The sequence below is a fragment of the Paenibacillus sp. SZ31 genome (assembly GCF_012912005.1).
Taxonomy (GTDB): Bacteria; Bacillota; Bacilli; order Paenibacillales; family Paenibacillaceae; genus Paenibacillus.
Map to the genome: position 1 here is coordinate 1 of NZ_JABBEA010000004.1, position 57671 is coordinate 57671.

60 protein-coding genes, 4 tRNA genes and 1 riboswitch (1 of these 65 running past the window's edge) are annotated in these 57671 nt (G+C 47.0%); of the genes, 18 read left to right on the plus strand and 46 right to left on the minus strand.

From position 1 onward, the window contains the following. Positions 1-581 precede the first annotated feature (581 nt). Both HF638_RS09880 and HF638_RS09885 read right to left on the minus strand, forming a co-directional pair. Positions 582-1379 (minus strand): hypothetical protein, encoded by a 798-nt coding sequence (locus HF638_RS09880; protein WP_169480082.1) that lies wholly within the window; start codon positions 1377-1379, stop codon positions 582-584. Between the two features lie 899 nt (positions 1380-2278). Then, positions 2279-3193 (minus strand): DMT family transporter, encoded by a 915-nt coding sequence (locus HF638_RS09885; protein ID WP_169480084.1) that lies wholly within the window; start codon positions 3191-3193, stop codon positions 2279-2281. 120 nt (positions 3194-3313) lie between these two features. On the opposite strand from HF638_RS09885, the gene HF638_RS09890 reads away from it, so the two are divergent. Beyond that, positions 3314-4735: an aminotransferase-like domain-containing protein gene (locus HF638_RS09890; RefSeq protein ID WP_348982095.1), complete on the plus strand. Its 1422-nt coding sequence runs from the start codon at positions 3314-3316 to the stop codon at positions 4733-4735. A gap of 100 nt (positions 4736-4835) precedes the next feature. Here the strand turns inward: HF638_RS09890 and clpP are convergent, their stop codons facing one another. The 8 genes from clpP to cysT form a co-directional block, all read right to left on the minus strand. Further along, a complete protein-coding gene (gene clpP, locus HF638_RS09895) occupies positions 4836-5417 on the minus strand; it encodes an ATP-dependent Clp endopeptidase proteolytic subunit ClpP (protein WP_169480085.1) in 582 nt (193 codons plus the stop codon). Positions 5418-5435: 18 nt separating this feature from the next. Beyond that, on the minus strand, positions 5436-6305 hold the full coding sequence (locus tag HF638_RS09900) for an RNA polymerase sigma factor (protein WP_169480087.1): 870 nt from the start codon (positions 6303-6305) through the stop codon (positions 5436-5438). 135 nt (positions 6306-6440) lie between these two features. Continuing rightward, complete coding sequence (locus HF638_RS09905; RefSeq protein ID WP_169480398.1) at positions 6441-7229, minus strand: MBL fold metallo-hydrolase; 789 nt, start codon at positions 7227-7229, stop codon at positions 6441-6443. Between the two features lie 280 nt (positions 7230-7509). Beyond that, entirely contained in the window at positions 7510-7956 is a 447-nt protein-coding gene (locus HF638_RS09910; RefSeq protein WP_169480089.1) for a hypothetical protein, read from the minus strand. A gap of 158 nt (positions 7957-8114) precedes the next feature. After that, the gene (locus tag HF638_RS09915; RefSeq protein WP_169480090.1) at positions 8115-9179 is read right to left on the minus strand and encodes a sulfate ABC transporter substrate-binding protein; all 1065 of its coding nucleotides are present in this window, start codon (positions 9177-9179) and stop codon (positions 8115-8117) included. Between the two features lie 25 nt (positions 9180-9204). After that, entirely contained in the window at positions 9205-10269 is a 1065-nt protein-coding gene (locus HF638_RS09920) for a sulfate/molybdate ABC transporter ATP-binding protein (RefSeq protein ID WP_169480091.1), read from the minus strand. Position 10270: 1 nt separating this feature from the next. Next, positions 10271-11068, minus strand: coding sequence for a sulfate ABC transporter permease subunit (locus HF638_RS09925; RefSeq protein ID WP_017689977.1), 798 nt, complete (start codon positions 11066-11068; stop codon positions 10271-10273). After that, entirely contained in the window at positions 11065-11880 is an 816-nt protein-coding gene (cysT, locus tag HF638_RS09930) for a sulfate ABC transporter permease subunit CysT (protein ID WP_169480092.1), read from the minus strand. The genes HF638_RS09925 and cysT overlap by 4 nt, the downstream gene beginning before the upstream one ends. Before the next feature lie 457 nt (positions 11881-12337). Here cysT and HF638_RS09935 point away from each other — a divergent pair, with 457 nt between their 5' ends. Next, on the plus strand, positions 12338-12739 hold the full coding sequence (locus HF638_RS09935) for a secondary thiamine-phosphate synthase enzyme YjbQ (RefSeq protein ID WP_145320375.1): 402 nt from the start codon (positions 12338-12340) through the stop codon (positions 12737-12739). A gap of 190 nt (positions 12740-12929) precedes the next feature. Here the strand turns inward: HF638_RS09935 and HF638_RS09940 are convergent, their stop codons facing one another. The 5 genes from HF638_RS09940 to tkt form a co-directional block, all read right to left on the minus strand. Next, positions 12930-13532, minus strand: coding sequence for a TetR/AcrR family transcriptional regulator (locus HF638_RS09940; RefSeq protein ID WP_017689980.1), 603 nt, complete (start codon positions 13530-13532; stop codon positions 12930-12932). 5 nt (positions 13533-13537) lie between these two features. Next, a complete protein-coding gene (locus HF638_RS09945) occupies positions 13538-14170 on the minus strand; it encodes a YigZ family protein (RefSeq protein ID WP_036610785.1) in 633 nt (210 codons plus the stop codon). Between the two features lie 186 nt (positions 14171-14356). Continuing rightward, a complete protein-coding gene (locus HF638_RS09950) occupies positions 14357-15712 on the minus strand; it encodes a glucose-6-phosphate isomerase (RefSeq protein ID WP_017689982.1) in 1356 nt (451 codons plus the stop codon). Between the two features lie 189 nt (positions 15713-15901). After that, positions 15902-16219: a pyrimidine/purine nucleoside phosphorylase gene (ppnP, locus tag HF638_RS09955; RefSeq protein ID WP_017689983.1), complete on the minus strand. Its 318-nt coding sequence runs from the start codon at positions 16217-16219 to the stop codon at positions 15902-15904. A 149-nt stretch (positions 16220-16368) separates the two neighbouring features. Next, positions 16369-18411: a transketolase gene (gene tkt / locus HF638_RS09960; RefSeq protein WP_062833145.1), complete on the minus strand. Its 2043-nt coding sequence runs from the start codon at positions 18409-18411 to the stop codon at positions 16369-16371. A 390-nt stretch (positions 18412-18801) separates the two neighbouring features. On the opposite strand from tkt, the gene HF638_RS09965 reads away from it, so the two are divergent. Then, complete coding sequence (locus tag HF638_RS09965) at positions 18802-19278, plus strand: hypothetical protein (protein ID WP_169480093.1); 477 nt, start codon at positions 18802-18804, stop codon at positions 19276-19278. Positions 19279-19352: 74 nt separating this feature from the next. On the opposite strand, the gene purU is transcribed toward HF638_RS09965, so the two are convergent. Further along, complete coding sequence (gene purU / locus HF638_RS09970; protein WP_062833143.1) at positions 19353-20246, minus strand: formyltetrahydrofolate deformylase; 894 nt, start codon at positions 20244-20246, stop codon at positions 19353-19355. Positions 20247-20289: 43 nt separating this feature from the next. Further along, positions 20290-21396, minus strand: a complete 1107-nt coding sequence (locus HF638_RS09975; RefSeq protein WP_169480094.1) for a deoxyribonuclease IV — start codon at positions 21394-21396, stop codon at positions 20290-20292. A 169-nt stretch (positions 21397-21565) separates the two neighbouring features. Between HF638_RS09975 and HF638_RS09980 the strand changes: the two genes are divergently transcribed. Both HF638_RS09980 and HF638_RS09985 read left to right on the plus strand, forming a co-directional pair. Beyond that, positions 21566-22033, plus strand: a complete 468-nt coding sequence (locus HF638_RS09980) for a DUF2621 domain-containing protein (protein WP_062833141.1) — start codon at positions 21566-21568, stop codon at positions 22031-22033. 160 nt (positions 22034-22193) lie between these two features. Then, the gene (locus tag HF638_RS09985) at positions 22194-23105 is read left to right on the plus strand and encodes a TIGR01777 family oxidoreductase (RefSeq protein WP_169480095.1); all 912 of its coding nucleotides are present in this window, start codon (positions 22194-22196) and stop codon (positions 23103-23105) included. Positions 23106-23130: 25 nt separating this feature from the next. On the opposite strand, the gene HF638_RS09990 is transcribed toward HF638_RS09985, so the two are convergent. The 16 genes from HF638_RS09990 to HF638_RS10065 all read right to left on the minus strand — a co-directional run bounded on the left by HF638_RS09990 (position 23131) and on the right by HF638_RS10065 (position 37310). Then, the gene (locus tag HF638_RS09990; RefSeq protein ID WP_169480096.1) at positions 23131-24903 is read right to left on the minus strand and encodes a DUF6382 domain-containing protein; all 1773 of its coding nucleotides are present in this window, start codon (positions 24901-24903) and stop codon (positions 23131-23133) included. Between the two features lie 49 nt (positions 24904-24952). Further along, entirely contained in the window at positions 24953-25468 is a 516-nt protein-coding gene (locus HF638_RS09995) for an A24 family peptidase (protein WP_169480097.1), read from the minus strand. An 11-nt stretch (positions 25469-25479) separates the two neighbouring features. Beyond that, a complete protein-coding gene (locus HF638_RS10000) occupies positions 25480-26511 on the minus strand; it encodes a pilus assembly protein (RefSeq protein WP_211175601.1) in 1032 nt (343 codons plus the stop codon). Positions 26512-26540: 29 nt separating this feature from the next. Further along, positions 26541-28655: a hypothetical protein gene (locus HF638_RS10005; RefSeq protein ID WP_248278101.1), complete on the minus strand. Its 2115-nt coding sequence runs from the start codon at positions 28653-28655 to the stop codon at positions 26541-26543. A 91-nt stretch (positions 28656-28746) separates the two neighbouring features. Continuing rightward, positions 28747-29424: a TadE/TadG family type IV pilus assembly protein gene (locus HF638_RS10010; RefSeq protein WP_169480098.1), complete on the minus strand. Its 678-nt coding sequence runs from the start codon at positions 29422-29424 to the stop codon at positions 28747-28749. Next, entirely contained in the window at positions 29405-29596 is a 192-nt protein-coding gene (locus tag HF638_RS10015; RefSeq protein WP_169480099.1) for a Flp1 family type IVb pilin, read from the minus strand. Before HF638_RS10015 ends, HF638_RS10010 begins: the two co-directional genes overlap by 20 nt. Before the next feature lie 11 nt (positions 29597-29607). Further along, complete coding sequence (locus HF638_RS10020; protein WP_169480100.1) at positions 29608-30477, minus strand: type II secretion system F family protein; 870 nt, start codon at positions 30475-30477, stop codon at positions 29608-29610. Positions 30478-30489: 12 nt separating this feature from the next. After that, positions 30490-31233, minus strand: coding sequence for a type II secretion system F family protein (locus tag HF638_RS10025; RefSeq protein WP_051153986.1), 744 nt, complete (start codon positions 31231-31233; stop codon positions 30490-30492). A 40-nt stretch (positions 31234-31273) separates the two neighbouring features. Further along, positions 31274-32578 (minus strand): TadA family conjugal transfer-associated ATPase, encoded by a 1305-nt coding sequence (locus tag HF638_RS10030; RefSeq protein ID WP_169480101.1) that lies wholly within the window; start codon positions 32576-32578, stop codon positions 31274-31276. Next, complete coding sequence (locus tag HF638_RS10035) at positions 32575-33795, minus strand: nucleotide-binding protein (RefSeq protein WP_169480102.1); 1221 nt, start codon at positions 33793-33795, stop codon at positions 32575-32577. The genes HF638_RS10030 and HF638_RS10035 overlap by 4 nt, the downstream gene beginning before the upstream one ends. Positions 33796-33957: 162 nt before the next feature. Next, positions 33958-34341 carry a VOC family protein gene (locus HF638_RS10040; protein WP_145320399.1) on the minus strand — a complete coding sequence of 128 codons (384 nt, stop codon included), beginning with the start codon at positions 34339-34341 and terminating at the stop codon, positions 33958-33960. A gap of 210 nt (positions 34342-34551) precedes the next feature. Further along, on the minus strand, positions 34552-35415 hold the full coding sequence (locus tag HF638_RS10045) for a DUF6612 family protein (RefSeq protein ID WP_169480103.1): 864 nt from the start codon (positions 35413-35415) through the stop codon (positions 34552-34554). Positions 35416-35476: 61 nt separating this feature from the next. Further along, positions 35477-35899, minus strand: coding sequence for a thiol-disulfide oxidoreductase DCC family protein (locus HF638_RS10050; RefSeq protein ID WP_169480104.1), 423 nt, complete (start codon positions 35897-35899; stop codon positions 35477-35479). Between the two features lie 157 nt (positions 35900-36056). Further along, positions 36057-36335 carry a hypothetical protein gene (locus tag HF638_RS10055; protein ID WP_017690003.1) on the minus strand — a complete coding sequence of 93 codons (279 nt, stop codon included), beginning with the start codon at positions 36333-36335 and terminating at the stop codon, positions 36057-36059. Positions 36336-36434: 99 nt separating this feature from the next. After that, positions 36435-36680, minus strand: a complete 246-nt coding sequence (locus HF638_RS10060) for a zinc ribbon domain-containing protein (protein WP_169480105.1) — start codon at positions 36678-36680, stop codon at positions 36435-36437. A 210-nt stretch (positions 36681-36890) separates the two neighbouring features. Next, positions 36891-37310 carry an organic hydroperoxide resistance protein gene (locus HF638_RS10065; protein WP_017690005.1) on the minus strand — a complete coding sequence of 140 codons (420 nt, stop codon included), beginning with the start codon at positions 37308-37310 and terminating at the stop codon, positions 36891-36893. A 385-nt stretch (positions 37311-37695) separates the two neighbouring features. Between HF638_RS10065 and HF638_RS10070 the strand changes: the two genes are divergently transcribed. Beyond that, positions 37696-38991: an Nramp family divalent metal transporter gene (locus tag HF638_RS10070; RefSeq protein ID WP_169480401.1), complete on the plus strand. Its 1296-nt coding sequence runs from the start codon at positions 37696-37698 to the stop codon at positions 38989-38991. A 131-nt stretch (positions 38992-39122) separates the two neighbouring features. Here HF638_RS10070 and HF638_RS10075 read toward each other — a convergent pair whose 3' ends face one another. Next, entirely contained in the window at positions 39123-39806 is a 684-nt protein-coding gene (locus HF638_RS10075; RefSeq protein ID WP_169480106.1) for an HAD-IA family hydrolase, read from the minus strand. A 174-nt stretch (positions 39807-39980) separates the two neighbouring features. Beyond that, positions 39981-40379, minus strand: a complete 399-nt coding sequence (locus HF638_RS10080; protein WP_248278103.1) for an HAD family hydrolase — start codon at positions 40377-40379, stop codon at positions 39981-39983. A gap of 115 nt (positions 40380-40494) precedes the next feature. Further along, positions 40495-40670: riboswitch (cyclic di-AMP (ydaO/yuaA leader) on the minus strand. A 371-nt stretch (positions 40671-41041) separates the two neighbouring features. Between HF638_RS10080 and HF638_RS10085 the strand changes: the two genes are divergently transcribed. Continuing rightward, on the plus strand, positions 41042-41521 hold the full coding sequence (locus tag HF638_RS10085) for a glutathione peroxidase (protein ID WP_091015296.1): 480 nt from the start codon (positions 41042-41044) through the stop codon (positions 41519-41521). A 149-nt stretch (positions 41522-41670) separates the two neighbouring features. Here HF638_RS10085 and HF638_RS10090 read toward each other — a convergent pair. Beyond that, positions 41671-41753: transfer RNA gene (locus tag HF638_RS10090), tRNA-Leu, on the minus strand. A 426-nt stretch (positions 41754-42179) separates the two neighbouring features. Here HF638_RS10090 and HF638_RS10095 point away from each other — a divergent pair. The 3 genes from HF638_RS10095 (at position 42180) to HF638_RS10105 (ending at position 44015) form a co-directional block, all read left to right on the plus strand. After that, the gene (locus tag HF638_RS10095; protein WP_169480107.1) at positions 42180-42881 is read left to right on the plus strand and encodes an urease accessory protein UreF; all 702 of its coding nucleotides are present in this window, start codon (positions 42180-42182) and stop codon (positions 42879-42881) included. Between the two features lie 267 nt (positions 42882-43148). Further along, positions 43149-43352, plus strand: a complete 204-nt coding sequence (locus HF638_RS10100; RefSeq protein ID WP_169480108.1) for an XRE family transcriptional regulator — start codon at positions 43149-43151, stop codon at positions 43350-43352. A gap of 27 nt (positions 43353-43379) precedes the next feature. After that, a complete protein-coding gene (locus HF638_RS10105) occupies positions 43380-44015 on the plus strand; it encodes a nitrogen regulation protein NR(II) (protein ID WP_169480109.1) in 636 nt (211 codons plus the stop codon). 31 nt (positions 44016-44046) lie between these two features. Here the strand turns inward: HF638_RS10105 and urtE are convergent, their stop codons facing one another. The 5 genes from urtE to urtA form a co-directional block, all read right to left on the minus strand. After that, positions 44047-44742 carry an urea ABC transporter ATP-binding subunit UrtE gene (gene urtE, locus HF638_RS10110; RefSeq protein ID WP_169480110.1) on the minus strand — a complete coding sequence of 232 codons (696 nt, stop codon included), beginning with the start codon at positions 44740-44742 and terminating at the stop codon, positions 44047-44049. Beyond that, entirely contained in the window at positions 44720-45529 is an 810-nt protein-coding gene (gene urtD, locus HF638_RS10115; RefSeq protein ID WP_169480111.1) for an urea ABC transporter ATP-binding protein UrtD, read from the minus strand. Before urtD ends, urtE begins: the two co-directional genes overlap by 23 nt. Then, positions 45492-46583, minus strand: coding sequence for an urea ABC transporter permease subunit UrtC (gene urtC / locus HF638_RS10120; protein ID WP_169480112.1), 1092 nt, complete (start codon positions 46581-46583; stop codon positions 45492-45494). The genes urtD and urtC overlap by 38 nt, the downstream gene beginning before the upstream one ends. Before the next feature lie 21 nt (positions 46584-46604). After that, on the minus strand, positions 46605-47510 hold the full coding sequence (gene urtB / locus HF638_RS10125; protein WP_169480113.1) for an urea ABC transporter permease subunit UrtB: 906 nt from the start codon (positions 47508-47510) through the stop codon (positions 46605-46607). Between the two features lie 181 nt (positions 47511-47691). After that, a complete protein-coding gene (gene urtA, locus HF638_RS10130) occupies positions 47692-48942 on the minus strand; it encodes an urea ABC transporter substrate-binding protein (RefSeq protein ID WP_169480114.1) in 1251 nt (416 codons plus the stop codon). A 261-nt stretch (positions 48943-49203) separates the two neighbouring features. On the opposite strand from urtA, the gene HF638_RS10135 reads away from it, so the two are divergent. The 6 genes from HF638_RS10135 to HF638_RS10160 are packed head-to-tail and all read left to right on the plus strand — an operon-like array spanning position 49204 to position 53987. After that, entirely contained in the window at positions 49204-49506 is a 303-nt protein-coding gene (locus HF638_RS10135) for an urease subunit gamma (RefSeq protein WP_036669066.1), read from the plus strand. 17 nt (positions 49507-49523) lie between these two features. Beyond that, entirely contained in the window at positions 49524-49913 is a 390-nt protein-coding gene (locus HF638_RS10140) for an urease subunit beta (RefSeq protein WP_169480115.1), read from the plus strand. Beyond that, positions 49910-51628, plus strand: a complete 1719-nt coding sequence (gene ureC, locus HF638_RS10145) for an urease subunit alpha (protein WP_169480116.1) — start codon at positions 49910-49912, stop codon at positions 51626-51628. The genes HF638_RS10140 and ureC overlap by 4 nt, the downstream gene beginning before the upstream one ends. 33 nt (positions 51629-51661) lie before the next feature. After that, the gene (locus HF638_RS10150; protein WP_169480117.1) at positions 51662-52357 is read left to right on the plus strand and encodes an urease accessory protein UreF; all 696 of its coding nucleotides are present in this window, start codon (positions 51662-51664) and stop codon (positions 52355-52357) included. 33 nt (positions 52358-52390) lie between these two features. Next, complete coding sequence (ureG, locus tag HF638_RS10155) at positions 52391-53110, plus strand: urease accessory protein UreG (protein ID WP_169480118.1); 720 nt, start codon at positions 52391-52393, stop codon at positions 53108-53110. Beyond that, positions 53016-53987, plus strand: a complete 972-nt coding sequence (locus HF638_RS10160) for an urease accessory protein UreD (RefSeq protein WP_169480119.1) — start codon at positions 53016-53018, stop codon at positions 53985-53987. Before ureG ends, HF638_RS10160 begins: the two co-directional genes overlap by 95 nt. A 108-nt stretch (positions 53988-54095) precedes the next feature. Here the strand turns inward: HF638_RS10160 and HF638_RS10165 are convergent, their stop codons facing one another. The 4 genes from HF638_RS10165 to HF638_RS10180 form a co-directional block, all read right to left on the minus strand. Beyond that, positions 54096-54521, minus strand: a complete 426-nt coding sequence (locus tag HF638_RS10165) for a helix-turn-helix domain-containing protein (RefSeq protein WP_169480120.1) — start codon at positions 54519-54521, stop codon at positions 54096-54098. Between the two features lie 169 nt (positions 54522-54690). Further along, positions 54691-54773, minus strand: a tRNA-Leu gene (locus HF638_RS10170). 17 nt (positions 54774-54790) lie between these two features. Further along, positions 54791-54866: transfer RNA gene (locus tag HF638_RS10175), tRNA-Lys, on the minus strand. Between the two features lie 106 nt (positions 54867-54972). Further along, positions 54973-55044: transfer RNA gene (locus HF638_RS10180), tRNA-Glu, on the minus strand. Positions 55045-55353: 309 nt separating this feature from the next. Here HF638_RS10180 and HF638_RS10185 point away from each other — a divergent pair. Continuing rightward, complete coding sequence (locus tag HF638_RS10185) at positions 55354-56130, plus strand: DeoR/GlpR family DNA-binding transcription regulator (protein WP_169480121.1); 777 nt, start codon at positions 55354-55356, stop codon at positions 56128-56130. 4 nt (positions 56131-56134) lie between these two features. Continuing rightward, positions 56135-57031 carry a Cof-type HAD-IIB family hydrolase gene (locus HF638_RS10190; protein WP_169480122.1) on the plus strand — a complete coding sequence of 299 codons (897 nt, stop codon included), beginning with the start codon at positions 56135-56137 and terminating at the stop codon, positions 57029-57031. Between the two features lie 69 nt (positions 57032-57100). On the opposite strand, the gene HF638_RS10195 is transcribed toward HF638_RS10190, so the two are convergent. Next, positions 57101-57671 carry the 3' portion of an MgtC/SapB family protein gene (locus tag HF638_RS10195; protein ID WP_169480123.1) on the minus strand. The gene runs 101 nt beyond the window's last position, so 571 of the gene's 672 nt are visible here — the last part of the coding sequence; its start codon lies beyond the right edge, outside the window; it ends in the stop codon at positions 57101-57103.

Consider the following 57671-nt stretch of genomic DNA (forward strand, 5'->3'; position numbering starts at 1 on the left):
CTCCCATGTGGACACCTCCGTTAGTCTCATTATCCTTCCGTCCGTTAACGGGTGTCCACTTTTTATTCTAGCTCCACATTTTTTAATAACACTGTTATATCAAAATACAATTGGCTCCCTAAGGTCTGATAAGATAACATATCAACTTAATAATAAACCAGTTCATATCATTTTTTATGTTTTGCAATCAATAATGCTGTTATTAAGGACAACTGCAATGAAATTGTAATTGAAATCGACAAAATCACATTATTTGTATCTGAAACATGAATAAAAAATAAAGCAATAAAAAATACAATAAAAGATAATATAATACTTACTATGAAATTTAAGATTATTTTTTTCATGTTCAGCCTCCGTCACTTTATCTGCCTAATAAAGCATCCATATAATTATAGTATACTTTATTGGTATTAGAGTAATCAGTTTTTTTCAATTAAGTTTCTAATTTTTCATAGTTTAAGAATGTAATTACATATAGTTCTTTATCAGTTCTCATCTTTGAATTTGAAAATATCAGATTAAACTAAAACTCACAAAACGAACAAAATATGAGGGGGGACATCCCCTCATATTAATATTTACCAAGATATTGTAATTGGATAATCTAAGGTTTCCGTGCCTATAGCGGGAGTAACAGCTAATCCACTGGGATATACTGACACCCCTACAGCTCCCGTAAGATATCGATGACCATATCTCAAATTGATATTAGACTTACCACTTTTCTTAGTTGTATATACATATTGTGTAATATCTCCTTGTCTAAAATTTGCATCAGCCCAAATATCATACTTTGCAGCTACACCTTGTCCAATATCATGATCTGAAGGTACATTAGATGAAGTACATTTCCACTGACCTTTGTAATTACAATTATTGCTTTCGTGCCCTAAAATAGTTCCAGCTGATGTCCTTAAGTACCATTCGTTAGTTACTGGATAACCAATTGACATCTTGTCTGTTAAAGCAAATATTGGTTCAACTTTCCAAGTATATGAGCCATAAATATATATTTTCTTGCTTCCTGGTACATCACTATTCACTTCATAAGCATTGGCGTACAATGTAATATCTGATTTTGTTAGATCCATTGTACCTACACTATTGTCATCTGGCTTTTGGCTTTGAAGAGAATAATCTTGAGGTTCGCTGGCTGAAAGTTTAACTGCATCATTTTCAATTAAGTATCTTAACGCTTTAGTTGTATAATATTTAAGTTCCTCTTCTTTAATACCTATCTCATTCAATATGATAGATCGTTCCTCTTGTGTTAACTCATTTTCACTGTCTCCACTATCGATGTTAGTAGCAAAAGCAGATTGTGAAAGTACCAATAATAAAGTGACTACGAGAAATAACGACATTGTTTTTTTCATTGTTAAACCCTCATCTCTATTTATATTTTATTACGAAAAAACCAGACTCCCCCTTCCATATTAATTCGAAGATTGTCACTTAACTAACTCTAATCACTGTCATGAAAGTAACTACCATTCTTTCCATAAACTTATACTACGATGCAAATAAAGTAAACCATATAAATCAAATTATTCATATTATTTACAAAAAAATCTGGATATTAGTAGTCTTACCCCCTTCAGAAAACACCTTATAGTAACCAAACTCCCAAAAAGTCAAAGGTTCTGGATCATCATTCACCAACACAAAAATGTCTTCAGGATGAATAAGAACTTTTTTATCATAGGCAGAATACTATGTATATTTGCCATTACAATAATTCAACGTGGATGACTACATGAAATTCTTAAGTCATGGAATCGAAGTATAACACTTCACCATTCCATCCAAATTAGCCTCTTATAATAAGTATGTAATTTAGAGTGTTTCTCCCAACGTATTCTGAAATCAAGAATTTACAAAGTCGGCCCGATTAGTCGAAACGCTCCCATGAACACCCTATAGACAGGAGCTAATAGGATCTCACGCTAAATCAATCATAGAATCATTGATTTATCCACAATTCCCCAATAGCACAAGCCCACACGAATGGCATTTATTAGCCCTTATAAAACAACAGGCACGCCACAACGAATGCAACTATGACAGCAGTCTCGGACAAAACCAATAAAGATTGTCTCCATGAACTGATCCAGAACCTTAAAGAGGGAAAATAATTAATTGCCCCAGAAATGAACAATACCCTACAGCAGAATATCTGCAAAAACAGTGGCGTGCAATTGATGTCTGTTCACCATAACGCTTTGTCTCATTTCCGCACAAATATTATTACTTATTTTACCATATTTTCAGTTGTTTAAACTAAAGATTTAGAACGCCCACCTCGTTTTAACCAATCCATCACTTTCTCATTCATCGCCAAGAGACCTGTAACGACCAAGGCTACACCAATCCACGTAATCCAACTGACATGTTCATTATAGACAACGGCACCCAGACCAACCGCTATCGGCGGGGAGATGTACAGCCAGGTCGCTGGGAACAGCGGATTTGTGCGAGACATGATCCAGTAGAACAGACTGTGACCCACCATCGAGCCAACTACGGTCAAATAAATCAGGGATGAGATAGCAGGTACCCAATCCAGAGCGGACATATTCCAGGATTCTGTCACCGCTGAGAGTAAGCTTAACAACAGTCCCCCATACATCATCTGTACTGCGTTGATCGCTATGGGGTTCGTTTCTTTGAACTGATTAATAACCTTCTTGGAGTATATCGCGCCTGCTGAATAACACACTTCGCCCACCAGAACGGCAATACAGCCCCATAGCCATAATGGACTTCCACCAATGGATACACCCGGCAGAACCACAAGCACAACTCCGGCAAAACCGATCAGACATCCTGTAATCATGCGTGCAGATGTTTTTTGTCGCAACAAAGCTGTCTGCATCAGCATAATCATGAGTGGACCTGTAGCTGACAAAATTGCACCAACGCCCGAACTCACATATTGTTCAGCCCAATATAAGGTCGCAAACGTACCAAACGTCAGTCCTGCACCTGTAATGAGCATTTCTTTACGCCATAGCAGGGAAATATTGACCTTCCCCTTCATCCACATCCATGCAAACATCAAAGCCCCTGCAACGATAAAACGGACTCCAGCTGACAGAAAAGGCGGCATGCCAGCTTCCACTCCAATTTTGATTGCCAGAAACGTTGTTCCAAAAATAAGACACATTACGGTAAATGCGATCCCAACCATGCTAGCCCCTCCTTCATCTGTTCTCCATCATATAGCACTCTCTACAGAACAGAATGCACAAAACAGAACAGTTATCTTCCGTTTGCTGTTACAATAGAGTTCAAAAGGAGTGTGAGCCGGGTGGGCAAAACCATGATGATGACAGATAACAGCCTGAAACTATATGAGCAAGTAATCCATTATCTCGTTGTGCGTATAGAAGCGGGAGAGTGGGCTGAACATGAAAAACTGCCATCTGTACGAAGCCTGTCCGAGCTACTCGGCGTACATCGCTTGACCGTTTTCAAAGCTTATCAGGAGTTAAAAGAACGTGGGAATGTTTATGTGAAGGACAAGTCTGGCTACTATGTCAGTCCAGCTACCCCTTTCTCTGTAACAGATCAGGCAGATGATCCCGCTGTCTCTGCTTGGCTGCATTGGGATTCACTTGCACGGGTACAGTCTCTTGAAGCAGAATACCAGTTTTCCAAATCGTTAATCGATCCCTCTCTGCTGCCCAACCGTTATTGGGGTGAACTGATGCGTGATCTGCTAGATCAATATCCCCGTTTGCTTGGAACGTATTCCACAATTCAGGGAGATCTAGAATTGCGAAGTGCGCTGGCAAGCCATTTAACGAAAAAAGAACGCTTCTATCTCTCGGCAGACGAAGTGCTCATTACTTCGGGGGCCCAGCAGGCCATCGACGTAATCTCTCGCAGTCTGGTCAGACCTGGTGATCGTGTTCTGATGGATAGGCCCACGTACGGGCCTGCAATGGAAATTTTTCGCAAGCAAGGTGCTCGTCTAATCTTTACGGATATTCACTCGGATGGGTATGATCTGGAGCAGATTGAGCATCTGATGAAAACGGAGAAACCACGCTTATTCTATACGACGCCAACCTTTCATAATCCGACCGGCGTTAATGTTCCAGTTGAACAGCGCAAGCAATTACCGGAACTTGCAGAACAGTATGGTTGTTTTCTACTCGAAGACGACAGCACCTATGATATCTATTTTAAGGAGAAACCTCCTGCACCTATTTTCACCTACGACACCACCGGTCACACCCTGTACATTCGCAGTTACAGCAAGTATGTTGCGCCCGGGCTACGGATTGCAGCCATCATATGTCGTCAGCGATTCATGCCAGGACTACAGGCTGTAAAATCACTGACAGATAACGGGTCACCCCTTCTGAACCAGAAGCTTTTCCTCCGTTATTTTCAGTCAGAACGCATGCATCAGCATCTGTCCAAGCTACGGACCGCCATACAGCTACGAATGGAAGTTATGGAACAATGTCTTTTAGAAACGGACTGGACGTGGACCCGCCCCGAGGGTGGACTCAACTTTTGGGTAGAGCTTCCGGAGGGTGTGGATACAGGACGACTGCTTCACCGATGCATGGAGCAATCCGTTGCCTTTGTCCCCGGAACCGTATTCGATTCTTCGGACGATTCAGCCAGTCGCAAGCTGCGTTTGTCCTTCTCTTATGCACATGAGCAGCAGATTCGGGAAGGTATGAGCAGGCTCATTACGCTTGCGAAAGAAATGTAGTCTAAATTTAAAATGATTCCCACTTCCTGCGTGTGTGACATAAGCGTATCGTTAGAAGCCAAAATAAGCCCGAAAGGTCACATGACCTTCCGGGCTACTGTTATGTGCTGGATATGACCTTATCCACCAATCCATATTCGACTGCTTCCGCAGCGGTCAGGAAATAATCTCGATCCGAGTCCTTCTCAATCCGCTCAATCGTCTGTCCTGTATGATCGGCTAACAGCTTGTTAAGGCGCTGACGATGCTGAATGATGCGGTTAGCATGAATCAACATATCGGATGCCTGCCCTCGCGTACCGCCATGTGGCTGGTGGATCATGATCTCACTGTTTGGCAGTGCCATACGCTTGCCTTTTGTTCCACCCACCAGCAATATCGTGCCAAAGCTCGCCGCCATACCTGTGCAGATCGTGGCGATATCCGGCTTCACGAATTGCATCGTGTCATAGATCGAGAACCCCGCAGTCACCGACCCACCAGGACTGTTGATGTACATCTGGATGTCCTTCTCCGGGTCCTCTGCAGTCAAAAACAATAACTGGGCCACTATGGCATTCGCCATCTGATCCTCAATCTCTCCGGACACCATAATAATTCGATCTTTGAGCAAACGGGAGTAAATATCATAGCTCCGTTCGCCGCGAGCTGTCTGTTCCACCACATAAGGTACTACATTCATGTGTGTCGCCTCCTCGGTTTAGGCAACCATGGTGACCGTGTATCCTCCTCCATATGACATCGAGTTCATGCCAGAAGTGGAATACCCGTACATCATTGGCTGCATGGATGGAGACGGCAAAGCCTGCTGCAAAATACTACCCGCCACAGCCATCGGATCATCAGTCCGATTCAGGCACAGATCAATGATTCGAGCTGTATCTCCATTACGAAATGCCAGCAGATAGCTGCGCAGTTCCTCCCGATTGTTTTCCACTGCGCCTGCTTCATACTGCAATTCAGCGCCCGATTGTTCCAACCTGTGCCTCACTTCAGCTATGGCAGAGCGGGCACGACTTAACGCCGCCTTTACAGCGCCTTCTGTCGTATCCAACATTTCCGCAGTCTCTGCCGCCTTATAACCCATTAATTCACGTAATACATATATCACTCGCTGCCACGGTGGTAGCTTATCTACAAGAAGTTGAACAGCAGACTCCAACTCCTCGAATCGTCTTTCCTCCTCCATCTCGTGCAGAAGCGGCTTCAAGCTATCCAGTTTATATGCTAATCTCTCACGCTGACGTAAGATATCAATCCAGCTGTTGCGTGCCATACGGATCAGATAAGCTTCCCAGTTTATATCTTTAATCCCGTAAGTTCCAACGACACTCGACGACAACACTTTGAGACAAGTCTCCTGAACCAGATCTTCCGTGTCTGGAACTGATTTCGTCAAAGATAAACAATACGCATACAACGAACCCATTAGGTCGGGTAATACGGCATGGATGCTTTGGTCCAATTGGTTTTTTCCGTCGTTGCCACCGGATTCAATATTGTATTTAGCTTTTTTACCATCATCATGTGGTCTGTTGATTCTGCAATCCACGGACTTCACAAAGGCCATCTTGGGGGCCCCCCTTTGCTGGTTCCTGATTGATTTTGACTTACACTATGTAAACGAAGAACCCCTTGTAAAGGATACGCTCTTCTGAATTTATTTTGTTACACTCATTAAGTTGAGTTACGCATTCGTTTCCAGCTATAAGGTTCCAAGCGGTACCTTCATCCCGGTAAGGGCAATCGTAATGCCTTGATCCAGCTTGTAATTCTGCCGTACATCGACGTCATGAGACATATGTGTAAAATAGGTATGACCCGGTTTCAGTTCCCGCAGCAACTCCTGCGCCTCGCGCATATCATACACGGAACGTGTTGAGAATTCCGCAAGCTCATGCACAAAGCTTGTTCCGAGCACCAGCATATCCAATCCGTACAGCGGCTTTTTCTCGGTTACCTTCAGGTCTATGGCATCTGAACAGTACGCCCAGCTATACCCGTTTCGATCCAGTCGATACGCGTACGAATACCCGTTATGCCCATGGCACACTTTCCAGGAATGCACGTTCCAGCCACCTAGTTCAATATCATCATCCGTTTCCAGAAAGTCCATATGACGACCCAACCAGGGAAACTGTCCCTGAATGGTGGCAATCACTTCACGTGGTGCATACAAACGTCCCTTCACACCCAACCAGCGGCACGCATCGGCCCATTCCGGCAATCCTCCAATATGATCGAAATGAGCATGAGTGATGAGTAATGTATGCACCATACGCAATCCCTGCTCCTCCATCTGTGATCTCCAGTCCGGCCCGCAGTCAATCATGAACCGTTCACTTGCACCATCGCCATCACCGGCAATCAGAACAGAAGAGCGTTTCCGTCTATTTTCTCCCGTAAGCCTCGCCTCTGTACATACGTCGCAATCACAATACACACGTGGAACGCCCATCGCATCGCCAGTGCCCAGAAATGTTAGCTGATTCAATCCGCATTCCCCCTGAATTAATGATATGTAAATTGTAATCTTCCACCCCTGTTTTTGCAAAAAAAAGACCATCCCGCTGCAGTTCTCCACTGCAATTCGGGACAGTCTGTGGTCTGACCGATCAGCGTCAGACTTCATCTCCATGCTTCGCTCCATCGGGAGCTTGCGCTCATCCACATCTGGTGCGCCCCCTTATAGCTGTCGCCCGCATGAAGATCAGGCTTCACCTTTTGCCAGGCCATGACCGATTGATTCAAGTCACATTAATCCAGCGCTGGGATTACACCAGTGCCCGCAGCTTCAATGTCAGTTCCTGACCTCCAGGTACATCCTTCGAGTCTGTAATGACCCAGTTTGACGCAAGTCGCTCCGCCAGCACCTCTGCCTGCTCCGGTTTCAACTGTAATCCGGTGACGATTCCTTCACCCACTGTGAAGTCTTTCTCTGGTTGCACCTTAAAGGCCTTCTCCAACCAGATTCCCAGTCCACCACGCGTGTTAAAGGTAATCCGGTACCCGTCTTTCACTGCTGCCTCCAGATTTTCACCATGCTCGTCCGCATACGAGAAAAATTCGTTATATCGGTATTCCTCTTCAGACACTTCGTCAAAAGCGGAAACGTCTTTCGCTTGAATAGCTTTTAAAAGTTCTTCCTCAGGCATCCCCTTACCACGGGCCTGCTCCAGTCGAATCGCTGTACTTTGGGATAATTTGATCTCTGAACTCATCCAACTCACACCTTCCTGCACTATGTAACAATCATGATTCAGTATACCTCTATTATAACCTTTTGGCAGTAAAAAACCTCCATCTCTACTTCCATTGAAATGAAGGTTTAGTATCAACACGCTCGGTTACCTATTCGATTACATCAACAATACTAATATCATATTCCCGCCAGCACCTGATACCACACCCCGCGTTTGGAGTACAACGTACTACGTACCTCGTCCCATCCACCCAGATAGGTGATATCAAATAGTCCTTCGGGCGTTGGGAATGTGGACTCCGTCTGTGCAAATACATCCGGGTCTACTGAACGAAAACCATGCTTGGCAAAAATACGCTGTGCTTCTGGTGTACGCAGATAGGCGACAAAGGCTTCCGCCAGTTCACGATTCCCGTGTTTGTCAGCATATTTATTCACCACAACTGCCGGGTTCTCAATCAGGATCGTATTCTTCGGAACAACGATGTCATAATCTACACCTTTGGCGATCCGGGCAAGCAATTCATTTTCATACGTGACGATTACATCACCCACACCATATTCAAATGCCGCCATCGAAGAACGACCACTCTTGTCCAATGATTCAACGTTGCGATGCACTTGTTCGAGAAAAGCCTTGGCTGCGTCAGGGTCTTTCTTACCCTCTTGCTCCTCCGACAGTTTCAATCCGGCACCGTAGATGGCATTAATATCCCATTGTGCGCCCCCGGATGTCTTTGGATTGGGGTACAGTACCTTCACTCCCGGCTTCGTTAAATCCTGAAAATCACGAATCCCCAGCGGGTTGCCTGCTCTTGTTCCCAGAACAACAATCGAACGAGTAATCATGCCTTCATTAGGGGTCTGTTTCCAATCGGTGCTAACCAAGTCGGCTTTGACAAGCTTATCGATATCACTCTCCATCGCGAGCAAGGCCACATCAGCCTCGAATCCACCAACGATGGCTCTTGCCTGTGTACCCGAAGCTTCATAGGATTCCTGGAAGTTAATTGTCTGTCCAGTCTTCGCCTTCCACTCCTCCTGGAACTTGGGTAGCAACTCGCCTACAGCGTCTTTCGCTACACTATAGGCACCAATCACCAGCGTATTGGATGAATCGTTACCAGAGGGCTCGTTCTGTTCAGTTGACTCCTCCTGCTTGCTGCATCCAGCGGTCATGCAGACGAGCAGAAGCATGAGGGCAACGTATAAGAGTATGGCTTTCTTCTTCCTCGTCTGCATGGGCAGCCCCTTTCTTCCACTCGATCTAAATCATCACCGGCATCGGATCTTCCTTCAGTCGGTTCTCAACCACCCAACTGTTGGAATCATTGAACAAGTATGCACGGTGCACAAGGACTCTAATCTGTTGACCGATCTCCAGTGTCGTTTTCTCCAGGGAACGATAGGTGATTAACTTGTGACCCTGTACTTCCACCTCTACCATCCATTCACTTCCGCGGAAATGAAGATGTTTGACTGTACCTTTTTCCGTAGCAGACAGCATGGTGAATTCGTTTTTCAAACCGATCTCAATATACTCCGGTCGGATCAGCGCTCGTGTACCTTCACCCTCAACGGCATGTTCGAACCCTTTCAGCTGTGAAGCATCCTCCACAACCGTAGACTCCCCGATAAATGTAGCGACAAAAGGTGTCTGCGGGTTTTTGTAGATATCCCAAGGTGTACCCTTCTGTTCCAGACGACCCTGACTGATAATCATAATTTCGTCCGCCACTTCAATCGCTTCATCCTGGTCATGCGTTACAAATATCGAAGTAATTCCTACCCGCTCAATTAGCTCCCGCAACCATGAACGCAGTTCCTGGCGGATCTTCGCATCAATGGCCGCGAACGGTTCATCCAGCAATAACAACTGTGGCTCAGGGGCGAGTGCTCTGGCAAAAGCAACACGCTGACGCTGTCCACCAGACAACTGATGTGGATAGCGCTGTTCGAAACCTTTTAACCCTGTCAATTCAACGAGTTCCATAACCCGATCACGGATCTGGGCTTTCGGTGTCTTCTTGACCTTGAGTCCAAAAGCAATATTCTCAAATACCGTCATATGTTTGAACAAGGCATAGTTCTGGAATACAAATCCGATCCCCCGCTCCTGTGGAGGCAGATGATTCACCACTTTTCCGTGAAAGCGAATCTCTCCGGAACCCGGATTCTCCAGACCCGCAAGCATACGCAGAATGGACGTTTTTCCGCCTCCGCTGGGTCCAAGCAGACCGATCAGATGGCCTTTGGCAATATCGAATGAGACATCTTTTACCGCATGAAAATCACCGAAATGTTTGTTCAGATCACGGACTTCTACATGCATATCAATGCACTTCCTTTCGCTTCTTGGCCCATTCCATCATGAGCAGTAGCCCGACGGAGAAGGTGACCAGCACCAATGCCACACCATTTGCGGCAGCTACATTAAAATTCTCAACATCCTGATAGACCAGCGTTGTTGCTGTCTGCGTTTTATTCATAATATTACCGGATACGACCAGAACTGCACCGAATTCCCCGAGCGAGCGCGCAACCGTCAAGACAAGACCGTACACCACCGCCCAGCGGATCGAAGGCCAGGTCACACTCCAGAACGTTCTCCAGCCGTAGGCGCCAAGGGTAGATGCTGCCTCCTCTTGCTGTGAACCGAGTTCCTGCAGAACAGGCATAACCTCTCTGACCATCAGTGGAAATGTGACAAATAACGTTGCGATCACCATACCTGGGAAGGCATAGACCACATTGAATCCAATCCCTTCAAAAAAAGCGCCCATAATGCTGTTAGGTCCCAACATCAACACAATCATCAAACCGCCAATGACAGGAGATACGGCATAAGGCAGGTCTACAATGCTGTTTAGCAGCCCTTTTATCCGTTCACTCAGCCATCCGGCACGAACCAGATACAGAGCCATCATGATGCCAAACAATGTATTTAACAGGGTGACCACCAGGACCACCAGTCCGGTCATCATCAATGCGTGTAGCGCCTCAGGGCGCATTAACCCTTTCAGGAATCCGCCTGCCCCGTCTTCAAATGCGCCAATAAAAATGCGTCCGAGCGGGATGATCAGCAGTACAATAAATACCGCAAACGTCAGTCCGATTAAGAGTCGTCTCATCGTCTTCTCCCCCGCATCTGCACCAGATTGATCAGCCAGAGGATCAGGAAGGAGAGCGTCAGGAGCAACACGGATACAGCAGCTGCCCCAGTTGGATTATCACTTTCAATCTCCCCGTAGATAAATACGGAAGCGGTCAGTGTTCTTCCCGGAATGTTACCAGCCACCAGCACAACAGCCCCGAACTCAGCGAGTCCTCTGGAGAAAGCCAACATCCCCCCACTGATCATGCCAGGTGCCATGGAAGGCAGAATAACCTGCATGAACGTGCGAGCCTTGGAAGCACCCATCGTGTACGAGGCCTCTTCCTCGGAAGGATCAATCTCTTCCAGTAAAGGCTGCACCGCACGGATCACAAATGGAAATGTGACAAAGGTCATCGCGATAACAATTGCGGGCTGGTGAAACACTATCTCGAATCCCATGGATTCTGCCAGTTTCCCGATGGCACTGACCGGACCCAAGAGCAGCATAATCATTAAGCCGCCCACTGCGGTTGGCAGTGCAAACGGAAGATCGACCAGACTGTTGAGAAACGATCGGCCCACAAAGCGATACCTTGTCAACACCCATGCGATCATCGTGCCAAGAACCACATTAATCAGCGTTGCAATCACCGCCAGCCGAATGGTCAGCAGTACGGCTTTCCACGCGATCGGGTCCGTAATGCTCTGAACAAAGTTGCTCCATCCTTCGGAGAAGGAATTGACGTACACACCGATGATTGGAAGTACAATAAGTACGATAAAATATAACAATACGGTACTGCGAAATCCCCAAGTCCATCCCTTATGACGAAGAACGGTATTCATTGCTGCGTTCCCTCCCAGCCTCCGGCTTTAGTTCCGGTCGGCAGTCTCCCTGCTTCGATACGACATTTTTCCTAAGTTGGATTATATTACTTTAATATTATTCCCATTAGTCTACTTGGTTTTGCTTTTCTGATACTTTACCAGTTTGCAGTGCTAATCGTCAATGCTTTTATTGAATATAATTAGGCCACATATGAGATCGATTAATTAAATCCGCACTGCACACTGCGCGGCCAGAACAACCTTCCGATCACTGTTATCCCCAGATTTCTTTGATCCCCTTTTTTTAAGGGGAAATCCGGTGATAAAGGCGAACGCTTATGCTTCTTCAGGTTATTTCTGTCCTCTCCGTTATCATACGATTTGCTCTTTTCACCTTGCATATGTGGTTTGTTTGGTATGTAGTGGTTAAGGTACAATCGAGGGTAAGAAATGAGATCCTAAGGAGTGATTTAATATGTTATATACGAAGAATATATCCACTTCCACACGAGATGAAATGAAAGATATCACACGGGACGTGAAGCAGGTTGTCCAAAGTAGCGGCGTGCAGAATGGGACTGTGCTCATCTACTGTCCACATACAACGGCGGGTATTGCCATCAACGAAAATGCAGATCCGGATGTGAAACACGATGTATTGTTGCGCCTGGACGAAGTGTACCCTTGGGAGCATCCCGAGTATCGACATGCCGAAGGCAATACAGCCTCTCACCTGAAATCGATCACAACGGGGCCATCACAGACGGTGATTATTCATGAAGGCAGACTGCTGCTTGGCCGATGGCAGGGCATTTACTTTTGCGAATTCGATGGACCACGTGAGCGAGAGTACTTTCTCAAAATCATGGAAGGTTAGATTCGGCCCAACAGACCTGCCACCAACTCATTCATTTTTGCAAACACAAACAGGCGGTCCACCCTCATTTCGGGTCGGAGCCGCCTGACTTGGTCTTTGGCGCATACTAACTTTCGCGAGACAACGTTATAAAGAATTAAAGTTATGACAAATCACCGCCCTGAAGTGTAGGGGTGCAACAATAACGCCATTATTGGACGCCAGGCTGCTGACCCAGATTGCGGCACAGCACTTTGACATGAGACAGCGCAGACGATTCAATCTCCACAAACGTTAAACGGTCCTGAATGTAATAAGAAATGAATCCGTGCATAGCCAAAAATAGCGTACGCGGTACCCTTTGAATATCCTCTTCCGTACAGTTCTCTTCATTCATATACTGCCTTATAATCGATGCAAACAATTCAAAGCAACGTCCCTGTTCGGTACGACAATAAGACAACAGTTCTTCGTCCCTGATCATAAACATAATTTCGTATTGGTATGGATTCTCCAGACCAAAGCGAATAAACTCCATCATAATGTGCTCTACCTTGCTCACATCATCACGAACCGGCCTGACCATGGCTTGCAGCAGCAAATGCCCCAGATGATTGAAATCTTCAACCACGATGGCATAGAACAGCTCTGCCTTTTCCTTAAAGTGATAATACAGCGACCCATGACTATAGCCCAGATGCTGGCCGATGCTTCGCATCGAAATGGCGCGGTATCCTTTGGTAATAAAAAGGTGCCTCGCCGCCTCCAGTATCCGCTCCCTCGACAACTCCTGTTCGACTGCTCTTCTAGCCATATATTTTATTCCCCTTCAATAAAATAAAGCCGCTGTCCCTCCGTGATCCGGGATTGCCCTTGCGTCAAATCCGTGATCCAGGCTACAAAAGCCTCGGTTTCACTATCCGGCGGAAGACAAGTCAACGTAACCTTATCGGTGAATCCAGTTTCACCTGTACGGACTTCCCGGCTCCTTAACTCATTTTCCACTTTACCCAGCCACGTATAATCCAGTTCAACAAACACTTCACGATGCAGCACGTTGGTAATGGCTTCTCCGGCTTCAATGGCTGCTACAGCTCCATCCGTATAAGCGCGAATTAACCCACCAGCTCCAAGCATAATTCCCCCGAAGTATCGCGTAACCACAATTGCTACATTTTTTAATTTCTGATTTTTGATCACTTCAAGAATGGGTTTCCCTGCTGTTCCGCTTGGTTCCCCGTCATCGGATTGCTTCTGGATCTCATCCCGCTCCCCAATCATGTACGCAGAGCAGTTGTGAGTCGCATTCCAATGTTTTTTCTTGATCTCATCGATAAAGGCAACAGCCTCTTCCTCTGTCGTGACCGGCATAATATGACCGATAAATCGCGACTTCTTGATTACAATTTCCAGATTGCCCGGTCCTCGAACCGTGCGATAACGTTCAATCATCCCAAATCCAACTTTCTGACCTTTTCCTGAGTCCAATTTTCCATTTAATCCATTTTACAAGAAAGCAGTTCCCCGCGCGAACGCGGACGAACTGCCCTGGTTATCTACATCCGGGAACACTGCATCTTACACGATTCCCGGATAGATTTACATTACTTTATTTAACTATATGAGCAGACCGATGAATTATTCGGAAAGTCTCGCTTCGAGCGCTGCTTTCTCTTCTTCAAAGCCTGGTTTGCCCAGCAATGCGAACATATTTTTCTTGTAAGCTTCCACACCTGGTTGGTCAAATGGATTGACGCCCAGCAGGTAGCCACTGATGCCGCATGCTTTTTCAAAGAAGTATACCAGATATCCGAAAGAATATGGAGTCATATCTGGAATGTTCACAATCAGGTTTGGTACTTGACCATCCGTATGTGCAAGCAGTGTTCCTTGGAACGCTTTTTTGTTAACAAAGTCCATGGTTTTGCCTTCAAGGAAGTTCAAACCGTCCAGATCGTCCGGATCCGATTTGATTGAGATATGCTCCGCAACTTCAGTAACCTGAATAACAGTTTCGAAGATATTCCGGCTACCTTCCTGGATGAATTGACCCATGGAGTGCAAGTCTGTAGAGAAATCAACAGATGCAGGATAGATCCCTTTGTAGTCTTTACCTTCGCTCTCTCCGAACAATTGTTTCCACCACTCGGATACAAAGTGCAGGGATGGCTCATAGTTTACAAGGATCTCAGTGCCTTTGCCTTTGCGATACAATGCGTTACGAACAGCAGCATATTGATATGCTTCATTCTCAGCTACGTTCGGGTTGCTGTATTCTTTGGATGCGTCAGCCGCACCTTGCATCATTTCTTCGATGCTGATACCCGCTGCTGCGATTGGCAGCAAACCTACAGCTGTCAGAACGGAGTAACGTCCACCTACATCATCCGGGATAATGAAAGATTCGTATCCTTCTGCATTTGCCAGTTCTTTCAATGCACCACGTGCTTTGTCTGTTGTAGCATAGATGCGTTTGCGAGCTTCTTCTTTACCATATTTCTCTTCCAGTGCTGCACGGAAGATACGGAAAGCAATTGCCGGCTCTGTTGTTGTACCGGATTTGGAGATGACGTTAACGGAGAAATCTTTGCCTTCAACCAGATCCAGCAAATGAGTTACATATGTGGAGCTGATATTGTTTCCTGCAAAATAGATTTCAGGCGTTTTGCGTTTGTCTTTTGGCAGATTGTTATAGAAAGAGTGAGTCAGCATTTCAATCGCTGCACGTGCACCCAGGTATGATCCACCGATACCGATAACGATCAGTACTTCGGAGTCGCTTTGGATTTTGGCAGCTGCTTTTTGAATGCGTGCGAACTCTTCTTTGTCATAAGCCGTTGGCAGGTCAATCCAGCCCAGATAGTCGGAACCTGTTCCTGTTCCGTTGTGAAGCTGCTCATGAGCCAGACGAATCGGTTCTGCGAAATAGTCCACTTCGTGCTGATTTACAAATTGCAATGCCGTACTATAGTCAAATGTCACTTTTTTTGCCATGATCTCAAAAACCTCCTGATTTCGGTTATATTATTTCCGTATCCGTATTCCATTCTAAACAACTTGCCTTAAGGATACTTCAAATCCACGGGGCTGACAAGCTTGCAGCTCGAACTTTGTCGTTAGAATTCAAGAAGCAAAAAGGGTAAACCGAATCCGCGCGTTGCGGTTCTGCTTACCCTTCTTATGTTATTCCGCCGGGTACGAGCAGACGTAGTCAGTAACGCTGCGTATCTCCAGTTTAAATTTGGATTCGGCAGGCACGTGGAACGTAGCTTGACCTTGAATCTCTTGCCACTCTTCTTCTCCGGGAAGCAATACTTTCAGATCTCCGGACAGAATCTCCATAATTTCACGGGAATCCGTACCGAACTCATAACTGCCTGGAAGCATGATGCCCAGAGTCACTTTGCTGCCATCCCCCAAAATAACCGTTCTGCTGGTTACCTGACCATCATAATAAATGTTGGCCTCTTTCACTACACTGACTTGATCGAATTGTGACATGCGTACCCGCTCCCCTGAAGTTAATGAAAACAAAAGGCAAAACAGATCAAGGCGATAACGAGTTACCGCCCATCTCTGCGGAAATAACTTACTGCCATGGATCAGGACAGCATGATGCTCTCCCGACCATAGCAGCGCTTATGAAGCTATTACAGCAATGCTTTTACGCGGCTAACTACGTTGTCCACTGTAAAGCCATATTCTTGGATAACACGGTCGCCAGGCGCGGATGCACCAAATGTGCTGATTCCGAGAATGTCACCTTGATCTCCAACATATTTCTCCCAGCCCATTGGATAAGCCATTTCAATCGCAAGGCGAGCTTTAACATCCGGAAGAAGAACGGACTCTCTGTAAGCTTTGTCTTGTTTCTCGAACAGATCCCAGCTTGGCATGCTGATTACGCGAACTTGGATGCCTTGTTCAGCAAGTGCTGCTTGAGCTTTAACAGCCAATTGCACTTCAGAACCTGTAGCGATGATTTGTGCTACCGCTTTGCCATCTTTTGCATCAGAGACAACATAAGCACCACGTTTCACGTTCTCACGTGAACCTTCAACCGTACCTTCCAAGATCGGCAGGTTTTGACGAGTGAGTACGAGTGCAACTGGATTGCTCTTGTTCTCAAGCGCGTAAGCCCAAGCAGCCGAAGTTTCATTACCGTCAGCCGGACGAATAACCGTCAGGTTAGGAATGATACGCAGGGATGCCAGTTGCTCGATTGGTTCGTGCGTAGGACCATCTTCACCAACAGCGATACTGTCGTGAGTCAGAACATACGTTACAGGCAATCCCATCAGGGCAGCCAGACGAACAGCCGGACGCAGGTAATCGGTAAATACGAAGAATGTACCTCCGAATACTTTCACACCGCTGTGCAGTGCCATACCGTTCATTGCTCCAGCCATACCGAATTCACGGATACCGAAGTAGATGTTACGGCCGGAGTAATCTTCAGGTGTGAAGTTCTCCAGGTTGTTCAAGTGAGTCATTGTGGAGCTTTCCAAGTCAGCAGATCCGCCTGTCAGTTGTGGCACGTTGTGCGCCAGACCGTTCAGAGCGTTACCGGATGCTACACGAGTGGAAAGAGCTTTGTCTGTTGCTGCATATTTAGGAAGATCACGGTCCCAACCTTCTGGAAGGTCGCCGTTAATCGCTGTTTCGAATTGAGCTGCCAGCTCAGGGAATGCTTTTTTGTACTCGGCAAATTTCTCGTCCCAAGCTTTATTAGCAGAGATACCACGATCTTTCACTTGTGCAAAGTGATCGCGAACTTCAGCTGGTACGTGGAAGTTTTCTTCGTAAACCCATTTGTAATACTCTTTAGTCAATTTGGCTTCGTCTGCACCCAGTGGAGATCCGTGAGTACCGCCGTGGCCACCTTTACCTTGTTTGTTCGGGCTACCATAACCGATAACCGTTTTAACTTCGATCAGTGTAGGACGCAGTGTATCTGCTTGACCTTCCTGAATTGCTTTTTCGATTGCAGGCAGATCATTGCCATCTTCAACGCGCAGCACTTGCCAGCCATAAGCTTCAAAACGCTTCGCGATGCTTTCGGAAGAAGACAGATCCAATTTACCATCCAACGTGATGTCATTGGAGTCGAACAACATGATCAGTTTGCCCAGGTGCAAACGTCCAGCCAGGGAAGCTGATTCATGAGATACGCCTTCCATCAAGTCACCATCACCACAGATTGCGTAAGTGTAGTGGTCAACTACGTTGAACTTGTCTTTATTGTATGTTGCGCCCAGTTGAGCTTCAGCCATCGCCATACCTACAGCCATTGCAATACCTTGACCCAGTGGGCCAGTTGTTGCATCAACACCTGCAGTATGTCCGAATTCCGGGTGACCCGGAGTTTTGCTTCCCCATTGACGGAACTGTTTCAGTTCTTCCATCGGAAGATCATATCCGCTCAGGTGCAGCAAGCTGTACAGCAACATGGAGCCATGTCCTGCAGACAGGACAAAACGGTCCCGGTTAACCCAAGTTGGGTGGTCCGGGTTATGAGTCATCGTTTTTGCAAAAAGTTGGTACCCCATTGGAGCGGAGCCCATAGGCATACCCGGATGTCCGGAATTTGCCTTCTCAATTGCATCAATCGCCAAAGTACGTACGGTAGTAATCGACAGGTTGTCGATTGTAGTGTTCTCGTCCTTTTGAATCGCTTCGTTCTTGTCAGTCATGGTTTGTCCTCCTCATGTCTTTAGATAAGTCGGGTGCGCAAGCGAATCCCTCTCATCATACAAGCAAACCGAATTTCACAATAAGTGAATCCGCTTGAGTGTTTCATTTTGACTTATTCACTTTTGTATTGTATCACTTGGCGTGAAGCTTTTCCATAACCTTCTTTTAGAAGTTCCGGAAAAATCGGTTGTTTGTGATGAATAACCCCTTGCCAATTAAGCAAAAATCGCACTATACAAGGCACTTAAACCTAAAAACAGACTTAACGAGCCTCGCAAATCCATCGCATGAAGTATAACCTTTAAGCTGAAAACCATGCATTTTTTAGATATCCATCCGTAATTCACATATAATATTCCTGAATATGGATTCGAAAGGAGGTCGCGATCATGCTAGATCCTGCTGCTCACCCATCCCCATCGGTAAAACACGCATTACCCTGGATATCCGGTATTTTAACGGGGATTCTGTCGGGAGTTGTCCTGGGATTTTTCCTTAAAATGATTCAGGCCTACACCGATGAACAAGTATATACTCTGCTTCTGAATATCGATTTTGTACCTGGTCTTCCGCCAATCTTACCCGAATTCATTGAGTTTGTTTTACATCTAGTCGTGTCCGTTGTCATTGGCATCTTCTATTTGTGGTGGGTACAGCGCACAGGCCGTCCCATGTTCAAAGGAATCTTGCTTGGTGCTGTTTCGTCTCTGCTCTACATCCCACTCTCTCAACTATCTTCGCGTGTGCCAGACCTGTACGATGTGGCAGCCATCCTCTACTGGTTTGCAGGGCATCTGCTGTTTGGTATTGTGCTTGGCTTGTGCGAAAAGTATATGAATGCGAAAAAAGCGACTCCCACTTCGTAAACGAATGGGGGTCGCCTTTTTGTTAGTCTATTCCATGGTTCCGAATCAACCTTGCGCAGTATTAAAGCATAAGCTTAAAATACGACGGTTTTATTTTCATGAACGAGAACTCGATCTTCGACATGCCATTTCACGGCACGTGCAAGCACAACACGCTCAATGGTACGTCCAATACGCTTCAGCTCGGTTACATCGTCCCCGTGGCTTACACGCTGCACATCCTGTTCAATAATCGGGCCGCCATCCAGTTCTTCCGTAACATAGTGCGCTGTCGCACCGATAATTTTGACACCACGGTTGTACGCTTGCGCATACGGTTTACCGCCCACGAAGGCTGGCAGGAACGAATGGTGGATGTTAATGATTCGATTGCGGTAGTGCTCAATGAACATTGGAGAGATAATCTGCATGTAACGAGCAAGAATGATCACATCCACATCATTGCCGATGACGTCCAGTTGACGCTGTTCCGCTTCTTTCTTCGTATCTGCTGTAACCGGAATATGATGATAAGGAATGCCGAATGATTCTACATAGTCCTTCATGTCCAGATGATTGCTGACCACAAGCGCAATATCGGCATCCAGGTCGCCTGCCTGCCATTGCCACAACAATTCAACCAGACAATGATCTTCTTTGGATACAAAGATAGCCAGTTTCTTCTTACGGCTAACCGCAGATAGCGTCCATTCCATTTGGAAACGGCTTGCCACTTCTGCAAAATCAGCTTCCAGTTTCGGCAGGTTGATTAACAACTGCGGAAGATCGAACTCAATCCGCATAAAGAACATGCCGCCAGCAGGGTCCATTGTATATTGGTCCGACTGAACAATGTTTGCACCATGCTGGTGCAGGAAATGAGACACGGCAGCAACAATTCCTGGACCATCTGGACAGGAAATGAGCATGCGCGCACGATCGGCGCGGTTTTTAGAATCAGGGCGTACTTGTTTAGCATGGATCTCCATCGGGTTATTCTTCCTCCTTCAATTAAGCCATGACCTGCGGGGGTTAACCCGCAAGCCAGGCAATCAAGCGATGATTCAGTTGCTCTTCATTCAAATGCGGGAACAGTGCAGCTTCAGCCACCATGTCATAGAGGCGTTCCAGCGGCTCGCGCGGATCTGCCTTTTTGGCTTTGGCATCATTTTTGAGCAATGTCCACACATCCAGAATATACGAACGGGACTCAATCTCTTTACCTTTGAAAAAGTGTTGCAGCTGTTCTACTTCTGTCAGGAATTCCTGGCCGAATCGACCAGCAACATCCCCACGCAGCAGCGCAATCTCCACTTCATACATTGGACGCTGTGTCTTGGCCTCTTTGCCAATCCAAGGTGTCTCCAGAATAAATGGACGTCCTTGAAGCTTCTCATGGTTCACGATGCGGTTTATCGCCTCAAAGCCGATCCATCCAGAGCCGATAGGTGTATGACGGTCCTTGTGCGCACCCACAGCATTCTTACTATCATTAATATGCATTACGGCAATGCGGTCAAGTCCTACCGTACGATCGAATTGTTCAAGTACACCGTCAAAATCATTAACGATATCATATCCGGCATCATGAATGTGACATGTATCCATACACACAGTCAGGCGCTCATTATATGTTACTTTCTCGATAATCTGAGCGATCTCTTCGAAACTGCGACCCATCTCCGTACCTTTGCCAGCCATGGTCTCCAGAGCGATGTTCACATCCGTGTCTTTCACACCCTCCAGCACTTCATTCAATCCTTCTGCGATCCGTCCGATCCCATAGTGGGCATCTTTGTCTGTAAATGCGCCGGGATGCAATACGATGTTCTTCACACCAATGGCATGTGTCCGACGAATCTCTTCCTGAAGGAAATCTACAGCCAGTCTAAACGTGTTTTCTTTGTATGAGCCAAGATTAACAATGTACGGTGCATGGACAACGATATCTTCCATTCCACCCTCTTGCATGGCAACCTTGCCTTCTTCAATATACATGGACTCAATTGGCTTGCGACGTGTATTCTGTGGTGCACCCGTATATATCATAAACGAACTGGAACCGTACGAGGACGCTTCCTTCGTTGCACTCAATAATCCCTTGTCCGAAAAGGACACGTGGGAGCCGATTTTCAGCATTATTGATCCCCCTTAATCTGAATTATCCCTTATTCTAACGCGATTATCGAAATAAATCTAGAAATGCGCTATAATTCGGGATAGAGGCTATTTTTGGCAGCTAATATGTGGAACATGGTGGGCGGAATCCGTCTTTCCGTGAAAATCAATGAACCGAGGTGACTCCGCAATGATTTTCGACTCCTACGCAATGATACTGACCAGCAGTTCCCCCAGCAATTGGTTTATGAATACGATCGCATTCTGGACTTTTTTATTGCTTGGCAGCATGTGTATCGGTGGTTTTTTCATGATGCGCAAGTTTTTGAAAGTGCTACCAAAAGCGGACGGAAGGTCCAAACTGGATTGGCAGAATTATTGGGTTGAAGCCAGCCGTCATTTATGGACTGATGAAGCGAAAGCTTTTTTGGATCAACTTGTGGAGCCTGTACCTGGACCGTTTCGTGACATCGCCAAACATTCCATTGCTGCAGAGATTGGTAAAATTGCAGTTGAGGACAACGCCACGGAAGTCTCGAGAGATCATTGCATCAAAGGATACATTATTGCCACACCGAAGCGGGATAATAAGTTTTTGGTAAAATTTCTGGAGAAAAACAAAATCGATTACTCCCCTTATCAACACTTGATTAAATAAATTACAAAGATGAGTTAAGCCATATATGGATTTGGTTAATTAGATACAGATATGCTCCGTCAGGTAAGTCGTTCCCAACAGGCATTGCTTACCGTCCGGGGCTGTTTGTCGATTCAAGAGTATACGTCAGCGCAGTGAAAATACAGAGAGGATGTTCGATATGAAAATTGCCATTTGTGGAGGTACCGGGTTTGTGGGAGGAGCACTTGTGGATTACTGGCTGCAAGCCGGACACCATGTGAAAGTCATTACACGCAAACTGCCTGACTTGCATAATCCAAGTAACAATCTTACATATATATCGTGGGAACAAGTCGAAGAACAACCGCAATTGATAGAAGGTGTGGATGCGTTAGTTAACCTTGCCGGAGAAACGTTGAACCAACGCTGGACAACCAAGGCGAAGCTGGAGATTGTTGAATCTAGAGTAACGACTGTCGCACGGGTTGCCCGATTGGTGGAATCACTGGAGCAAAAACCGGAAGTGGTCGTTCAGGCTTCTGCCATGGCCATCTATGGTACCTCCCCTACCGAAACCTTTGATGAGAGCAGTCCGCAAAAGTCCATGAATTTCCCATCACGGGTATCCGAACAATGGGAAGTTGCTGCAGATGCGATCAAAAATGTGAGACTTGTTAAGATTCGGGTTAGCTTGGTACTCGGACATAAAAAAGGTGCATTTCCACTGATGAAACTGCCTTATATGCTAGGTGTTGGCGGCAAGATCGGCAGTGGAAAGCAGTGGACAAGCTGGATACACATTATGGACATCGTCAGACTGATTGACTTCACTATTCAGAACAAACAGATTTCCGGGCCTGTGAATGCTTCCACACCAAATCCCGTTACCAATGATGAATTCGGTCGCACGGTGGGCAAGGTGTATCATCGCCCTCACTGGTTCCCCGTACCCAGCTTCCTGATTAAAACCTTGGTTGGAGAACTATCCGTTGTCGTGCTTCAGGGGCAGAGAGTCATTCCGCAAAAAGCTCTCGACCACGGATTCCAGTTCACCTTCCCCACATTGACTCAGGCTCTTGAAGATCTGAAGCACCGTGGCTTATCCGACTGATTGAACCACGGGATTGAACGGTGGCTTATCCAACCGACCGATAGGTGTAAACAGATTCAGCCAGGGTAAATGTATCTCCATCCGCCAATGGATACTCCTTGTAAGGAGCAAGAATATTGCCCTGAAGAACGGTCCCATTGACGGAACCCAAGTCCTTAATCACATAGCCCGATTTGTTCCTGCTCAATTCCACATGAGCACGGGACACGCCGGTCGCTGTATCCACCCACTGAACCATGTCCACTGATCTTCCGATTACAAAAGACGCTCCCTGCACATCCATCCGTTCATGTTGGTCACCGCTTCCGGATCTTCGTTCAAGATAATAAGACGCCATCACTGGGCCTGCCGTTATAACATTACCTCCGGTCAGATTCTGCAAGTTCACGGTTGCTTCCGCAACTGTATTATGTCGGATTAACTCCGAAGTTGAATCTACTGTTCTATCCTGGTGCTGAACGAATGTTGGTTCGGAATGTTCAGTGGTCATATGCAGATTTTGAAAACGGGAATGCGCACTACCTTCTGAATCGGATTCAACCGCTTGGTTTACACGTTCCTCAGACCTATCAGCTGTATTCCAGCGCCAACTCTCCTGAAATAGTTCCTCTTCAGCTTCCGTTTGCTTGTCTTTGTTCTTGCCTAGGCTGAATGAAAAAGAGCGCTTATTCACAGCGTCATTCTGAGGGCTCCCCTTACGCTTCCACGTCCATCCTGCTACACCAAGCAAACCAAGGCTTAGTAACGCCGATATGATCATCTGTGTCTGCCCAGGTTGCTCCATGTATACGAATCTCCATACCAATGCCATGGCCACCATGCAGCCCAGTATGATATAGGTTACTTTGGAAGATCCAGACTTCTCCTCCACGTCCATATCAACACGCTCTAACGACGAATCATACGGGTTACTCGGTCCCTGATCCACGCTTCTTGAGCCCGCCAATGAAGATTGTCCAGATGGGCGTCTGCCTGGAAAGGTTCGGGATCTCACCGGAATATCTTCAACCTCAGAAGCACTCATTTTCTGCGGCTGACGGAAATTTAGCTGTGTCTCCACAGAAGCATTTTGAATGGGAGCACCGGGTTGATGTGGCCGAGAATGACCAGTAAACGGCGTGTTATCCCGCTCAGAAATCGATGAATGAAGATTGCCTCTTGGATCATCCACTATGTCCGACGTTCTGGATGAGAGAAATGCTGCGCTTCCTCCGCTCTCTTGCTCGTCAGCGTATAACTCCAGCAAAAGCTCTCGCAACTGTCTGATATCCCAACGTTCATTGTCGCATAACTGCAGAACTCGCTGAATGCCTTCTCCCTGTAGTTCCTGTACATGGGCCATCAGCCTGATCACCAGTTCACGGAATTGCTTAGGCGTTGGATCAACTTCAACTGTATCCATGATTGGAACATATACCATCCCAAGCTCACCCTGTTCGAATGAACCGTTAATGAACAAGTACTCTTCCTGGATCAATAATTTACGAGGCTCCAACATATACTGTCGGCATTCCGTGAAGGCATCGGCTAGTTGGAACAACAGACCGTACAGAACACGCAATTGAATTTTGCTTGACTTTAACATCTGGGATAACATCTTGTAGCCTGATATGTCATACTGCAAAGTTACATTTCGATCCACTTCACGAATATGTACAGGAAGAAGTCGTGGTATCTGATTAGAGGACAACATCCCCATCTGTACCCGGCTCAATTCCTCCATTCGTAACCCGTCTGCTTTCTCCAAAACCATGAAAGCCCCGCCATTACGAATAAAATCTCTCGTTAATCCATACATGCCAATCCTCTCTTTCCATTGTTATTCTCAAATTTTTCTACTCCTTCACTTAAGGGAAAAGTCCTGAGATAAGGACCGTGATAAACCCGGGCAATACGGCCAGCATAAACGGAAACTTCAATGTCTTCTCTTTGTTTACCAGCTTGAGCGAACCGAGCATGAAGAACCCTGCAAGACTACCTGCCATGCCTCGAATTCGTTTCGCTGAATCTTTACGGAATAGAAGTATCACTAGACCAATTGCTCCCGCATACAAAACGGAGTAAATAATGACATGAATGCCAAAAGCGAGTCCAGTCCATGCCCCAATCCCACCAAACAATTTCACATCTCCTGCTCCTACCGCTCCAATTGCATACATCAAGAATAAAATACCAAAACCTGCTGCAAATCCGGCGGCTGAGAACAAGAAACCATCCCACCCTCCCCATATGATATGGGCCAGTACGCCAGCGGCAGTCACAGGTAAAGTTAATCGATTTGGAATTTTCATGGAACGAATATCTGTAATAAAAGCTGCAATGACGTAAATGCCACAGGCAATGTAAAACCACTCCACCTCCATCATCTCCTTCCTTATTTTCTGGAGGCCACGGTAAACGTAGTCTCCGTTTTGACACCGTCACCTGTCTCGACAACAAAACTCCATGTTCCTTCTGTTGTCCGAGTACCAACAAACCAGTTCCATTCAATAATTCCATTCTCATCTGCGGTCGCCCAACCGATGTGCTTTGCAGAACTTTCACCTGACTTGTAAAATATCGTTAAGTTGGCTGTCGCTCCTGGTTCTACCTTCACCTTGATCGTTGCATTGTTACCTATGTAAGCCGGGTCAGGCTTCGATAGTACAATTGCTGAACCCGCAGTATCCCCGTCCCCTCCGCTACCATCTGATCCTTCTCCTGTATCACCAATCCATACCCGTTCTGCCGCAGCAGCCTGAATCCGTAGCGGTTTGCTGAGAAAGGGTACTTTTATCGGCAATTCATAACTCAGTTCAAGGCGAAAATATGGATTCGTTTTGTTCTTGAGATCAGGTATGGAGATACCATTCACATGCACACGTTCCATATCCAGCAGAGTTGGCTCTATGAAGGGCTGTAGCAACGGTTTGACTGTCGGATCAAGTACGGTTTCCAAAACGGATGTCTTGATCTCCTGTAGTGGCTGTTCACCACTGGCCGCAGCTGAACGTACCCAATCACTTAATGGCTCAGGCAGAGAAGAAGCATAACCTTCTGCCCATTCTGTCAGAGACAGCTCCGGTATCTTCCAGCCTCCTCCCGAGCCCTCACCGCCAGCGGAATCAGAAGGTGTAAACACAAGGGATACCGGATATATTTTCGTTGATAACTGCTTCACCGCTTCACCCGCCGTGCTCTGTAACGCCGTGGAGATTAGAGTCATTTGCACAATGAAGATGAGAAACATGATAAAGAATAGAAAGACAGGTAACACCAGTGAAGCTTCCAGAACCATGCTGCCCTGTTCCTTTTTCGGAGAACATATCTGCTTATTCAGAGACTTCAATCGTTGCAATCTGCTTATTCGTGTTAAACGAATCTGCAATTGTGAGCATTCTTTTTCAGATTGTTGCTGCTTATCCATAATCCCTCCACCGAAACGATCCCGATCATTCAATAGGAATAATCCGCCTTCCGCTCAATGAAAAATCGTCCACCTTCAACTTGATCCGCACTCCCCATAACTGCACCTATGCTTCTAACCACTCCAGGCAAAAACCACAACTTGATGCTACTGCGCATGTTACCCGAAGCATATGTCTGTTTCTCATCCGGATTCACACCGGTATTCAATCGGATCAGAGCCAGCATTCTGGACATTTTGCGTTCATTGTTGCTATGCATCAAGAGGAACAATCGGAGATGGTCCCTGTACGTCAGTTTGACTTTGATATACTTGGACAATTCTACACTGCCCTCTTTCGCTAGTTTCACCATATCCGCGATAGCGTTTGTAATCCCGTATAAGATTGCCGCAGATAACACGAGAAGAGGATTTCCCAGCTTACTGTGCTCAATTAACCCTTCTGCTGTCCGAATAGCCAGTCGCATCCCAAAGATCTCTGCATATGCCGCAGCGATGTTGCCCGAAGAATTATGAAACCCGTAAACGATATACTCTAGTTCCTGATTCTCCAGTTTAAAAACATCACCAGCATCTCCACCTTCAGTCCAGGTAAATAGCTGCCCAAAATCCATGGAGTTGAAATAGGCTAAAGCATATTCATTCTGAAATAATTCGTCGCCAAGACTGTCCAGTAGACCTGACATCCCGCCAAACAAACTGTCCATACCCTTCATGGCTTCGCTACCAGAATCATAGGGATCATTCGCAATCTCTGCCTTTTTGGCATCCTCACGACTAGCCTCGTTAAAAGCAATATTAGTGTTGTAATATTCCTCCAACTGCTTGAAAGCGTCCATAGATCCGGAACTTCCATTCTGAATCTGCGACAAGATTCGTTTGACTTCCTTCAATTTCCCTTTGGATTCTTTGTCATTCGCTTTGCGCTGGGCATCGGACCCACGACCACTCTCCAGCTGTTGCTCACTCTGTTGGATGAGGTTGGCAGGACCGCTACGTACATAGTTGTCCATGTATCGTTCGGTAATCTGACTTGCCTGTCTGACCGCGGGTTTAATCGGAACCCCACTCATGCCCGTAACGCTGCGAAGCTGATTATTCAACTCCATGTTGTCTCTTCTGACGTTGCCGAAGTCCGAATTCTGTGAAACCACACGTGCCTTCAACTGATCAAATAGGCTATCTGCCCTCACAAGCTCCGAAGCAAGAGAACGTGTGCTTTTGGCTTCACTGCCTGATCCAGTAGATGCAGGACTCGCCCCAGGCAGATTCGAATTGCCCACGTTGTCATAGCTCGCATTCTGCGAACGGTTCTCCCCCTCCGCGATCACACGTTTCATTTCCTCATTAATCTTGCGTGCTTCTTCGATCTTGGACTGCGCTTCCTCCAGCTTCGTTTGATGGGCCTGTAAAGCGGGCTGAATGATCATGCTGATGCCTGTCACCACATTACTCACACCAGTCCGATAACGAGCCAGTTCCAATATGTATTGTTGCTCTCTGAACGGCAATCCCTCATCTGCCCGTTGCTTGTTCAGATAATCTGCATAACGTGCCGCTGCCTCCGCAGCTGTCTCTGGTGTTTCTTCCAGCATTTCTTCATAGATCGGCTGTGAAGGCGGATCCATGATCAACTTTGGAAGATTCTTCAGCTTCTCGGCGGACTCCGTCTGATTGACAATGGCTTCGTCCAGCAATTCTTCACGTTTGTCATATAACTTTTGTAATTTTTTCAGCAAGTCTACCGTGTGCGCTGCTTCCTTCATCTCGTCCGACATCGGTTTGAACCGATTGATCACTTCAAGGGTAAAATCAACCGGAGCCCGATACTTCATATCCTCCTGAATCTGGCGATTGAAAATATCGTATCTGCCCAGTTCACGCTCCATGCTCAGCGAAGTTGTATCCCACTGGATATCCAGAATAGGGAATCCATCTTTTACGGATGAAGGCTTCACACTATCGTTCAGCACTTTGGCCATAACCGTATCCCCACTACTGTCGCCATACCCAAATAAACCATACTCCCGGAGCGAAGTGTCATAGGCGGACATAACGGACCTCATTGCAGCATGTGTCATTCGTTCAGTCTGCACCTTGAATGCCGCAATACGAGCGTAATCAATGAATATAGCTACAAACATATAAACTCCAGCCAATATTAATATTAAAAAAAGGGTTACGGCTCCCAACTCACCGTCTTTTTTTCTAAACAGCTCTGCCCTCCTCCTTTTCTCACTTTTTGCTTTTGCCAAAATGCTGCACAACCTGTCCCGCTTCCGCAGCAGTACTCGCCGCTTCTCCGCCTTTGCCTTTAAACTTGGCTGCATAATAACGGACCAGATCGACCGTTCGAATGAATTCCACCGGTTCAACAACTGCGGATGATCCTTGGGTCAGTACACGATTACCTGAATCGAACAAAAAAGAAGGAAGCGGTAAAGAAATTACCTGGTCCAGCTTGGTTGTTACTTTCCGCTGAATCAGAGAATTCTGATACTCAATTGTTCCTTTCATAGCTGAGGGCATATGTTGCACCGCTTGTACTAATTTCTGTTCCGAGAGACTTCCGCCTTCACCAGCAGGTATAGAAACACTAACCTGATTATCCGCTCCCGCCCAGCCAAACAGCGCTCCAAGCATACGATCATCCGTCAGTCTCCAGTACAGATTGTCATGTTCTCCAGCGACAAATTCACCCGTCATCGCCTGCTTGTTGCTGTTGTCCCAGTTATATGCTGCACGTTCGGAAGCTGCATAGGCGTGTTGATTCAGAAATGTCTTTTGATACATGTACATGGTAAAGAAGAGCAACAATACAAGAATAAACAGCACGACAGGGAAGATCAGGGAGGCTTCAACGGTGAAGCTCCCTTCTTCCTTCTTCAGCCTGTTAACCCGGGAAAAATTCATTACTTTTTGTATCCACTTTGCTAAGAAGAGACTTGATTAGTGCCGTTATTTGGTCTTTAAAAATCAAAGCAATAATGATGATAACCCCGATAATCAGAATCAGCTCCAACGTGCCGAGTCCGTCCTCTTCCTTCCAAAATGCGTTCACCTTGTTTTTCAATACTTCCATCATCCCAATTCCTCCTACATATTCATCATCATAAAAGCAGGTGCCCCGATCATGACTACAATCGTAAAAAAGATTAGCACCATCGGAAACACCAGTTTAGAAGAAGCCTGTTCTCCCTTCGCCCGACTAACAGCCTTGCGTTTCTCCCACAACACATGTGACAGATCCCGCAGCGCCAATACAAAGTCACCTCCCCCACGCCGGAAATTTAGCAAGACCGTCGTCGTAAAAATCGTCACTTCCTGCACACCACAACGGCGGCTGAACTGTTCAAATGATTGTTGAAACGAATAACCGTTATTCAAATCTCCCACGGTCTTTCTGAGTTCGTTGTACAGCGGATGATCCCGTTCCCCCTGGCTTGTCACACAGTGAACGATGGCACGCTGAACGGTCTCCCCAGCGCCCACCAGCAGAACAATTCTGTTCAGCAGCTCGGGCAGCTCCATGAGGATGTCCTGATCTCTCCGCTGAACCTTGGTATTGAGGTCTTTATAAAGTGCAAAAGGTAAAGCTATACCCAACGCGAGTCCACCCACCATGCCTCCGATACCCATATCTCCAACGAGTGTTAACAGACAACCTACCAGCAACATGAGCCACGTATAAGTCAACATTTCAGCGCAATAGAGCATCGTTTTCTCTCCACTGTGCTGTATGCCATACATTTTCTGAATGGCATGTTGCATCCGAAACATGAGCACAGGCAATCTGCGTCCAATCTCGAACTTGTCCAGTACAAATAGGAACGGGCCATGCAATTTCTTCAGTCGTAATCCTTCCATATCCAGCTTGCGCAGATGCCGGTAGGTCTGTCCCTGGGTTCGATCCAGCACCAGCCATCCCGCTCCCAGCATCCCTGCAACTATAACGGGAAGCAGCATCGTTTCAGCTCCTTATACTTTGATATCCATAATTCGAGTAACCCATAGATAACAGCAGGCCAGTACTGCCAATGCACCACTAGAGATGAGATACCCCATCCCGCTATATAGTGGCTCCATAAAATCCTTGGCGGTCAGATTGAGGAATATCAGAAAAATAAATGGAGCGGCAAACATGACCTTTGATTCGAACTTTTTCTGCGATACCGCGACCATAATATCCTGCTGAATGTCCAGCTTCTCACCAATCACCGCAGAGGTACGACGCACAACCTCAACCAGATCCCCGCCAGTTCGTTTGCACGTAATGAACACATCTGCAAAATTCGTAATATCCTCAATCTGCGCCCGATCCGAAAAATCCTGTAGTGCCTCTTCGATTGGTTGTCCATACTCCATCCGTGTCCGCAATATCGTGAACTCACGAATCAGATCAGTATCCGCTTCCGGGTTCAACATCCGCAAATCCTCTACGGATTCCTTGAATCCATTTTCCACCGATTTTCCTGCGGCCAGTGCCGAAGATAATGCATATAACGCTTGCTTAAAATGTAAACTGAGTGTCATTCTTTTTCGTTCCAACAGCACTTTAGTCCAATGTTTTGGTACCCATATGCAACCCGCAGCCAAGATCGCTCCAGCCAACCAATGATGGTAGAACAGAATTCCGATGCCAAAAAACAGCAGACCACTAATCAGCATACAGACCATTCGTTGTCTCCGGGAAAGCGTATATACGGTGTAATCCGTCAACATCTGTCTGGCTTCACCCAACAGTAATCACCTTCCAATGACTTTAATTCACGTTGTTATCTGATGAATCTGATTCAACACTATACTGTTCTATGTATTCATCCAGCCAGTCCCCGAGCCCAGCCATCTGAATTTTATCCACCTGATTCAACTTCCCAACCTGTACTAACCCGCCAATAATTTTGCCTTCACGCTCTTCTTGTTCCTGGAAACGAAACAGTGGATTAAGCAAGACCTCACCGTCCTGCATGCCAATCACTTCACTGATCTCCGTCACTCGCCGTGAGCGGTCTCGCAGCCGGGACAGATGCACAAAGATATCGATTGCCGAACTAATCTGTTGTCGTACAACCGCAATCGGAAGATCCGCACCACTCAGCACCATCGTTTCAAGTCTGCTGATCATGTCGGAGATCGTGTTTGCGTGCCCAGTTGACAACGATCCATCGTGTCCTGTGTTCATAGCCTGCAACATATCCAAAGCTTCTGCGCCCCTGACTTCTCCAATGACAATCCGGTTCGGTCGCATCCGTAAGGAGGACTTGATCAGATCCCGAATAGATATCTGCCCTTTGCCTTCGGTATTGGCATTTCGAGTTTCCAGCGATACCAGATTCGGTACTGTTACAATCTGTAACTCAGCCGAATCCTCAATCGTTATAATCCGCTCATCGGCAGGAATGAATTGGGATAAGGCGTTCAGAAAGGTCGTTTTTCCCGATCCAGTCCCACCTCCAATGAAAATGTTATATTTGCTCCGTACCAACTGTTGCAACAGTTCTGCGGCTTCTTCATGCAAGGCTCCCTTTTCAATCAGATCAGACATCTTCATCGGCTCACTCGGAAATTTACGAATCGTCATCGTAGGGCCTTTCAAGGCAATGGGCGGCAACACGATATTGACCCGCGATCCATCCTTTAACCGGGCATCCACGATCGGAGAAGACTCATTCACAATCCGGTTTACCCCGGACACAATCATCTGAATAATATCCTCGAGCCGTTCCTTGGACTCAAATTCTAGAGTGATCTGGCTGACTTCACCTTCCTGCTCGACAAAAATCTCCTTGTGACTGTTGATCATAATTTCTGTAATATCGGGATGATCCACAAGCGGCTGCAAAATATCCAATCCACGAAAGGAATCAAACAACCGCTGTACCAGTGTATGACGCTCTCCCGAGGTCAAATCTTCCAGCTTCGGGTCAGTGAGAACTTTGCGTTCTATCCCCTGCCACAGTTCATCATCCCCAGCGGAAGAGGTTAAATCCAGGCCTGCCCTGACCTCCCTGCGCATGATCTGAAACTGTTCTTCACGATCCAGTATTCGATTGGATGAATCCGTCATAACGCCCACCGATCCTGCTTCTGAATTCGTCCCGTCTGCTTCAATTCTTCTTCGCCATCTTGTACCAGCATGGCACATAATCTCTTCACTTCACGTTGAAAGATCGGAGAACTAAGCATGACTTCCTCCTGACTAAGCTGCTTCCATGAAGGAATATAGGGCAACACCGCATCCAGATGCAGATCAGGCCGTGGAAGTGCATTAACGACATTGTCCCTATATTTGTTGACTACGAAACATGAACGGTCCAACACGTTCTCGTACACATCTGGCTTGGTGCGCTCGACATGCTGTAACCACTGTCCCCATCGATGCATGGCAGATATATCATCCTCAACCAGCCAGACAAATGCGTCTGCTGCACCCAGCACCCCTTCACTGCGCCCATCCCAACCGGAATCGCCATCCAGAACCAGCACATCATATTGTCCGCAATCCGTTAAATAACGAAGCAGATTCGACGTATCCTCACGAGTCATCTGCAACAGTTCTTTCCGATTCGATAATGGCCAGAATACATCAGACTTCAACGCTTCATGCCGGATCACATATCCATCCACAGCCTTGGCTTGCACCTGTAGCTGCTTGCCAGATTCCTTTCTGCCCACTTTCAGATCGTAAAGCAGGCGTGACAACCCCGTCTCCGCATCCGGGTGGCGTTGCCCACTTCTAGAAAGTCCCTTCTCCAGAAACGGGAGCGTGCTATCCAGCGTCTCCAGATTCAGATAGAGGACAGCATAACCTGCGAGCCCCAACTGCTTCGCCATGTGCAGGGCCACTGCCGTTTTACCACTTCCACCCGAAGCGGACAATACACCAATAGAGAGAGTTTCCTGCCCCGGACGATGCATCTTCTTGCGGCGCGGCTGCCGGCAAGCATTCATCACAGCTTCCAGTAACGTAGGCAAGGGTTGGTATTTCATCAGGCGCTTCGCCTCGTCCACCTCGTCCATCCCTTCACTCAGCATTAGCCAAGGTACACCCGATGCTTCTCCGCCGTTACTCAACCAGTTGTTCAGGAATTCCGGTTCCGCAACGACCAGATCCGGCATCTCCCGACCTTCCTGCTGCTCGTTCATGTGATCTCTGAACGAATCCCATTGGGAGAACGCCGTAAAACGCACTTGGAAACCTGACGAACTTCCCTGTACATAATCAAGCCAAGCACTGATATAATCTCTGTCTTTGGAAACCAATACTGCCTTTAGTACAATCAATTTCTCCTTCCCTCCCTGCAAAAAAAGCACAAAAAAGCACCGTCCAGTAACCGCATGAACATGCAGTATATGGACGGTGCTTCCGTCACGTGCTATGAATGTATGGATAATATAGCATACAATTTCTGGTGGAGCAAGGGATTTATTCTAACCATTTTTCCCTTAAGAGTGATAGGGTGAATCGAACTCAATAATGTTACGGTCAGGATCAAGTACAAAAATCTGTGCGAATCCAGCTACACTCTCAGGTCTCGCTTCATACTCAATTCCCTGCTGCTCCAGCCAGGCTATAGTCCCTGAATAACTGGTGACCCAGATCGCAAAGTGGCCATCGGTTGTATCAATACCAGCCTCGCGCAGCGTGTGACCTTCCGGGTGCTGAAGCAGATGAAGCTGCTGGCTGCCGATAGCGTACCATGTACCCGTGGAGCGGAAGGCTGGACGTTCAATCTCCTGCATGCCCAGTAACCCCGAGTAGAACTTCTTCGCGATTTCCAGATCACGAACAGCCAGACTAACATGGTGGATGTGTGCATATTCAATCATCTTTTATATCCCCCTCTCTAATTAAATATGACTATACTATAACACCTTGAACCCTGACCATAATCTCCATTAAAAAGAAAAGCACCCCTGAACCCAATCCGGTAAACCTCACGGCTCACACAGATCTAGTTCAGAGGTGCCCTGCAAACGGCATACATTGATGCTCGCTTACCGCATTAAATCATCTTCAGCACATTTGGCATAACCAAATTATTTTGCACTATCCAATGCTTCTTGTGGAATCTTGATCTCTTCCACTTGATCGTGGTTAGAAAATGTACTCGTCATCTTCATGTCCATCGTCATTTTCTGTCCATTCTGTTCCATCTCCATGACCATGTTGACGTCCGTACTTGCAGGCAGGTAGGTTTCTTTGTTTATCATATATTTCATCTTCATGCTGGTGATATTCATCTGATCAAGCATGGCTTGCATCTGGGCATCCGATCCGTTTTGCTCCATCACGGCTTTGGCCAGTTCCTTCACGTTATCACCGGATACGTCAGCGTTAATCACATAATTGTCGCCTTCTTCGGTCACTTCAGTATCTTCTTCGATCTTTTTGAATTGCTCCAATTCACCTTCGGGATTCATGCTTGCTTTCATCTGCTCAATCAGTTCACTCGTTTGAGCTTCAGGAATCGCAACCCATTGCTCCCCAACTTGGGAGTAGATTTTATCCGAAGTAATATACTGTTTTACGTTCTGCGCTTCCTGTCCCGACATTTCCATATTCATCTCTTGATAGATCATCATTGGATCTTTGATAATATCCATCTTGAGCGATGTTTTAACCTGTTGATCCTGGGACTGTTCACCAGCATCCAGCTTCAGATTCTGATCAATGTTTGCTTCAGTTGTGAAGCTTTTCATTTCTTTCGTAGCTGCATTGGTTTTGGTAATCAACTCGTCCAGGGTAGGGATCTTTGTTTCCTGCTCTGCAGGTGTATTGCCCTCGTTAGACGTTTCGTTGTTAGTCGCTGGCGGCGTTGCCGTATTATCTGTGTCGTTACTGCATGCTGCCAAGCTCACTGCTAATAATGCCCCGATAAATATTGTAGTCCACTTCTTCAAGTTGTTGTCCTCCCAAAATAGATATGATCTGTAGTGATTACCCAATAATTCCCGTTATTAATCACAAAAACCGATCTTTGATCTCCGGTGTAGGCAACATGCACGCTTCATCTTTGCCAAACCAACGATAACGGTTGCGTGCAACCCAGTTGTAGACTGCATTACGAATAAATTTCGGTATGATCATGAACACATATAACAACGGATAAGGAAACTTCAGACCTTTGGCTAATCGCAGCGCGGCGGTCGAACGTGTATAGTATTTTCCATTTTCAATTAGAACAAAAGTGTCCATACTGTCTGTCGACAGATTGCCCTTCTCCAGCAATTCCTTGGCTACATCCGATTGGAGCGAAGCAAAATGGTATTTCCCTTCCGGGTCACGCTTAATAATCCACTTGGTTAAGCCCTGGCAGAAGTGACAGACGCCATCCACCAGTACGATGGGATGTCCCTGATGCACATCCGTTTGGTTTGCTATCATATTGGCTGCCTCCTATGGTTGCGGTTAGAGTAACTTACCCAATCTAGGCCTTCCTGTTCACTAATTCTAAATTTATTTCTTCTTGAGGTAGTTCACTTATAGAGATAAAAAGAAAAAGAGCGCAGGCATTGTGCCCACGCTCGTATCTGTCCGACAATTACTCCGTAACTGCCTTTTCCATCCATTGGTCATCGATCATCTGTTGATGCAGGTCACTTGCCCACTGGTCCATACATTTGCAAATGAAATCTTTGCGACATACTGGACAAGGGGTTTTCTGCAGACGGCTGATATTGGTCATCTTCCATTCCGGGGAACGGGAGTAGAATACACGGCATTTTGTACCGTCTACCAAATTCATTTTGAATTCATACAATCCGTCTTCCTTGTTACCATAAGCTAATTCTAAATCTGCAATACGCGGTCTATAAGACATGGATATCACCTGTTTAATTCAAATTTGGTTCATGCAATGACACTACTCAGTACTAAGTTATATTAAAGAAAATTCAGGTCAATGTCAACTCGCGCATGTCTACCCGCCAAACAGAATATCCAGAATCGTCCCTACCTGCCCTTGTTTTTTACCTTTCAAGACATCCGGATCAAAAACTTCAACATACCCGCAGGAAGCACAGCCCACAAACAGGTAGTGGTTATGCTGAATATCGAACACCTTGCTCAGGCCTGCTCCTGACATGGAAATTTCCTTAATGTTACAATCCGTGCTCCTGCATTTCGTACATACAAATCGCCGCTCGATCATCTCTTCAATACTCATCTTCGTTCCCCCTTTATAGAATGTGTAGCATGAAGTGGGAGTGCAATTATGTAAAATAGTACGCGATCTAGCATGGAATATCCTGCATTATGTCCATATATTTAATCAACACAAAACCCTGCCGATTGCCAGCAGGGCTTTGTACTTGAACATCAGGTATCCAGGATACCCTGCTCTATATGTTCCCCGTTACGTACGGGAAGTCACATCTTAGACCACGTTTAATACAACATCAATGTTGCCGCGTGTTGCTTTGGAATACGGACAGAAATCATGCGCCTTGCGGGCCAGATCTTCGGCTTGACTGTGATCCACACCAGGCATACTCACGTCCAGACGAACAGATAATTGGAAACCGTCATCCGCAGGGTCTTTACCAATGGATACGTTACTTGTTACTACCACATTCTCCAATTTCACGCCCGCTTTGCGTGCTACATTGGCAAGGGCACTTTCATAACAGGCACCATATCCAGCTGCAAAGAGTTGCTCAGGGTTGGTACCTTCACCACCGGAACCACCAAGCTCTTTGGGCATTTTCAGATCATGTTTGAGCACGCCATCCGAAGAAGTCACCGAACCTGTACGTCCACCTTTAACTGTCGCTACTGCTGTATATAAAGCTTCCATTAAGAATCTCTCCCTCATCAATATAATTTTTAACTGCCTTCCTTTCAATTTAAACTTCTGGCTCATTTTGAAACGCATTTTGAATCTTTATCAGCTTTTACATCTTTATTATTTTCATGCATTTCAAATTCATGGCTGTATTTTCTCTAAGGTTGGGTAATATACGAAGGGTCATCTTCAAGCTGCAACAGATATTTTGTGCTGATACATAAAAGTTGCACTAGACAAAAACATTTGAAGGAGTACAATGTAAAAATAAACATAAAAATTTAGATATATCATAAGCGGTTCATTCCGCATCAATATTTCAAAGTCAGGTGATTATCGTATGAGTAAAAAAAATCCGTTCAACGCTCCTTCAAGAGAATCATTATCTACTGCGGGCATGGCGCCTTCACTTGGAGAAGCTCATAACTCCATGAAAGTTCCACAGAATGCTGCATGGTGGAAGAAATTCCTCGCCTTTGTAGGCCCTGGATACCTTGTTGCCGTAGGTTACATGGACCCCGGGAACTGGGCAACAGATATCGCAGGCGGCTCGCAGTTCGGGTATACCTTGTTATCCGTTATCCTGTTATCGAACCTGATGGCCGTTGTCCTTCAGTCGCTGGCTGGCAAACTCGGCATCGTCACTGGACGGGATCTGGCTCAAGCCTGTCGTGAACGATTCAGCATGCCTGTTGTCATGATGTTATGGATTCTGTGTGAACTTGCCATTGCAGCTACCGATCTGGCTGAGGTCATAGGTTCTGCCATCGCGTTAAAACTGTTATTTAACATCCCCATGTTATACGGCGTGATCATCACCGCAGTTGATGTACTCCTGATTCTTGTACTGCAAAACAAAGGCTTCCGCGCTCTGGAAACTCTCGTCATTGTGCTGATGGCAACCATAGCCCTCTGCTTCGGTATTGACCTGTTTCTGGCGAAACCCGATATGGGCGGTGTTCTCCATGGTTTTGTACCAAATGTTGAGATTCTGCAAAACCCGGCCATGCTCTATATCGCTATTGGTATTATTGGAGCAACCGTGATGCCGCATAATCTGTACCTGCATTCTTCCATTGTGCAGACCCGTCAGATTGAACAGACAGCACAGGGCAAAAAAGAAGCCATTCGGTACTCGACCATGGACTCTACAATCGCACTGACACTGGCCCTGTTCATTAATTCAGCCATCCTGATTGTATCTGCTGCTGTATTTCACAGTGCTGGTATGACGCAGGTTGCCGAGATCGCAGATGCCTACCATCTGCTGACACCTCTATTGGGTACAACGGTTGCAAGTATTCTGTTCGGTGTGGCGCTGTTAGCATCAGGTCAGAACTCTACCCTTACAGGTACACTCGCTGGGCAGATTGTCATGGAAGGTTTTCTGAACATTCGAATTCCAGCATGGCTGCGCAGACTGGTTACACGTCTGATTGCCATCATTCCGGCGGTAATTGTCACAGCCATTGCAGGCGAACATGGCACAGAAGAATTGCTCATTTTGAGCCAGGTTGTGCTGTCTCTTCAATTACCTTTTGCTGTAATCCCTCTGGTGATGTTCACGAGTGATAAAAAAAGCATGGGTGCATTCGCCAACAAGTTATGGCTCAAAATCATCTCATGGGTCATTGCAGCTATTATCGTTGTGCTGAATGTATATCTGATCATTCAGACGATCCGGTTGTTCTAATCTGGTTCTAATCGACTAAATAATTAAAAGGCTGATCGACTCCGGTATGCTATACCCAAGTTGATCAGCCTTTATTGTTGCTGTACAGCAACGTGTTTTCATTTAGAGTAGAACCTCTCGTACGCAATCATCTATTCCTGGTTTGGTATCAGTAATGGCAGAAGTTGATCCAACGAATCAACGGTCCAATCCGCACGTTCGTCATCCGATAGTTCTGGCTGGAATCTTCCGTAACCCTGCATAATTCGAATCGTGTGCATGCCCAGCTTCCGAGCAGGTATAATGTCGTTATCGATCCGATCGCCGATCATGACGGCTTCCTCCGGTTCACAACCGGCCTGTTTCAAGGCCACAGCGTATAACTCAGGGTCTGGCTTGGACACTCCTTCTTCAGCCGAACATGCCAGAACATCAACATACTTCCGCAAGCCGTAGCTCTCCAGTCTCTCTTCCGTTCCAGGACTCTGATTGGCAATAATGCCAATGCGATAATGCCGTGACAACTGCTGAAGAACGGAATCTGCTGAAGGAAAAGGACGTTCAAGATCTTTTTGAAACTTCAGCTTGTCCTGAATCTGTTTCTGATGCCCCTCGTCTTCAACGAATGTGCGAATCGCCACTCTCATAGGCCATTGCTCATATTCTCGGTAACAGCTCGCGAACAGTTCGCGTACCGCCTCAATTGTCACCGGATACCCCAAAGCACAAGCTTCACGGACGAACTGTCCGATAATATCATCAACCGGCTCCCATTCATCCACCAGCGTATCTCCAACATCAAAAAACAACCACTTTAATCCACCTACATCCGGCACGCCAATTCCTCCTTGTAAGCATAAAAAAGAAGACCCACCATCCTGCATGAGTCTCCTCAAATTTCCGTTTATCGATGAATCAATTTCATAATACCTTGAGTGAATTCTGAAATTGATTCTAATACATTCAATTATAACAGGCACCTTACACCTGAGCAATCACAAGCTATGGCATCAACCATTGAGGAGAAAGCCGACTTCCCCATTGAGCGAATATACAATCCGGTCTGCGCCCATCCCCCGATAGATGCCCTTTGGATTACTCTGCTCCGTAATGACACACAGGGATTTAGATGTCCATGAACGGCAGATCTGCAAATAACGACAGGTCAGATTCAGACTGTTCTCGAAAATAAACACATTGCCTACGCTACCCTGCGGCAAAAACCATTTTTGAGCTGCAGCCGTATTCATTCGAATAACATGCTCTACCCCGATTCTGCGGAGTCTCCGCTCTTCTCCTGCACTGTTGGTTAGAACGGCAAACGGCATTTTTTTGTACATCAGCAATTTGATAAATTTGCGTCCTGCTTCATTTGGAGCAGTCACTAAGATCATCTCAGTATCCATCATTCGTTCCTCCCTTGGCGTGAAAAGACAACAAAAAAGAAGCGTGGGGGACCAAGGCCTCCCGAACGCTTCTTAAATAACCCATGGCGAAAACACCATGAACCAGCGTACGGCTTGTTGCCTCTCCCTTTAACGCTTACGAGGTTAGCTGACGGATTCGGGCGCGAGAGTCGCCCTATTTCCGGCTGTCACCGGAAAATTCACCCCATGAATGCCCACTGTCCTGGACAGCGCATTCCGTTGGTTCCCCCGTTTCCCATTCATCAATGAATGGAAACTCAGCGATTAAAACATCGTTCGTATATCTTAAGGTAAGATCGAGCGATATTATCGTTTGTTTCGTTTTTCAAGTACAATTTAGTTTAAATTGAAATTACGTTATGAATCATACACCCCCGCCATGACGGTGTAAAGTCCGCAGAGATCACCGAATCGGCAGATTTTTGCCAATACTCATCCATAATAACGCTTACAATAAGGTTATACTCTATCCATCTCTTCAAGGCTATCTAATTCTCACTCTGACGAAAATCACTTCGCAATTCATTCACGTATTCTGCACAACTTGTCTGTTTTGATTCTTTTAACACCACATTAGTTTTGCAATATTTAATTGCAACCAATATAATAGAAGATATAAGAGTATATCAATGGAGGCGATTTAGATGACAGTCTACGATTACAAAGTGAATACCCTTCGCGGTCAAGAAGTTGAAATGTCCGACTACCGTGACAAAGTGCTCCTGATTGTGAATACGGCAAGCTCATGCGGCCTTACCCCTCAATTCAAAGGTCTGCAAGAACTGCAAGACAAGTTTCAAGATGCTCCATTTGAAGTTCTTGGTTTCCCAAGCAACCAGTTTGCACAGGAAAAAGGTTCTTCCGACGATATTGCCGAGTTCTGTCAGATGAATTATGGCGTGAGCTTCCCCATGTTTGAGAAAATTGATGTGAACGGCTCAAGCGCTCACCCACTTTTCCAACACCTTAGCACAGAAGCTCCTGGCTTGCTCGGCTCTAAAGCAATCAAATGGAATTTCACCAAATTCCTTGTGGATCAGAACGGACAGGTACTGAAACGTTATGCTCCCAAAACAACACCTGACAAGATTGAAGAAGATATCAAGAACTTACTCCAAAAATAATACACAGGCCACCCGTAGCCGGAAGGCAGAGCACCATTGCCCCCGGTAATGGATGGCCTTTTTTTCAACCCAAATGTCATACTGTTCAAAAAAGACAAAAAGAAGAAGCTTTCCAATAACGGAAAGCTTCTTCTTCATCGTTCATATGATGCGGTCGAGAGGACTCGAACCTCCACGGGCATACGCCCACTACCCCCTCAAGATAGCGTGTCTGCCATTCCACCACGACCGCATGTCGTAAATAATCGGCAACAGAATTGATTATACCGGGTTCTGATCTAAAAGTAAAGTGTTTTCTATTACTTCTTTTTCAGATAGGCATTTTCATCAAAAATCGCATATTCTCGTCATCTTTACCCATGAACTGCATATTATTAGATTCGATCCCCTCTTTTCCGGTTAGAGCTGATCTTGTTGATTCATTTATATATAGTCCTCCCTACATTTCGCAAACATTTAACTTTTAATGTCATATAAAATAACACAAATACTGAATTCCAGATTTAATTTGCTGAATTTCAATGACACTATTGACAAAAAGCGGACGTTTATGGGACGATAACTATCATATAATTCGGATTTTCAAACATAAAGCAAACAAAAAGGAATATAAATGTTACTTAAAGTGACATTTAACGAACACAGGAGGCGAATGATCGTGAACCGTGGGAATAAGCTGCTCGATTATGTTAAACTGCTTGATTCCTCTATTCAGGTTGGAGGGTTTACCCATTCCTTCGGCATGGATATCCATATCAAGGAGGGTACCATTCGTAATGCTGAAGATCTCGAATCATTCATGCGTTGTCAGTTGCACCCCAGCATCGTTCGTCTTGAAGGCATGGCTATCAAAGGCATCTATACCGCAGCAGATCACAACGATACATGGCGAATAGCCCTGATCGACAAGCTCGTCCATGTTCAGCGAACTCCTGGAGATCTCAGAGAACAAGCTGCTACCATGGGTAAACGATTGATCAGACTCGCACGCGCTCTGCACCCCTGGATTGATTTCAGCCAGCTTGAACAGATCTTCGCCAAATATGATTCGGTTGGCTGCCTCTCCACTGTTCACGCCTGGATTAACCACCACCTCGATATCCCTGTCGAGGCGGCAGTTCTTGGTTATCTGCATTCAGCCATGAATGCCTGCATAACCGAAGCCTCCAAAGTTATTCCTCTGGACACCGAAACAATCAAAGATCTGACGGTACGCCTGGCCGCAGATCTGGAGAATGAATGGAACACCGTCAGCGCCTCGGCTGCGGATGGACTGGCACAGCCAACCTCGATGTCCATGAAATCGTTTTTCCCCAGTTTCCATATGCTTGGAGCTGGACTTCATGCCTACAGGGCCTAATCCTTGTCCACCTACACCTACTCTCCTTCATTCAGACAAACAAAAAAAAACACGCGGCAACCTCCTTGCCGACGTGTTTTTTGTCATTTTATTGGTTTTTTTAACGTATTTACGCCATTTTACATCACAAAATACACTTTTTTCCGTCTTTTTTAATTGTTAGATGACGGATTTACGTATATAATAAAATATACAGCTCGCATTTCTATATATTCTACATGAAGAAAGGGCGACTGAATACTACATTCTAACCAGGGGTGAACCCTTTTGAACAAGAAAAAACCAGTGACTCCGTTCGGATGGGCCATCAAACGACGGCTAACCGAACTTCAAGTGGACCAGAAGACCTTTTGTGAACAGCACGACATCCCACCCTATCGTTTATCCAATCTCATTCACGGCACACGCAAAGCAACCCGATTCAGACACCTGGTCGCTGATATTTTGGATATTCCAGATGAACTGAGATAAGATTTTTGCCAAAGGAGGACCCCATCCATGAGACATGTTACATCCGATCTGGAGAGGCTGTCGTTCCAATCCATAACTCACCAGCTCATCATCGTTGATCACGATTGGATTATCCACAGTTGTAACCGCGCCTGGCAACAGGAACTCGGTCAACTATTACCCAACCCGGATGCGAACAGTACTCATAGACATTACCTGCATCTGTTGGAAGCCTGGGCATTACAAGGCAAGAACGCCAATATGGCACTTGTCGCACAGAATTTGAAAGAACGCGGAACACCCTTTAGTCGAAATCATACATATGACATCTGCGTGTATACGGTATACAACGAAGAGAGGTGGTTTCGTGTGGAACTCACCCCTCTATCTCACACTAACTCAAACCTGAATACCGATCTCGCTTTGATTGCCCACATGGATATTACCGAACAGAAAAAGACAGAACGCCAATTGAAGAAGGCTCTGTCTGACGTGCGCACCTTGCGCGGATTACTGCCTATTTGCGCTGTCTGCAAACAAATCAAGGACGAAGAGGAACATTGGAACTCCGTGGAAAGTTATCTGGAGAAGCATACCCACGCCGAATTCACCCATGACATCTGCCCGGAATGCATCCGGCGGTTATATCCGAAATACTCGAATATCCTGGACAAGCGCTCCTGAATACTCAATCCACTTGACACGCTAACTACAACTACACGGATAGATGATGTTCAAATTGCGACATATCCAGTTCTTGCGGTGTCCCGTGCAGGGTAATGGCACCTTTGTCCATGATATAGATATAATCTGCGGCACTGCGCACAAAATCAATACTCTGCTCCACCAGTAGAACCGACAGATTCCCTTTTGCCTTGAGCTGTAAAATAACCTGCCGAATGTCCTCCACGATGGAAGGCTGAATGCCTTCTGTCGGCTCATCCAGTAGCAATAACCCCGGACGCGAAGCCAGCGCCCGGGCGAACGCCAACTGCTGCTGCTGTCCACCACTCAGATCTCCACCCTGCCGTCCATACATCGTAGCAAGCACAGGAAACATCGCCAGTACATCCTCCGGGAACGTTTTTACTCCCGGTGCACTTGTCTCCAGACCGAGCAACAAATTTTCTTTCACCGTAAGCTGCGGGAAAATCTCCCGCCCCTGCGGTACATAACCGATGCCTGCCCTTGCCCGCTTGGCTGTGTCCAACGTGGACAACTCCTGATTTTGCCACTGAATACTGCCCTTGCGTATTTTGAGCAGCCCCATCAATGTTTTCATCAACGTTGTTTTACCCACACCGTTACGGCCCATCAGACACACCACCTGTCCAGGCTGTACGTCCAGGCTCACACCTCGAAGCACATTACTTTCCCCATAGCCGGATTCAATTCGTTGCAGCGACAGCATGGTCATCCCTCCTTTTGCCCAGATACACTTCTGCCACTTTCGGATCCGCCTGTACTTCCGCCATCGTACCTTCCTTCAACAGTTTACCTTCATGCATCACGGTCACCTTGGCTGCGAACTCTCGCACAAACTCCATATCATGCTCCACCACCACAACTGAGCGCTCACGCGCAATCTCTTGCAGAAGTCGTCCGGTCTTGTGTGTTTCTTCATCCGTCATGCCCGCCGCTGGTTCGTCCAGCAACAACACACGAGGCTCCTGCAAGAGCAACATGCCGATCTCCAGCCACTGCTTCTCCCCGTGCGATAACGCTCCTGCACGGGCGTTAATGCGGTCTTGCAGACCAATTTGGAGGCTAATATGCTCCATGGCAACACTCATCTTCCCATATCGTCGAATACCGATGGTCTGCAGAGGGGAACGGCGAGTCTCCGCCGCCAGCGTCAGATTCTCTTGCACCGTCAGACCTGCAAAGATCGATGGCGCCTGGAATTTACGTCCCACCCCTTTGCGAACAATCTGGTGCTCCTTCAGTCTTGTTAATTCCGTACCATCCGCCATCTTTACCGAGCCGGACATGGGTTTGGTTTTGCCGCATATCACATCCAGCATCGTCGTTTTTCCCGCACCATTCGGTCCAATCAGAAAATGCAGGTCATGTTCATGCAGCTTCAGATTCATGCCTTTGACGGCAACGAACCCACCAAAGGCCACCGTAATGTCCTCGGCTAACAGTACCGCTGATCCCTCAGTAGACTTTAGGTTTTTCCCGAGTGACTTGGACATGTGCACTCTCTCCTCTCCGCTTCAGCAAACGAACGATATGACGATACACACCTACAATTCCGTTTGGCATGAATAAGACTACTGTTACAAAGAGCCCACCAATGACGAACAGCCACCCTTCGGGGTAAGCCTCGCTTATGCCTGTTTTGGCTGCATTCAGCACAACCGCTCCGATGACCGCTCCAATAAGCGTACCGCGACCACCCAATGCAACCCACAGGACCATCTCAATGGAGGGTACAATCCCCATCATCGATGGCGAGATAATACCGACCTGAAGAACAAACAACATGCCCGCAACACCTGCAAGCGCACCGGAAAAAGCAAAAGCCAGCGTTTTATATCCTGCCGGATCATATCCGAGGAATCGCACCCGATTCTCACCATCGCGCGCAGCTTCCAGCACCTGACCGAACCGGCTGTTCACCATTCGACGGCACAGCACATAAGCGATCACCAGAACAGCAAGCGTTATATAGTAGAGAGCAATCGTTGTTCCTGCGGAATGAAGTGTAAATCCAAAGATCGAATTATACCCAGTAATACCATTCGTCCCACCCGTCCACTCCTGTTTGCCAACAAACAATGTCACCGTAATCAGAACCAAGGCTTGAGTCAGAATAGTAAAATACACACCTGTAATCCGGTTACGGAACGTAAACCAGCCCAAGGCAAAGGCGAGCAATGCCGGAAGGGCTATCCCCAATAGCAGAGCCACCGGGAAAGAGCGAAACGGTTCCCAGAACCATGGCAGACCACTGAAACCACTCCATCCCATGAAGTCCGGGAGCGTTGCTCCACTAGCCTGAAGTTTCAGATACATCGCCATCGCGTACCCACCCAGACCGAAGAACACACCATGGCCAAGACTCAGCACACCCCCATAACCCCAGATCAGATCGAGACCAATGGCCAGGATCGCCAGTGCCAAAAACTTGGCTAACAGACTCAGACGAAACTCCGTGGAGATTAGTGGAGCAAGACACATCATGATCAGTACAACTGCCCAGATGATTCTCATTTTCAGACTGCCAGTCTTGAGTAATGCCGACATGAACTAACCCCCTTCTTCACGTTAATCGAGACTTCGTGTGCGCATCGCGACCAAGCCACGTGGTTTCCATTGCAGAAAAGCAACGATACATACGAACACGAGCACCTTGCCAATGGAAGCCGAGGTATAGGTTTCGAACAGCGTGTTGAACATACCGATCCCCAATGCACCGCACACGGTTCCAACCAATTTTCCCACACCACCCAAGACAACCACCATGAACGCATCCACAATATAATACGTACCAAGCGAAGGACCAATCGGACCAATGAGCGTTAATGCACAACCAGCAATACCGGCGATTCCCGAACCAATAGCAAAGGTCATACCATCTACCCGTCGGGTCGAAATCCCAAGACACCCCGCCATGCTCCGATTCTGCATTACAGCCCTCATTCGTCTTCCGGAAGATGTTCGATAGATATAGAGATACATACACAGCAGCACGACCGCAACCAATGCGATAATGAAAATTCGTTTATACGGAAATACAATGCCATCCGAGATCGCCAATCCCCCATTAAGCCAAGCCGGACTGGATACGCCCACATTTGGTGCTCCGAATATCGTACGGGCCAGTTGTTGCAGCATCATGCCTACACCCCATGTAGCAAGCAAACTATCCAGCGGCCTGCCATACAGATGCCTGATCAACACCACTTCAAGCAACCAGCCAATCAGAGCAGCTACAACGAACGCAATCGGCAGAGCCACAACAAAGTAAGCACCGAACCACGCCGCGGGAGCATAGGACATAAACAGATTTTGTGTTACATACGTTGCATACGCACCGATCATGATCAGTTCACCGTGAGCCATGTTGATCACATTCATCAGCCCAAATGTTACTGCAAGCCCCAATGCAATCAACAACAGAATTGAACTGATACTCAGACCGTTGAACATCTGCAGGATAAACATATCCATCGCTATCCCCTCCTCCATACCGTGACTCTCGATATTTCACATGACTTCAATTTGCGGCAGAATATATTAAACGTCACAGTAACGCTTTACCGCAATGTGGTGAGAGGATGTGTTGTCACACCCTCGTCTATGAATTGGCTGCTTTGAAGCTAGTTGCCTGTTTTATTGCGAGGTTTCTATGTTATTTAGCGCTGAGGGAAGCTCCCCATTCATACGTTTTCAGATAAGGGTCCGGCTTGACAGGTTCACCAGAATTCCACAATTCCTTGAACTGCCCGTCTTCCTGCACCTCACCGATCCGCACCGTTTTGTAGATATGTTGATTCTCTCCATCCACAGTTACCTTACCTTCGGGAGCATCAAACTCCAGACCCTTGGCAGCCGCTTTCACCTTCTCCACGTCGGTTGATCCTGCTTTTTCCACCGCCGCCTTCCAGAGATAAACTGCTACATATCCCGCTTCAATTGGATCTGCTGTCACTCGATCAGCGCCATATTTTTCTTTATACTTGGCAACAAATGTTGCATTCTCAGGCGTATCCGTTGTCTGATAATAATTCCATGAAGCCAGATGCCCCTTCAATACGTCTGCACCAATGCCACGGATTTCTTCCTCCGCTACACTGACCGACAAGGTTGTCATCTGATCCGAGGAGATTCCAGCATCCTTCAATTGTTTGAAGAAAGCTACATTACTGTCTCCGTTCAGCGTATTGTATACAATATCCGGCTTTGCAGCCTTGATTTTGCTAATGATGGTACTATAATCGGTATGTCCCAGCGGTGTATATTCCTCACCCACCACTTCGCCGCCTTCTGCTGCGAGTTGCGCCTTAATGACCTGATTGGCCGTTTTCGGGAATACATAATCTGAACCGAGCAGATAAAACGTCTTACCCCTGTTCTCCAGCAACCAGGTTACGGATGGAACGATCTGCTGATTCGTTGTTGCTCCTGTATAAAAAATATTTGGCGATGATTCCAATCCTTCATATTGCACTGGATAAAACAATAGACCTTTGTTCTGTTCAAACACTGGGAGCATAGCCTTCCGACTAGCAGAGGTCCATCCGCCAAATACCGCAGCGACCTTATCTTGTTGTAGCAGCTTTCCAGCCTTCTCCGCAAAAGTAGGCCAATCTGAAGCGCCATCCTCAACTACAGGCTCGATCTGTTTACCCAGAACTCCGCCCGCGGCGTTGATCTCTTCAATGGCAAGCATCTCGGCATCTTTAACAGACACCTCACTGATCGCCATCGTTCCGCTGAGGGAATGTAGGATGCCAACTTTAATCGTATCACCGGATGCCGCCGGCTCTCCTGTACCACCTGAACCCGACGCTTCAGGCGGCGCAGCGCCCTCCACACATCCTGTCATCACAATGACCGCACCGAGCAAAATACTCCATAACTTGACCGACCTCTTCTTCAATAGCCTACACTCCCTTTTTTTAGTCTATTGACGAACATTAAGGTCATTTATGTCCGAAATGTTCGTTGATCCAAATTATGGAGCGTCACACTCTTCATGTCAATATAGCTTACATAATTTTATTTCATGCCTACTCGTTTCATGCATACTGCTAATAAGCCCGGAAGCTTATTGACAAAGGATTCACCCTGTGTGAGTATATTTAACATATAATATGATCCATGAACATATCAGACATTTTAAGCGAAAGGTCGGATTGCCTTGCACTGGACTGAGCAGGAAAAGGAAAAACTCCTGATTACCGTGGCCGCTAACCTCTCCCGTGAACGAAGAGCACGCGGACTTAAGTTGAATGTTCCCGAAGCCATCGCCTTGTTGACCTCCGAATTGATGGAACGAGCACGGGATGGAATGAGTGTTGCCGAATTAATGAGATACGGAGGTACCATCCTGACACGTGAAGACTGCATGGATGGCGTTCCCGATATGATTCCTGAAGTACAGGTAGAAGCCACATTTCCTGACGGTACGAAACTGGTTACCGTACATGAACCTATACGCTGAGAAAGGCAGGAGAAACCATGATTCCTGGTGAATACCGTTTGAAGCCAGATGACGACATCATCTGTCATCCGGATCGTTCAACCCTACGCCTCATTGTCCTTAACCGCGGCGACCGCCCCGTCCAGGTCGGCTCTCACGTTCACTTCTATGAAGTTAATGCGGCACTGGACTTTGATCGCACGTCAGCTTTCGGACATCGCCTGCACATTCCGGCAGGCACAGCAGTCCGCTTCGAACCGGGTGAAGAGAAGCCGGTTGAACTCACGACCTTTGGCGGCAAACGCCAGATTCACGGGTTCAACGGATTAACCGAAGGTTCTGCGGATCAAGCCCCCGATCCAGTGAAACTGGAGGCATTCCTGAAGACGTTCTCCCCTCCCATACAAGATGGAGGTGATCCTTCATGAAACGAATGAGCCGTGAACAATACGCATCGATGTTCGGACCCACAACCGGTGATGCTGTCAGACTTGCGGATACCGAACTATGGGCAGAGATTGAACATGATTATGCCGTCTACGGAGACGAGAGCAAATTCGGGGGTGGCAAGGTTATCCGCGACGGGATGGGCCAGTCTACCTCTGCCCTCCGTAGTGACGGTACCCCTGATACCGTTATCACCAACGCCATCATTATCGATCATTGGGGCATTGTAAAAGCGGATATCGGCATTCGGGATGGTCACATCTGTGCCATTGGCAAATCCGGTAACCCGGACACGATGGATGGTGTGCATCCCGCACTGGTCATCGGTGCTTCCACCGAAATCATCGCCGGTGAAGGCATGATTGTAACTGCTGGTGGCATCGATACCCATATTCATTTCATCTGTCCACAGCAGATTCAGACTGCGTTATCCTCCGGGGTCACGACCATGATCGGCGGCGGAACAGGACCGGCAACGGGAACCAAAGCCACCACTTGTACACCAGGAGCCTGGCACATCCACCGGATGTTAGAATCGGCAGAGGCTTTTCCCATGAACATCGGTTACCTCGGCAAAGGCAACAGTTCCAGTACCGCACCTTTAATCGAACAGATTGAAGCGGGTGTAATCGGCCTGAAGTTGCATGAAGATTGGGGCACTACCCCGAGAGCGATCGATGCATGTCTGACTGCCGCTGGAGAACATGATGTTCAAGTCGCTATCCATACCGATACACTGAACGAAACCGGATTTCTCGAAAACACACTGGCTGCGATCAACGGCCGGACGATCCACACGTACCACACGGAAGGCGCTGGTGGCGGACACGCTCCGGATATTATCCGGGCCGCCGGGGAGTCCTACGTTATCCCCTCATCAACTAATCCAACACGACCGTACACACGCAACACCGTAGAAGAGCACCTTGATATGTTGATGGTGTGTCATCACCTGGACCCTTCCATCCCGGAAGATGTAGCTTTTGCGGATTCGCGGATTCGTCCCGAAACAATCGCAGCCGAAGACATTTTGCATGATCTTGGCGTGTTCAGCATCATCAGTTCCGATTCACAGGCCATGGGACGCGTGGGTGAAGTCATTATCCGTACTTGGCAGACAGCTGACAAAATGAAAAAACAGCGCGGCAAACTCGAACTCAATCCGGATTCACCGTCCGATAACGATCGGATCAAGAGATATATCGCCAAATACACCATTAATCCAGCTATCGCACATGGAATCAGTCATCTCGTCGGTTCGGTGGAAGTCGGGAAGCTGGCAGATCTGGTGGTATGGAAACCGGCTTACTTCGGTGTTAAACCCGAGATCGTCATCAAAGGTGGCATGATTACATTCGCCCAGATGGGTGATCCCAATGCGTCCATTCCGACACCTCAGCCCGTATTCGGCAGACCCATGTTCGGAGCCTATGGTAGCGCCATTACCAGCGGATCGATCACCTTTGTCTCCCAAGCCGCAGCAGATGCAGGAATCAAAGAGACATTGGGCTTGAAAAAGCGGGTTGAACCCGTTAAAGGCTGTCGCTCAGTCAGCAAAAAAGACATGATCCATAACGACGTCACCCCTGTCATTGAAGTCGATCCCGAAACCTATGAGGTACGCGCCGACGGCGAACTGCTCACATGCGAACCCGCAGACGAGTTGCCTATGGCACAGCGGTACTTTATGTTTTGATAGGAATACGGATTAGCCGATAAGGGGGCACTCATGATGAACAGTGGAACGAAGTTACTCCGTTACGTTCAGCTGCTGGATTCGGCCCTGCCCATCGGTGGTTTCTCCCATTCCTTCGGTCTGGAAGCTTACACGCATGATGGCACCGTGCGGAATACCGCACAGCTTGAACAGTTTATTCGCAGCCAGCTTCATTCCAGTCTCGTGCGACTAGATGGTCTTGCCATCAAAGGCGTCTATCAGGCGATAAAACAGCAAGATGCCGCTCTACTCGCTCTATACGACAAACGCGTGCATGCCCAGCGCTCCCCTCGGGAACTCAGGGAAAGCGGCCACAAGATGGGCAAGCGATTGCTCAAGCTCGCCCGTTCACTCTATCCATGGATGGACTTTTCCCTGATCGATGAGGCCATACGGGAATACGGCGCGTATGGTGGCATCACGACCATTCATGGTTATATCAACTATCAATTGGAGATTGGATTGGATGAAGCCGTTACCGGGCACCTGTATACCTCAGTGAACGCTTATGTGAACAGCGCACTTCGCCTGCTGCCCATCGGACAAACGGAAGCGCAGATGTTGATTCAGAAATTGCTTGGTGATATTGAAGCAGAATGGGCTCTCATTCGGGATAATGACCCGGAAGACATGCACAGCTTCGGAATCGCCCAGGAAATCTACGCCATGCGGCACGAGACCTTACCCGCGCGGCTGTTTATGTCTTAACTACAACTTTTATCTAACCTAGGAGGAATTGTTATGTGTGGAGGAGCTAATCATACGCATCATCCGGAGTGGAAACGCAACGCATTTGATCGGAGTCGTCCGATGCGAATTGGCATTGGTGGACCGGTAGGTTCAGGTAAAACAGCCCTTGTGGAGAAGCTGTCCAAGGCACTGCGTACACGTTACAGCCTTGCTGTCATCACCAATGACATTTATACCAAGGAAGATGCCGAGATTTTGCTGCGTCAGAATGCCTTGGCACCAGAGCGTATTATCGGCGTAGAGACAGGCGGATGTCCACACACCGCTATTCGTGAGGATGCCTCCATGAATTTCGAAGCAGTTGACGAGTTGATTGAACGTTTCCCTGATCTGCAATTGATCTTCATCGAGAGCGGCGGCGATAATCTCTCTGCTGCATTCAGTCCGGAACTGGCTGATGTGTTCATCTATATTATCGACGTTGCCCAAGGGGAGAAACTTCCTCGCAAAGGCGGTCCCGGCATCACGCGTTCAGATCTGCTGTTAATCAACAAGACCGACCTCGCACCTTACGTTGGAGCGAGCCTGGAAGTTATGAAAAATGATACCGAGCGGGTTCGCGAAGGCCGCCCATATGTCATGTCTAATCTAATGAGCGGTGAAGGTGTATCCGAGATTGTCCACTGGCTTGAACATCAATATATGGATGACGATGCTTCCGCTGCACATCTGCATTCACACGGCCATGAGCATGGCACTCACTCGCATTAATTCATCTTCTGTCCCCACGGGAACAGAGATGAATGGGAATGAAAGTGCATGTGCGCCCGTCACACGCCGCAGCGAACTTCGGGCCACCTTTGCCTTTCAAGGCGAGCGCACTGTCATGACCGATCGTTATTACAGCGCACCCCTCCGGTTTAGCCGATCCTTTCGACCTCCCGGAGGCGGAACCGAATTATGTGTGTACACGTCAGACGTCTCTCCCGGAGTCCTTAACGGGGATCATTATCATTCCCAGTGGGAATTAGGGGAAGGCACCCATGTCATGCTGAGCAGCACATCTGCTACCAGACTTCATCCTACACCTTCCATTCCTTCATCCGTTAATCATCACTTTCGGTTGGGAAAAGGGGCCACACTGGAATACTTTCCTGAATGTGTGATTCCCTTCAAAGGCAGTTCATCATCCCTCGCTGTAACCTTTGAGCTGGAAGACCAGGCGATTCTGGCCTATGCAGACATCTGGTCTGCCGGACGGATTCATCGGGGAGAAGCGTTCCAATTTGAGCGTTACCGCAGCTTGACGGAGATATGGCAAGGCGAGAAACTGGCTGTCTGGGATCGATTCGGACTCGAACCGGAAACCGATGACCCCAAACACTCAGCATCCCTCCTTCACTATACTCACACGGCTGCATTGTGGATGATTGCCCCAGGACTGGGCACTGCGGAGATGGAACAGGTCAGATCCGCTCTGCCACCAGATGGACGGATGCTCGCAGGTGCGAGTTTGCTGGCAACCGGCGGTATTGGCGTTCGACTCCTTGGCATGGCAGCCTGGGAGCTTCAGGAGCAATGTCTTCAGATCTGGAATACACTTCGTCCCCATCTGCTGGGCAAAGAAACCCTCGTTTTTCGTAAATAAAGATATACATTATAAGTTAACACAAAAAACCTCTGAACTGTCTCCGAGTGTGTTCGGATTAGTCCAGAGGTTTTTGTACATTCAGTCTATGGGTGCCGTTCATATCACTTACGCTTCGTTTCCCTCAGAATTGTTCTCTGATTTGTTTTCAGCCCTGTATCGATAATCTCCTGCATCTTTGCTTTCCTTCGATTTGCGGTAACGGGTAAACTCGATATATTCACTGATAAAAGACTGTTCAACAGTCGATAATTCGCTTTCCTGGCAATTCAATTGCCGCAACACGTCAAAAAAATAATCCTCCCGTTTTTCCCGCACCATCGCTTCCTTCGATGGACGCCCAATCATGAGCCAGTCGAGGCTCACATCAAAAAACGAAGCAATCTCAATTAACTTATTCGTACTCGGAATAGACTTGCCACGTTTCCAGTCACCCAGATTGCCTGTGCTAATCTTCAGCTGTTGGCAGAAAGCCTTCTTGGTCATTCCTCGTTCGGCAATCAGGTGTTCAATTCGCTCATAGATCGACTGCATACAAGAACCGCCTTCCAACCGTAATAATCAACTCATCTGCTTGAATTATACCACATTATTCCTGAATGCTCAGCCTTTATATGCCTGGAACAAGATGAGGTATATCGTATAACACAAAGATAGACTCCCATGAATGATCATAGAAGTCTATCTTATGTTGTTGCTGTGATGCGGTCGAGAGGACTCGAACCTCCACGGGTATACACCCACTACCCCCTCAAGATAGCGTGTCTGCCATTCCACCACGACCGCATATTCAATTGTAAAAATGGTGAGCCATGAAGGGCTCGAACCTTCGACACCCTGATTAAAAGTCAGGTGCTCTACCAACTGAGCTAATGGCTCTTGCTGTAAACTTCACCGGATGTGCCACGCTTCATTCTCGTCTCAAAGAGCAATGACTTTGAGGATTTCTCATTGAAAATATAGATCTCATGAGGTGGTGAAGATATGACCCGTAGGGGATTCGAACCCCTGTTACCTCCGTGAAAGGGAGGTGTCTTAACCCCTTGACCAACGGGCCTTAATAACAAGTTGTCTTTCTTGGCGACAAGAATGAGTATACCACAGGACATTTTAAACTTGCAACACTTTTTTTGAAATTTATTTCTCAAGCCTTTTTTGTCCGTTGCATACTTCTCTTCAAAACCCCATTAATCGCCACCTTCCCTATTCATGCCAATGTCATCACTGTGCAGGAAAAATGTAAATCATCCATTAAAACACTTACAAAAACTTATGTTCACTTATAATATTGCAAAGCGAATTAAGAATACTTATAATTAAAATATCAGTATAAGTACGGTCATCCATACAACCGGAGGTGACATGTTTGTTTCAAGAAGAACGAATGCAGCTCATTGTTGAACATCTACGCAAACACAATCGCATCTCAGCCGATGATATTGTCACCTTGTTTGATGTATCACGGGATACTGCACGCAGGGATCTGATCAAGCTTGAGGAACAGGATGCCATTATTCGAACACGTGGCGGCGCGATCCTCCCCCCTCCTCCGCAAGAATTCAGATCCTACAAAGACCGTTTACTCGATGTATCTGAGGAAAAGAGGGCCATCGGCAAACTCGCTGCGGCCATTGTAAGACAAGGCGAGATCATTATTCTGGATTCTTCCACGACTGTGCAGGCCTGTGCCGAGAACTTGAACGGCAAATCCTGTACCGTCATTACTAATTCGATTCATTCCGCTGATCTTCTCTCCAATCACACAGCTGTCCAGATTCGTTTACTCGGCGGCAAAGTGGATAAGGAACAACGTTATGTCTACGGTACCTCTGTTATCGAGACTCTCTCCCACTATTATGTAGATAAAGCCTTTATCGGAATTGGCGGTATCACCATGGATGGCTTCAGTGCTTCCGAAGAGGAAGGGAAAATTAAACACCAAATGATGAAAGCTGCCAAGAAAGTCGTTGTTCTTGCAGATCAATCCAAGTTTGATAGACGTTATGGTTATCGTTTTGCCGACTGGTCATTGGTGGATGTATTGATTACGGATCAATGGCCAACCAAAGAATGGCTTGTTTTTCTAGCCGAACAACAAGTTGAGATTCTCATTCCCGAACCCACAAATGATAAGGAGTTGTAAATATATGAAATTATTTGCCACAGATTTAGATGGAACTTTACTGAACAGAGACAGCCAGATTAGCCCGGAGAATGCAGCAGCCATTCAAAAAGCACAGCAATCCGGTATGAAGGTTACAATCGCTACAGGACGTGTCTACTCCGATGTTGTGACCATCAGCCGCGAAGGCGGAATCAAAACCCCAATTATCGGCTCCAACGGAGCGACGATTCATGATGCCGACGGTGAACGTCTATTCCATCTTCCGCTTGAGCGTGACACAGCAGCTTCCGTCATGCAGTGGCTTGAAGATCATGATTTCTATTATGAGGCTTCCACGCAGCAAGGTATCTATGCCCCACTTAGCAGTCACGAGACTTTGCTCGCCGAGATGGAACGTGTTCTTGGTTCGAACCCTGGTGAAGACATTGCACGCATGATTCGGGCCATCAAGAAACACTATGACAAAAAAGACTACCACCGCGTAAACAACCACATCGAAATCCCAGCAGAAGCCTGCATCTACAATATTATGGCCTTCTCCATGAATCCGGACAAAGTAAAGACAGGACGAGAACACTTCGCTTCCCGATCCGATGTAGCCATGGTTGTATCCTTTGAGCACAACTTTGAAATGCAGCACCCGGACGTATCCAAAGGTAATGCCCTCACCAAACTGGCGGCTCACCTGAACATCTCCATGGAAGATACAGCAGCGATCGGGGATAACTTCAACGATGTCTCCATGTTAAAAATGGCAGGACTCGGCATCGCCATGGGTAATGGCGAACCCGAAATCCAGGCATTAGCCAAAGCCATAACGCTGACTAATGTGGAACACGGTGTCGCACATGCCATCGAGTGCCTGCTTGAAGGTAAACCGGTATCCCGTCCGGAAACGATTGTCGGAGAAGGGCAGTAATTGAACCTGTACGGAATTAACATTTGAATCTGGATGGATGGGTCGTCTTTTGATCCAAGCTAGTTCGCTTCATTTCAACTCAGCAGATCGAACGTGAGGCACGTCCTGTAACAAAATAATCAATTGCTCTCCCCGGTATGAACCCGGTAGTTGCAATGTGAACTCAAGCACAGTCTCTTCTTCGGAGTCTGTGCTTTTTTGCTGTTCTGTTTTAAATCCGATGACCGAGATCTTTTCCTGTCCCAGCAGTGCCAGAACAGTCTTCAGGGCCTCTCCCTCCTTTTGCAGGTGGATGGTTAACGTCTCTGTTCGTGCCGAAACCAGCCAGCGCGTAGGTCTATGTAGTAGCATCTGTGCCACGACAATAAGCAGCGTCACGCCTGCACCTGTCCAATACAGACCTGAACCCACCGCAAGCCCCATGCCTGCCGTAGCCCATATGCCAGCCGCTGTGGTCAATCCCCTGACCGTATGCCGCTGCGTGAAGATCATGCCAGCGCCAATGAACCCCACACCACTAACGACCTGTGCAGCGATCCTGGATGGATCAAGGGACAGATTGTCCCAACCGGCCTGATCCTGGAATCCGTACTTCGACACAATCATCATCAGGGCAGCGCCAACGGCGACCACAAAATGA

What these genes read in the sequence shown, in the direction of transcription:
- HF638_RS09880 (WP_169480082.1), bottom strand. Translation starts at nt 1,379, where the DNA reads ATGAAAAAAACAATGTCGTTATTTCTCGTAGTCACTTTATTATTGGTA.
- HF638_RS09885 (WP_169480084.1), bottom strand. Translation starts at nt 3,193, where the DNA reads ATGGTTGGGATCGCATTTACCGTAATGTGTCTTATTTTTGGAACAACG.
- clpP (WP_169480085.1), bottom strand. Translation starts at nt 5,417, where the DNA reads ATGAATGTAGTACCTTATGTGGTGGAACAGACAGCTCGCGGCGAACGG.
- HF638_RS09900 (WP_169480087.1), bottom strand. Translation starts at nt 6,305, where the DNA reads ATGGCCTTTGTGAAGTCCGTGGATTGCAGAATCAACAGACCACATGAT.
- HF638_RS09910 (WP_169480089.1), bottom strand. Translation starts at nt 7,956, where the DNA reads ATGAGTTCAGAGATCAAATTATCCCAAAGTACAGCGATTCGACTGGAG.
- HF638_RS09915 (WP_169480090.1), bottom strand. Translation starts at nt 9,179, where the DNA reads ATGCAGACGAGGAAGAAGAAAGCCATACTCTTATACGTTGCCCTCATG.
- HF638_RS09920 (WP_169480091.1), bottom strand. Translation starts at nt 10,269, where the DNA reads ATGCATGTAGAAGTCCGTGATCTGAACAAACATTTCGGTGATTTTCAT.
- HF638_RS09925 (WP_017689977.1), bottom strand. Translation starts at nt 11,068, where the DNA reads ATGAGACGACTCTTAATCGGACTGACGTTTGCGGTATTTATTGTACTG.
- cysT (WP_169480092.1), bottom strand. Translation starts at nt 11,880, where the DNA reads ATGAATACCGTTCTTCGTCATAAGGGATGGACTTGGGGATTTCGCAGT.
- HF638_RS09935 (WP_145320375.1), top strand. Translation starts at nt 12,338, where the DNA reads ATGTTATATACGAAGAATATATCCACTTCCACACGAGATGAAATGAAA.
- HF638_RS09940 (WP_017689980.1), bottom strand. Translation starts at nt 13,532, where the DNA reads ATGGCTAGAAGAGCAGTCGAACAGGAGTTGTCGAGGGAGCGGATACTG.
- HF638_RS09945 (WP_036610785.1), bottom strand. Translation starts at nt 14,170, where the DNA reads ATGATTGAACGTTATCGCACGGTTCGAGGACCGGGCAATCTGGAAATT.
- HF638_RS09950 (WP_017689982.1), bottom strand. Translation starts at nt 15,712, where the DNA reads ATGGCAAAAAAAGTGACATTTGACTATAGTACGGCATTGCAATTTGTA.
- ppnP (WP_017689983.1), bottom strand. Translation starts at nt 16,219, where the DNA reads ATGTCACAATTCGATCAAGTCAGTGTAGTGAAAGAGGCCAACATTTAT.
- tkt (WP_062833145.1), bottom strand. Translation starts at nt 18,411, where the DNA reads ATGACTGACAAGAACGAAGCGATTCAAAAGGACGAGAACACTACAATC.
- HF638_RS09965 (WP_169480093.1), top strand. Translation starts at nt 18,802, where the DNA reads ATGCTAGATCCTGCTGCTCACCCATCCCCATCGGTAAAACACGCATTA.
- purU (WP_062833143.1), bottom strand. Translation starts at nt 20,246, where the DNA reads ATGGAGATCCATGCTAAACAAGTACGCCCTGATTCTAAAAACCGCGCC.
- HF638_RS09975 (WP_169480094.1), bottom strand. Translation starts at nt 21,396, where the DNA reads ATGCTGAAAATCGGCTCCCACGTGTCCTTTTCGGACAAGGGATTATTG.
- HF638_RS09980 (WP_062833141.1), top strand. Translation starts at nt 21,566, where the DNA reads ATGATTTTCGACTCCTACGCAATGATACTGACCAGCAGTTCCCCCAGC.
- HF638_RS09985 (WP_169480095.1), top strand. Translation starts at nt 22,194, where the DNA reads ATGAAAATTGCCATTTGTGGAGGTACCGGGTTTGTGGGAGGAGCACTT.
- HF638_RS09990 (WP_169480096.1), bottom strand. Translation starts at nt 24,903, where the DNA reads ATGTATGGATTAACGAGAGATTTTATTCGTAATGGCGGGGCTTTCATG.
- HF638_RS09995 (WP_169480097.1), bottom strand. Translation starts at nt 25,468, where the DNA reads ATGGAGGTGGAGTGGTTTTACATTGCCTGTGGCATTTACGTCATTGCA.
- HF638_RS10000 (WP_211175601.1), bottom strand. Translation starts at nt 26,511, where the DNA reads ATGGATAAGCAGCAACAATCTGAAAAAGAATGCTCACAATTGCAGATT.
- HF638_RS10005 (WP_248278101.1), bottom strand. Translation starts at nt 28,655, where the DNA reads ATGTTTGTAGCTATATTCATTGATTACGCTCGTATTGCGGCATTCAAG.
- HF638_RS10010 (WP_169480098.1), bottom strand. Translation starts at nt 29,424, where the DNA reads ATGAATTTTTCCCGGGTTAACAGGCTGAAGAAGGAAGAAGGGAGCTTC.
- HF638_RS10015 (WP_169480099.1), bottom strand. Translation starts at nt 29,596, where the DNA reads ATGATGGAAGTATTGAAAAACAAGGTGAACGCATTTTGGAAGGAAGAG.
- HF638_RS10020 (WP_169480100.1), bottom strand. Translation starts at nt 30,477, where the DNA reads ATGCTGCTTCCCGTTATAGTTGCAGGGATGCTGGGAGCGGGATGGCTG.
- HF638_RS10025 (WP_051153986.1), bottom strand. Translation starts at nt 31,233, where the DNA reads ATGTTGACGGATTACACCGTATATACGCTTTCCCGGAGACAACGAATG.
- HF638_RS10030 (WP_169480101.1), bottom strand. Translation starts at nt 32,578, where the DNA reads ATGACGGATTCATCCAATCGAATACTGGATCGTGAAGAACAGTTTCAG.
- HF638_RS10040 (WP_145320399.1), bottom strand. Translation starts at nt 34,341, where the DNA reads ATGATTGAATATGCACACATCCACCATGTTAGTCTGGCTGTTCGTGAT.
- HF638_RS10050 (WP_169480104.1), bottom strand. Translation starts at nt 35,899, where the DNA reads ATGATAGCAAACCAAACGGATGTGCATCAGGGACATCCCATCGTACTG.
- HF638_RS10055 (WP_017690003.1), bottom strand. Translation starts at nt 36,335, where the DNA reads ATGTCTTATAGACCGCGTATTGCAGATTTAGAATTAGCTTATGGTAAC.
- HF638_RS10060 (WP_169480105.1), bottom strand. Translation starts at nt 36,680, where the DNA reads ATGAGTATTGAAGAGATGATCGAGCGGCGATTTGTATGTACGAAATGC.
- HF638_RS10065 (WP_017690005.1), bottom strand. Translation starts at nt 37,310, where the DNA reads ATGGAAGCTTTATATACAGCAGTAGCGACAGTTAAAGGTGGACGTACA.
- HF638_RS10070 (WP_169480401.1), top strand. Translation starts at nt 37,696, where the DNA reads ATGGCGCCTTCACTTGGAGAAGCTCATAACTCCATGAAAGTTCCACAG.
- HF638_RS10080 (WP_248278103.1), bottom strand. Translation starts at nt 40,379, where the DNA reads ATGATGGATACTGAGATGATCTTAGTGACTGCTCCAAATGAAGCAGGA.
- HF638_RS10085 (WP_091015296.1), top strand. Translation starts at nt 41,042, where the DNA reads ATGACAGTCTACGATTACAAAGTGAATACCCTTCGCGGTCAAGAAGTT.
- HF638_RS10105 (WP_169480109.1), top strand. Translation starts at nt 43,380, where the DNA reads ATGAGACATGTTACATCCGATCTGGAGAGGCTGTCGTTCCAATCCATA.
- urtE (WP_169480110.1), bottom strand. Translation starts at nt 44,742, where the DNA reads ATGCTGTCGCTGCAACGAATTGAATCCGGCTATGGGGAAAGTAATGTG.
- urtD (WP_169480111.1), bottom strand. Translation starts at nt 45,529, where the DNA reads ATGTCCAAGTCACTCGGGAAAAACCTAAAGTCTACTGAGGGATCAGCG.
- urtC (WP_169480112.1), bottom strand. Translation starts at nt 46,583, where the DNA reads ATGTCGGCATTACTCAAGACTGGCAGTCTGAAAATGAGAATCATCTGG.
- urtB (WP_169480113.1), bottom strand. Translation starts at nt 47,510, where the DNA reads ATGGATATGTTTATCCTGCAGATGTTCAACGGTCTGAGTATCAGTTCA.
- HF638_RS10140 (WP_169480115.1), top strand. Translation starts at nt 49,524, where the DNA reads ATGATTCCTGGTGAATACCGTTTGAAGCCAGATGACGACATCATCTGT.
- ureC (WP_169480116.1), top strand. Translation starts at nt 49,910, where the DNA reads ATGAAACGAATGAGCCGTGAACAATACGCATCGATGTTCGGACCCACA.
- HF638_RS10150 (WP_169480117.1), top strand. Translation starts at nt 51,662, where the DNA reads ATGATGAACAGTGGAACGAAGTTACTCCGTTACGTTCAGCTGCTGGAT.
- ureG (WP_169480118.1), top strand. Translation starts at nt 52,391, where the DNA reads ATGTGTGGAGGAGCTAATCATACGCATCATCCGGAGTGGAAACGCAAC.
- HF638_RS10165 (WP_169480120.1), bottom strand. Translation starts at nt 54,521, where the DNA reads ATGCAGTCGATCTATGAGCGAATTGAACACCTGATTGCCGAACGAGGA.
- HF638_RS10190 (WP_169480122.1), top strand. Translation starts at nt 56,135, where the DNA reads ATGAAATTATTTGCCACAGATTTAGATGGAACTTTACTGAACAGAGAC.